Raw genomic sequence first — 56,357 nt, 5'->3', positions numbered from 1 at the left:
CTACAATCTATTAAGCTTTTTTAATATGGACACTCAACAACATCAAAGCCCAAACACAAAGCGATTCAAGCAGCATCCCGCCGTTGTATTTAGTGAATTGGATGATCAAATAACACTCTTCCAAAGTAAAACTTGCGATTACCTCGTTCTAAATGAAACTGGTTCTGCCATATGGCAAGCTCTGCACTCAACACAAACCCTGAATCAAATATGCGATCTACTATGCGCTGAATTTAATGTTGAACGATCAATTTGCATACAAGAAACAACTTACTGGCTGGAGCAAGCTATAAATAAAAATATTATAGTAATAGTTGCGGAATAAACCAATCTCAAAATATAAACTGATTGCGTAATTTCAATAACCACACCTCACCCCCAAGCTGATTAGAACCAAGCATTTTAAAACCTAGTCTTGCAAAATAACGTCTCATAAATCCCTCCTGCAACCCCGGATTAATATTTTCTGACATCAGAGTAGAAGCCCTATGATCACGCAATTCAACGGAATCAATAAAACCCTGCAGAAATATTTTATACAGTTGATTCGCTAAACGGCTTGATCTAGCTTGCGGCAACACATACATACGCTGAAAATAAGCATGGCTTCCTAAATTAAGGTGAGATTCTAATTCCCTAAAAACAACAAATACCACTCCAATAATGGATCCTTCTTGATCTCGAGCAATAGCGCCTGGCTGCCTTCGTAACACCTTTTGCTTGCTTAAGAGTGGCTCTATTTCACTCAAATCGCCATGCGATCTAAAACTCTTTAGTTCAGCCTGATAAGAAGCCTGATTAAGGTTCCAAAAATCAATTAGTTCAGCGGCAAGGGCCTTATCAAGGCTACCAAAAACATATTCAACACTAAATTCACACATCATCTTCTACTCCTTCATAAGCAAAGCGTTTCATTACATCAGCCATTTCAGCTGCTAGTTGTTGGCGCTGGGGAATACTCAGCTGCTCAGCACCCTCACCACTTCTGCCAGATCGAAAGAAGCGGTTGCACCCCTCTGGCTTCTCAGCAAAACCACCAACTTTCTCTTCTAGTTGTTTTAATTTATCAATCGAGGTATTATCAAGGGCTTGATTTACTAAACCATGATCATCAGGCAAGCAAAGAAACCTAGCTAATTTAGCAAAAGTTGTTAAACCATTTCCCAGCATATCCTCATATCTAATTATTAATACTGGCAACTGCTGTTGATCCGCCCAGGAGCACACATGTTGATCCCAGCGGCCCATATGCTGACGCACCTGATGCCCCCCAATCCGTTCAGATGGCACTAGAGCTGCTGAGGGATCGAGCATAAATTGAACGCAACGCTCTAGCGGCCAAGAAAAAAAATGACTCAGTGATACAGCCACATCTTCTGGATGCCGCATGATATAAACAGCGCCCAGGCAACCTGCTGTACTTACAACAGGGCGGTTGCGAGAATCGGGAGATTTAAAAGCATCATGAACTTTATGAAACCTTTCACCTTCGGCAAATAACCATGCTGTTTGCCCGGCACTGCCTCTCAATGGATCCAATTCGCTAAAACTTAGATCACAGCTATTCACGCCTAACTGATCATCAAGCCATAAGCGTGATGAAGCAATGGCGCCAGTTTCAATATCCTTATTTAAATCAAGCTCTGCCTCATGCTCCTCGCCAGCTAGCCTCAATAATTCAGTAATAAAAACACGGCACCACGTATTACCTGATTTGGGATAGGAAGCCAAATACCAATAACCATGCTTTTGTTCAAGCATCACTTTCACCCTTATTAAATTCCTGAAAAGAAGCTGGATCCAACAAATCCACCATTGCGCATGCATTTTTCATAGCACTGATACCATCGGGAACACGTAATGTGTAGATAGGAACTGAACGGGCCAATGCCGATGCCTGCATAAATAATTGCTGCTCACACTCCATGCCGCGTACAACCCTGGCATGAAATGCATTATTTCGTAGCACGAGCAAAGCGTGCTGCTGGCTAAATGCCTGAGAACTTTTTATTGATGATGCCAAAACATCTGCCTCGCTTTTGCTCTGTTGCCGCTCACGCATCAATTGATAGATACAACGCAATGGAGCAGCTGATTCAAGGCAGTTCAATTGATTTCCTAACAATGCATAGCGTTTCAGCCCTCGCCGCACTAAAGGCAATTGCTGCCAATCCAAATCAAGGGCAAGTGCAGCATCATGCCAAAGTTTTAATTGTTGAACACCCGGCCAAATTTTCATATTTTTATCCACAACTACAATTTCACTACTAATAAGTTGCCAGCCGTGCTGCTGTAAACACCAGCTCAAAGTTGATTTTCCTATGGCTGGGCGCCCCAAGAGCAATACAGCTTCACCATTACGTTCTAAGGCCGTGCCGTGCAGCACCAGGCAAGCTCGCTGAATCGCCAATGCGCCAAGGCCACTTGTTACCAAGAAAGTGCGCAAATCACGATTACTAACACTGTCATCCCAGCGTTGATATTCAAGCGATTCACCAGCTGCCGCACGAAACCAACCAATGCTCTCTAAAGCTAAACGCCATTCATTAGCTGCAAGCTGCAAGCATTGTGTGCTGTGGGGACTAACTTCTATGGAAGGCCAGTTTTCATAGTTTCCACTAACTACAGATATACTGTTTTGCTCCTTAGCGATTAACAACTTTTCGCTTAATTCGGGCAGCGGAATATCACTTGCCAGATTAAACCCAAATGATTGACATTGGAAGTTTAAAGTGCTCAAGCTTAAATACTCCTGGCTTGGGGGTTACTCAGATTTTTTCGTAAGCGCCAGGAATCCCTTTGGCTCTTGAAATTTATTACGAGCTCACTGATATAAGCAAGCCCCAAAAGGAAAAATGCAAAGCCAAATATTGGCTCCAGTTTCCAACCCTGGAAAAATAAAATTCCACCAATTAAAGGCAGGCCCAATAAACGAGCAAATAAATATATAAACTGCAAAACTGTTGCAAATATAATTGCAGCTGTTCTTTCTTTGCGGCAACCAATTAAAAAGCGTATCTGCATAGCAGCCGCTAACGCGGCTGGCAGCGAAAACATTAGAAGAATGATTCCGGTTAAACTAGCAAAATTCACGGTTCCAGAAAGATTCATAATAGAATAGAAATACTTTTCTCAAGCATAGCCTAAAATGATCGCAACTTCGCAAATAGCAAAGAAGCATATTCTAATCACTGGAGCTAGTTCTGGCATTGGCCTAGAAGCTGCGCTTCAATTGCAGCGCGCAGGCCATCACCTAACAATGCCCTGCCGAAATAGCGAAACAGCAGCAAAATTAAATCAACGTATCGGTGGTAGCGCAGAAATGGTTCAAACGCCCATCTGCGATCTGGCTGATTTAACTAGCGTTGCAAGTTGTGCTAAAGAGCTATTAATTACGGGGAACCCAATAGATACCTTAGTGCTTAATGCCGGCCTGCAATACAGCGGCAGCAAGCAGCCGCAATGGTCTAAGCAAGGATTTGAACTCACAATTGCAGTAAATCACTTAGCCCATCAAGCACTCCTAGAGCAACTATTGCCCTTACTACAATTAAGCAAAAGCCCGCGTTTAATAATTACTGCTTCTGAAGTTCATGATCCCCAAAGCCCAGGCGGCAAAGTTGGCGCTCCCGCTGGCCTTGCAGATCTCCATGGTTTACAACAAGGGGCCGGCGCACTAATGCTTGATGGCGGCAATATCTTCAACGCAGAAAAAGCCTATAAAGATAGTAAACTCTGCAACTTATTAATGGCTCAATATATTGCACACAATCATTCAACAAATTCAACCCCAATAACAGTAATAGCATGGAGCCCGGGCCTAGTAATCCCACGCAGTAATGAAGGTTTTTTTCGCTATAGCCGTAAACAAAATCCCATTGGTCAAACCATATTTGCATTTATTGCCCGCGATCTATTGCGCATTTGTGAAACAACAGAAGGCGCTGGAAAACTGCTAGCAAATCTAGCCACCGAGAAGCAATTGGAAACTACTAAATTTCAATATTGGTGTAATCGTGTGATTGGGCTAGGTAAATTAGAATTCAAACAAACAGATCCAAGCCCAGAGGCTAGTTGCCTTAAACTTGCTGAAAAACTTTGGCAGCTAAGTGCAAAGCAGATCAATGCCTCCATCGCATAAAGCAACTTAATCAAACATATCGATATCCGTTGCTTTTATCTCCTCCCAAAATGATTGAAAGCCATACCAACCAGCAAGTTCATTGCCGATTTGCTGGCTTGTATAACTTGCCCATTCATCTCTTATTAATTTTGGCGTTCCAGCAGCTTCTGCTAATAGCTGCGCTTGGCAGCAACGCTCCATGGCAATAAACCAAAAAGCAGCTGAATCTATTGTTTCACCAACCGTAAATAAACCGTGGTTTTGATGAATCGCAGCTTTTCCAGCTAAGAAATTATCTGCAAAGCAATTTGCAGATTCTGCTTCAAGCACCACCCTGCCGCCATCAACTGAAATCAATTGATGCTGCTTATAAAAACTGCATGCATCTTGGGTAATTGGATCAAGCTGCTTACCAAGGCTTGAGAATGCCTTGCCATAGGGTGAATGGGCATGGGCTGCTGCTATCACTTCTGGCCTTCTTTGATGGATCGCTGAATGCAATACAAATGCAGCACGATTAACAGGCAATTCACCAATCACAACATCGCCGCTATGATTTACTAATAACAAATCACTAATACGCACTTTCTTAAAAGACATCGCAAATGGGTTTACCCAAAAATGATCTGTATATTCCGGATCCCGAGCCGTGATATGACCAGCCACACCCTCACCAAAACCCAGAGCACCAAATATCCTTAGTGCACCCACTAAGCGCTGCTTACGATGTTGCCTTTCCTGTTTTAGATCAGAAAAAACTGGTGGTGCAAATTTCTTCAGTTGCTTTGGGGTGAGCGGAACCCCATCAATTTCATACATACCAACAAACAGTAGCAACCAGAAATAAACCTATCACGCACAAAGCTTGAACCAACTGCTCAAATGAAATTGTTTTTATAACAAAAAATGGTAAATTAATATTCAATACTGGCCTCTCAGACCAGCTATGAAATGCATCGAGAACAAATAAAATAACCATAACAAGGCATACAATATATGAATAGAGGTAGAGCCGATCTAAATAAGTTAAGTATGGAAAACTTGGCAGATCACTGCGGTAAGCATCATGTAAAAACACAAGCGTTAGCAGTGACGCCGATGGAATACTTATGCGGGCTTCAAAATATCTGCTTCCCAATGATGGTGCCATAATTACAATTGCCATAACCACTAGCAATGGAAGTACCCAACGGAAAAAGCTAGCCCATGCCGATGTTGATAGCGTTATGGCAGCCACAAGCCATGAATAAGAAACGCCAGGCCACTGTTTAATTCGTGATTGCAGCTTTGAATCAACTAATGCATAGCCAATTGGCAGCTCCAGATTTTCAACTAAAACTTTACTGCCAATTAACTCTTTAGCCTCGGGATCAAATACCAGGGCAACTTTCTGGCGCGAATAAGCCAAGCTACAAGTAGGCGCAACAATAACCTCTAATTTCAGCCTGCCAAATGGATTACGGCGGTGCTGCTGATGGTCCACCATCGCAAACTTACCGGTGAATTCATAGCCAATTTTAGAATCAGCGCTATTGGAGTATGGCAAAATACTTAAATGTTGATTTACATCTAGGCTATTTTCAAAAGTAAAGCATTTATTTTCTGGCCCATAATTAGCTATTTTATTAGCAATTTGCTTGGGTAAATTCATAGAAATGAATCCATCTGCCATAAAACTTTGTTCGGCGATTGAAACTTGATAAATTCTTTCCAATTCCATATGCATCCCAACCGGAATCAGACCAGCTTGTTTTGCCTGCGCCACCGTTTGCGCCGGTTGGATCGTGGTATTTCTCTCATCAGGTGCCCCTTGATGGGCAGCGAATGCCCCATGGGCAATAGCGCTGCTCATCACCAAAATAAGGCCAAACAACAAACACAAAAGCCTGCGTTTCTGTTTGCTTAAAGAGGCTGAAGGAATTGCCATAAACCTAAAACCCACACCCAACGCTGCAACCAACCACGGGTTTAAGCGCCAGAATGATTAAAACATCATCCCACCGCTGCCCAATGGAATCAAACGGGATCACCCTTGCCCAGCTCCTACCACTGCTGGCAGTGCTCTTCAGCATCAGCCTTGTGGTTTTTGGCAACACCGGCGGCTTTTACAACACCGATTCCTACGACGGCAACGGCACCGCCCACTAGGGCTGGGGTTTTAGCTGTTCCGCCTCTGGACATTCGTCTTGTTCGGCCACCATCAAGTCTTCGGAAGCAGCGCTGCGGCTGAAGAAAGCGAGTCGGGTGCTCACCGCACCGATTGAATCGATCCGCACGATTTCCTCCCAACTGTGCAGTTCGTCTTCCTCCTCAGCGTCGTAACGCAAAGTGACGCAATCACCTTCGATCTCAAGGATTCGAGCCTGTTCGATCCAGCGTTGCTGGTCCCGCAGAAACACCCAAACCGGGCGCTGTTCTGCGCTGAACTGATAGAGCTTTCGTTGCAACATTGGCCAAGGCGCTCCCGCGCGCTGGCTGCATCCTAGGGAGGTAACGCCACTATTCCGCAGCGATGACAACAACATCACCAGCCTTAACCACAGAAGCGATCCGCCTGCAACTGCGCAGTTGGCCTGAAGTGGAAACCTACCTGCAACGCTGCAAAGGCGTAATCGTGCCCCTAGGTTCCACCGAACAGCACGGTCCCACTGGTGCCATCGGCACCGATGCCCTCACCGCAGAAGCTGTTGCCCTTGAGGTTGGTTGCCGCACTGGTGTGCTCGTAACCCCAGCCCAGGCCTTTGGCATGGCCGAACATCACCTCGCTTTTCCAGGCACCATCAGCCTGCAACCCAGCACCCTCATGGCCGTGATGCGGGATGTGGTGCTCTCCTTAGCCGGCCATGGTTTTGAAAGAATTTTTGTGATCAATGGCCATGGCGGCAATATCGCCACCAGCCGCGCTGCCTTTGCTGAGGCCTATGGGGAGGCGCGCAAACGTGGTTTACCAGCTGCAGCTCAACTGCAATGCCGGCTTGCCAATTGGTTTATGGCAGGCCCCGTAATGCGGGAAGCAAGGGAGCTCTATGGCGATCGGGAAGGTCACCACGCCACGCCAAGCGAAATTGCCCTCACCCTCTACCTCGAACCCAGCCTGGAGCAACTGCAACGGCCCCTGCCGGAAGCCGCCCCCGCCGGGCCGATCCATGGCCCCGATGATTTCCGCCGCCGCCACCCCGATGGCCGCATGGGTTCCGATCCTTTCCTAGCTAAAGCAAGCCATGGTGAACGGCTGCTGGATCTAGCTGCCACCGCCCTCTGTAAAGATCTAGAAGAATTCCTAAACCCATGAGCCGCATCAGCGCCAACGACGTTCGCAAGGTTGCCCAGCTGGCACGCTTGGATTTACCTGAGCACACCATTGAAACCTTCACTCCACAGCTGGAGGAAATCATTGATTTTGTTGCTCAGCTAGAGGAAATAGACACCACTGATGTGGCCCCCACCACCCGGGCGGTGGAAGTTGTGAATGTGTGCAGAGAAGATATAGTTACCAATACTGATGTACGCGAGGAATTACTAGATCTAGCGCCAGAAAGGGAGGGTGATTTCTTTAGGGTTCCAAAAATAATGGCCGATTAAGGCCTAGGGCCTACTGATGTTTTGTGAAGCAGTGATATCAATTTTCTTTTATTACTAAAACCAGGCATTAAAGCTGCAAGCCAACGCAATTTAGAGCGGTTGCGGCTGTGGCTTCTAATACCCAAAAGTATGTCGTATAAAAAGTTACCGAAATCTTCAAAAGTTTCAAATATGCCAATCCTTTGGGGTGAACCACGCTTATCTAGCAGCGGTTTTGTTGCCCCATAGGCCTTTTGATATAAAAACCAAGGGATCGATGGCCACAGGTGATGAACCAGGTGATAATTTTGCCCCATAATTAATATATTCATCGTTTTGCCTGGGTAAACCCTGGCGTTGTGCCAGCGATTTCTTGAGCGGAATGGTCGGTGGGGTAGATAATCAAAAAACAAACCAAGTGTTACACCAACCATCAAAGCTGGAGCAAACCAACAATTAAAAATAAATTGCAAAAAGCCGCCGCGGGCTGCAGCAACAACTATCAAAACAAAAATCGTGCGTGCTAGGGCCCATTCAAATAATTCATATCTACGCCATAAACGCCTCTGAAAAAAGAAGTATTCGTGGTAAAAAAACCTTGGTGCTATCAACCAAAGTGGGCCAAATGTTGAAACAATATGGTCGGGATCATGCTTTGGATCATTTACATGGGCGTGGTGTTGTAGGTGCACCCTTGTAAATACCGGGAAGCTAAATCCCAGTAGCAAGGCCGCGCCATGGCCCATGAAGGCATTGATAAAGCGGTTTGGATGGGCGGCGTTATGGCAGGCGTCGTGAATAACAGTGCCCTCTAGGTGCAGGGCAAGAAAACCGGTTAAAACCAACACAGCCAGCGGCCAGTGGCCCATAAACCAACCCCAAATAGTGAGGGCCGCCAGCAGGTAGCCACCGATGAACAATCCAACGGTGGGATTCCATGCAGGTGGTAAACCCACCAAATCGCGGGGCACCGATCGCAGTGCTGCGGAGTCGCCCATCTCAGCGAGCCAGAAAATTGATTTTAACCGTTTTCCTTAGCCATTAGCTGGGGCAGCAATGTGTGGGTGGGCTGGCGGCGACCGGGCCGACCACAGCTCAAATCCAATAGGGCCATCACCGTTTCTGGTGGAAAGGTATTTGCCACCCAGCGGGCCTCCAACTCATAAAGCCTTTGTTCCGGGGGATAGGCCGAGAGAATATGCAGCTTTTCTGGTGCCGGGGTGGAATCCAACATCTTTTGCTGCAACTGATCCAAGCCCTTTGAAAGCGGCGCCGACTGGCGGCAGATCTGCATCACATGAACGGCTTCATGGGCAAGGGTGTTCCAGTGGATTTCAGCCTGGGCCGGCATTGTGTTTTTACACATCAACACCTGGCCGATGCGGTGGTCGTAGAGGCCCTCCAGCCCCTTCGGGCAGCGGCTGGAGTGCACCACCTTCACCCCATGCAAGGCCAAGCGAAATTCCAGCTGCTGCAAATGCTCCCAACTGGCTGGCACGGGTGCGGCAAACCCGCTGCCCATTTGGTGAAACCTGATCGGCTTTGCCAAGCCTTCGCCAAGGGCCATCAAGGCCACCAATAAAGCCAGCAGTGCCCGCGCCGCCAAGGCAGTACCCCATAGATACCAACAATGGACTGCTGGGTCTACTGCTGCGACTAGCTACATATTTATTTTAGATTTATGCCCACCGGGGGACTTGAACCCCCACGACCTAAGCCACTGGTACCTAAAACCAGCGCGTCTACCGATTCCGCCAGGTGGGCGTATCGGTAACTCTAAACAGCGCTTGAATATCAAAAGCCTTAACCAACCCCTTGCTGGCCAATTTGCTTGGTGCGCTGGCCCTCATTGCTGGCCTTTTGTTGCTGTTTCTTCCCCTGCTGAGCAGCGATCTCACGCGCCCCCGCGACAGCTTTTGGGCAGCCCTGCTGCTCTTGCTTGGCCTTGTGCTCATCACCAGCGCCGAGCGCCTGCGGGGGGCGCCAATGCTGGCCGTGCTGTGCGGCGGCTTACTGATCGGCCGCCTCGGCAGCGAAGTGGCAACCAACCGCTGGCAGCAACTAAGCCCTGAACAAAAAGATCAGCTGGCTGATCCTGTGCATCGGCGTGAAAAGTTTGAAACCCTTAGGCGCAGCGTTGCTGGGCTGTTCAGCCAACGCCAACAAAAGCCAGTAGTTAGCAAAAAATGGGTGCGCGTAGATAATCAGCAGCTCAATGCCAGCGCAGAGTTGAAGGCCAGCGAAATCTCCTACAAAGACAGCCTCAACCTGCTGGAGACGCCTTTCTCCATGCGGGCTAATGCCAAAAGCCGCGAACCTGAATTGCAGGCCTTCTGGCAAGAACTTGGCCTATACGAACAACTGAGCCGCCATAACCCCGGAGCGCAATTCACCCTCCACGACGGCCCCCCTTACGCCAATGGCGCCCTGCATGTGGGCCATGCCTTAAACAAAACCCTTAAAGACATCATCAATAAATATCAATTGATGCAAGGCAAGCGGGCACGCTTTGTGCCCGGCTGGGATTGCCATGGCCTGCCGATCGAATTAAAAGTGCTCCAAGGCATCAGCCAATCGGAGCGCCAGGGCCTTAGCCCCCTTGATCTACGCCGCCGCGCCCATGCCTTTGCCCTTGAACAGGTGGAGTTGCAAAAGCAAGGCTTTCGCCGTTGGGGTATTTGGGCGGATTGGGATAGCCCCTACCTAACCCTGCAAAAAAACTACGAAGCAGCCCAAATCGATGTTTTTGGCCAGATGGTGCTGGCTGGTTTTATCTATCGCGGCCTCAAGCCCGTGCATTGGAGCCCCAGCTCCCGCACGGCCCTGGCAGAAGCCGAATTGGAATACCCCGACGGCCACATCTCCCCCAGTGTTTATGTGGCCTTCCCCGTGGCGGAGCCCAGCGCAGCTCTACAAGCAAGCCTCACAGCCGCTGGCCTTGGCCTTGAAAATCTGCAAGTGGCAATTTGGACCACCACCCCCTGGACATTGCCCGCCAACTTAGCCATTGCAGTTAACGGTTCCCTCAACTACTCCCTCTGCGCCGATGGCCAGGGTCGCAACCTGATTGTGGCAGCGGAACTAGTTGATGGTTTATGTGAAAAACTAGCTTTAAATCTTGAGTGTTTATTAACAGTTAAAGGTAGTGATCTAGAGGGCACTAGTTATCGCCATCCCCTTTTTAATCGGCTCAGCCCAATGGTAATTGGTGGCGACTACATCACCACTGAAACCGGCACCGGCCTTGTGCACACTGCTCCGGGCCATGGTGTGGATGATTTCAATACAGCAAAAAGCTACAACCTGCCTGTTTTATGCGTTGTAGATGAAAGCGGCAACCTCACAGCAGAAGCGGGCCCTTTCGCTGGCCTCAACGTATTAAAAGACGCAAACTCAACCATAATCAGCGCCCTTAAAGAAGCCCATGCCCTATTAGCAGAAGAGGCCTATCAACACCGTTATCCCTATGATTGGCGCACTCAAAAACCCACCATATTCCGCGCTACTGAACAGTGGTTTGCTTCCTTAGATGGTTTCCGTAGCCAAGCATTAGATGCCATAGATGCCGTGGAATGGGTACCCAGCAGCGGCCGCAATCGAATTGAAGGCATGGTGAAAGATCGTGGCGATTGGTGCATCAGCCGCCAACGCACTTGGGGTGTGCCAATTCCTGTTTTTTATCACCGCAGCAGCGGCGAAGTTTTATTAAATAGCAACACCCTCAACCACATTCAAGCCCTGATCGCTGAACACGGCTCCAACGTGTGGTGGGAGCGGGAAGAAGCAGATCTTCTGCCCAAAAGCTACGCCGATGAGGCGAGCCAATGGCGCAAGGGAACCGACACCATGGACGTGTGGTTTGATTCCGGCTCCTCATGGGCTGGGGTGCTAAACGCAAATCCAGAGCTGAACTATCCCGCTGATCTCTACCTCGAAGGCACCGATCAACATCGCGGCTGGTTTCAAAGCAGTTTGCTCACCTCCGTAGCGGTGAGCGGCAAGGCCCCCTACCGCAAGGTGCTCACCCATGGCTTTGTGTTGGATGAAAAGGGTCGTAAAATGAGCAAATCCTTGGGCAATGTAGTTGATCCAGCTGTAATTATTGAAGGTGGTAAAAATGAAAAACAAGACCCCCCCTATGGGGCAGATGTACTGAGGCTGTGGGTTAGTTCAGTTGATTACTCCGCCGACGTACCCCTCGGCTCAGGAATCCTTAAGCAGCTGGGCGATGTAAATCGAAAAGTTCGCAATACCGCCAGATATCTACTTGGTAATCTTCATGATTTTGAGCCGGGTAGAGATGCAATTAGCCACGAAGACCTGCCATTATTAGATCAATGGATGCTGCATCGCACCGCCATGGTTATCGATGAGATTACAAACTATTTTGATAACTATGAATTCTATCGCTTCTTTCAGGCATTACAGAATTTTTGCGTAGTTGATCTTTCTAATTTCTATCTCGATATCGCTAAAGATCGCTTGTATGTGAGCGCTGCCAGCTGCCACCGGCGCCGCAGCTGCCAAACCGTGTTAGCCCATATTGTTGAACGCTTAGCTGGCATAATCGCGCCGGTTTTATGTCATATGGCAGAAGATATCTGGCAAAATCTCCCCTATGCAGTAGCTGAAAAATCCGTATTCCAAAGGGGTTGGCCAAAGGTGCCAGCTGAATGGAAAGGCCCCCGGCAATTGGGCCTTAATTTAATGCTAACTGAACTTATCGAAGTGCGTTCTCAAACCAATCGTTTACTTGAAAGTTGCCGCAACAAAGAAGTTGGTATTGGTTCATCCCTAGAAGCCCAGGTGCAGCTTGAACTCGGCCAAGGCGAACGGGCAGATGCCATCGCCAATGCCCTTAAAAATCTTGCTAGTAGCCCATATCCAGCGGTGGATAATTTGGCTGATTGGCTATTAGTTAGTGAATTAACAATTGGGGGCAACAACATTGGCGAGCAAAACCCAAGCATGATCCTGGCTGAATTCAGCAGTGATCAATTCAGCCTGCGTATCGCCCGCGCCGCTGGTGAAAAATGCGAACGCTGCTGGCATTACTGCACCGATATTGGCGAGCATCCCAAACACCCCAGCATCTGCTCCAGATGCGTTGAGGTTTTGGAAACTTGAACTATTTAGATGCTGCCATTAGGCAAGATCCATGGATTAATCAAAGAAAGATCGATCCTTTCAAAATCCGAGGTGTTACGCGTGGCAAGAGTGGCATCTAGGGCCAAAGCCGTAGCAGCGATAACTGCATCAGCCGTGGCCATGGGCCTGCCAATGCGATGGCGCTGTTCCAAAAGTGCTCCATACCAATGGGCCGCAGCACGATCAAAAGGGAATACACGGCCTGCAAAAATCTTTAAAACCAGTTGTTCCCATCTCTCTTGCAGGGAATCACGACGCTTTCCTGCCGGCAGGAGGGCCAAGCCATGGAGAATCTCGGCCTCATTCATGGCCGTAATTGCTACGTCATCAAGATTTAATTGATCAGCCCAGGCCAAAACCACCGAATCAGGCTCGCGGCGCATCAACTCAGAAAGCACATTGGTATCAAGTAAAACCACTGCTACTCGCGCAAATCTGGCGATTCAGGGCTGTAGATACGTTGCGGTAACTCCAGCTCCAAGCCGCCTAAATCGGCGAAATGGTTTTTTATGCGGCTGCCTAATCCATGGCTTGAAACAGAAGGCTCGATGGCATTGCTGAGGATTACGCGAACTTCTTCCTCCATCGAACGGCCATGGCGGGCTGCCTGCTGACGCAGCCGAGATTTAATCGTTTCATCGAGATTACGAACGGTAAGTGAAGCCATCGGCCAAAAAGTTGCAATGCAATCAATGCAATCAATGCTAGCCCTGTGCTGGGGCTTTACATTTCTAAAACCCGCCCGCCAAACGCCCTTGGCGCGGTAGCCGCACCAGTAGCCATTGGATTAAGCCCACCGCGTAGGCGGCAAGCCCCAGGTAGCCCAGAAAACCAGACACTGCCGGTGTCCATTGGCCGCCAAAGAAAAAGCCCAACACCACTGCCAGCAACCCCTGGAAATGGCTCGGTGCTTCAAGCCATGGGGCGCACAGGGCGCCTTGGCCCCAGGCGCAAGCCAATGAAGCGCCAGTTAATACCAAGCCCAAAACACACAACAGCGATAGCGCCCAGCGCCACAGCCGCATGGTGAAAGGCAAAGGCCGAAAGGGGGGTAGATCCGCCAGCTCCTCATTTAGATCCACCCAAAACCACAACGACACCAAAATCAATAGCTGCGACGCAAAAGCAGTTATGAATGCCAATGGCCGGCCAGCTGCCATAAGCAGCACCGTTATGCCTAGAAGGCTGCCCACTTTCCAATACAAATTCAGCAAGCGCACAAGGGCCGGCTCCTGCTTAATCGCTGCCCACACCAGTAATACCAGTGGTAACCCAAAGGCAAACAGCAGCTCCAAGCGGTAAATCATCCACACCAAGCTGCGGAGCAGGGGAAGCGCCATGCAAAACATTGAGCTGAGGCCATTATCCGCACCGTGATCCGCAATCAATTCACAACCGGCATTAAGGTCGAAAAACCACTTATCCATCCATGCTGCAACTGTTTAAAGGCAGCAAAACCAGTCCGCTGGTGCGCACTGCCCTTTCCCAGCAACCTTCCCTTGAGCAGGCCGTAGCCGAACTAACACAACAACTGGCCGGCATAGGCCAAATGGATCTCGCCCTGGTGTTTGCTAGCAGCAGCTATGCCAGCGACCTACCGCGCCTGCTGCCGCTGCTGCAAAAACAACTGCGTTGCAGCCATTGGCTAGGCGCTTGCGGCGGCGGCGTGATCGGTACTAACGCAGCGGCTGCACCCCAAGAAATTGAGAATGGCCCCGCCATCAGCCTCACCCTGATGCGCTTACCCGGGGCGCAGTTGAGCCCTTTTCAAATCAACCTCAACCAACTGCCCGATCTCGATGGCCCCCGGGAACCATGGATGGAAGCCGTTGGGGCTGATCCAGAGGCCGGTGGGGCAATGTTGATATGGATTGATCCAGCCAGCAGTGGCATCAACGATCTAATCAGTGGCCTTGATTACGGCTATCCAGCCATGGCAAAACTGGGTGGATTAGCTGGTCAACACAGTGCAAACCACGGCGGTTTGTTTTTTGCTGATCAGGTTTGTTCAGGGGCAGTGGGCTGTGTAATCAGCGGCGCCTACAGCCTTGATCCAGTGGTAGCTCAAGGTTGCCGCCCCATTGGCCCCGTATTTGAAGTAGCCCAAGCCCAACGCAATGTGCTGCTCGAACTGCGCCAAGGGGATGCCCTTCAAAATCCCTTGGCGGCCCTGCAAGGCTTGATTGGTGAGCTGCCCAGCAGCGATCGAGAGCTGCTGCGCAATGCCCTATTCGTTGGTTTAGGCAAGGAAAATTTTGCAATGCCTAACCCTTCCGCACCGCAAGTTTCGCCTTTTTTAGTGCGCAATTTGATGGGCATGGATCCGCGCCTTGGGGCAATTGCCGTGGCTGATCGCTTGCGGATCGGCCAGCAACTGCAATTTCAGGTGCGCGATGGCAATAGCTCCCGCCAAGAATTAAAAGATCTACTTCTCCTTCAACAACAACGGGCCGAACAACCCCTAGCCGCACTGCTTTTTGCTTGCCTCGGCCGCGGCCAGGGCCTTTATGGAGAAGCAAATGTAGATGTGGGACTATGCCGTGAACTTTTTCCAGATATCCCTGTGGCTGGTTTGTTTTGCAATGGTGAAATCGGCCCGGTTGCCGGCAGCACCCAAATGCATGGCTACACAGCTAGCTGGGCATTTTTAGTAGCCAGCCCTAAGCCAACTGAAACTTAATTAATCCCTCCCATAAATCACATCATTCTGTTTTGCGTCAACACGTAAATCCGCTCAGCAGCTTCTATCAGGTGGAACGCGATCTGCTTTCCATAGCTGAGCTTTTTGAAAATCCAAACCTACCTCTTCATCTTGATATCGGCTGCGCCAGGGGTCGTTTTTTATTAGCGCTTGCACCCCAAAGGCCCCATCGCAATCACCTTGGCTTAGAGATTAGGAGGCCCCTAGTTGATTTAGCTGATGCCGATCAAAAAAGGCTTGAAATTAATAATCTACGTTTTCTATTTTGCAATGCAAATATCAGCCTTGAAAATTGGCTTACTAAATTACCAGCAAACCTATTAACACTAGTAACAATCCAATATCCCGACCCATGGTTTAAAAAACGCCACCACAAACGCCGAATGGTGCAGCCGGAATTAATTGCTTCATTAGCCGCTGCCATGGCCCCTGATGGCCAATTATTTCTGCAGAGTGATGTGCCCCAGGTGATCCAATTGATGCTGGAAGCAGTAGCTAATAGTGGTGCCTTTTATCCCTTAGATGGCGGCACTTGGCTGGAAACAAATCCCTTTTGCCTCGCCACTGAACGGGAGGCCCAGGTGCTCGATAAAAAACTTCCCGTTTATCGCAGGCTGTTTAGCAGAAGCTCTGCCTCCATAATCCAACCGTTGTAAGTAGCAACCCATGAGCTCCAGCCCTTCTATCCCTTGGTTGTTGCGTTGGCAGGGCCTATGGCAGGGGGAAAGAAATGCAAGCCGGCTACTACCTTTTTTGCCGCAGCTAGCCGGGGGATTACTAACGGCTCTGCTGCTACTGCTGCCATTAGCTGATCGTGGTGGCCTTGGTTTATTAATTACTGCCTGCGGTTTGTTTTGGTTGATTTGGGGTTTAGCCACGCCCGCCAGCGGCAAACCCTTAGGGGCAGTGAATGGATGGCTACTGGCCTATCTGGCCCTAGCACTGCTGGCAACTGGTTTTTCTCCGGTGCCCGCCGCCGCTGCAAAAGGTTTATTCAAATTATTGAGCTATCTCGGTGTTTATGCCCTGATCAGCCGGCTCCTAAACGAAGCGCCCCGCTGGTGGGATCGCTTGCTGGGTGCACTGCTGCTTGGTGAACTAATCACAGCTGTGATCGGTTTGCGGCAGCTCTATGGCGACACCACTGAACTGGCCCGTTGGGCTGACCCCAACTCCATTGCCGATGGCACCCAACGGATCTACAGCACCCTGGAAAATCCCAATCTGCTGGCTGGTTATCTACTGCCGATTTTGCCCTTAGCGCTGGTGGCACTGCTGCGTTGGCGCAGCCCCTGGTTGCGGCTATTTGCCCTCAGCAGCCTGGGGCTGGGCTCAGTTGCAATGCTGCTCACCTACAGCCGCGGCGGCTGGATTGGCATGGCCCTAGCCCTTAGCGCCATGGGAATGCTGCTGCTATTGCGGCTAAGCAAACACTTGGCAAAGCCGCTAAGGCGCTGGCTGCCGCCCCTATTAATTGGCCTTGTGGTGGTAGGGCTGCTTGTGGCAGCCGTAAAAATTGAGCCCTTGCGGGTGCGTTTGCTCAGCATGGCCGCTGGCCGTGAAGACAGTTCCAACAATTTCCGCATCAACGTGTGGCTGGCGGCCCTTGAGATGATTCACGACCGTCCCTGGCTTGGGATCGGGCCCGGCAACAGCATTTTTAATTTGATTTACCCCTTGTATCAACAGCCGCGTTTCACAGCCTTAAGCGCCTACTCCGTGCCCCTTGAACTAGCTGTTGAAACTGGTATTCCCGGTTTATTAGCCGCCCTGGGTTTGCTTTTTACCAGTGTGCGCATTGGTTTTAGCCAGCTCTATCGAGATTTATTTTTTAGTTTGCCCTGCATCGGTGCGATGGCAGCGGTGCTTGGTTTAGCTGGCCATGGCTTAGTGGATACGATTTTCTTTAGGCCGGAAGTGCAAATCACAGGCTGGTTTTTATTAGCCACCCTGGGTGCCGGCCAAAACAATGACTGAAGCTGCCATCTTTGCCGGCTTTGATGCCGGCCAAACCCACACCCGCTGCCGCCTTGCCCTAGCTGATGGCACGGTATTAGCAGAGGGTGAGGGGAGTGGTATTAGCCATCTCAGTAGTGCCGGCGGCCGTGAACGCTTTCAAGCGGCCCTGCGCAGCAGTTTTGCTGCCGCTTTAAACAGTTGTGAAAGCAAAGGCCCGCTGCTCGCTGCCGCAGTGGGTGCCAGTGGCATAGAAGCGGAAAGCCCCAGTCAAATCCTTGGCACCAGCTTGGCTAAAGAGGCCCTCGGCCTAGGGGCGGTACTCGTTACCGGTGATGAACGCACGGCCCTTGCCGGTGCCTTTGCGCCGGGCTGCCCCGGCATTGTTTTAATCAGTGGCACCGGCGCCATTGCCGTGGGTCGTAATCACCTCGGCAACCAGCACCGTTGTGCTGGCTGGGGTTGGCTGGTGGATGGGGTGGGCAGCGCCATGGACATAGGCCGGGATGGCCTTGCCCTCACCCTGCGCATGGCAGATGGTCGATTAACTGAAACCAGCCTTAAATCAGTGCTATGGACTGCCTTAGGGGTGCGATATCCCCATGAATTAAAAGCATTGGTGGTGGATCCCCATTTCGGTGCCGCCGGTTTTGCCCGGCTGGCGCCCCTTGTTAGCAACCTGGCGGAACAGGGTGATCCCAATGCCCAACGGGTTTTAAATATCGCCGGGGAGGAATTGGCCCTGATGGTGGAGGGGGTTGCAACTGCCTTGGCTATGCCCCAACCAGAGATCTGCTGTTTTGGTGGTGCCATTGAAAACCTAACGCCACTGCAAACAAGTTTCAAAAAGCTGCTGCAGGAGCGCTTACCGGGTACAAAAATCCAAAAGCCCCTTGGGGATGCCTGCCATGGCGCCCTGCAACTTGCAGCACAACTAGTGGTTTAATTCCCGTTCGGCGATGGCCGCAAGATTTTCGATCCAATGATCAACCACAGCCTGGCTTGAGGCCTCCACCATCACCCGCAACAGCGGTTCGGTGCCGGAGGCGCGCACTAAAACCCTGCCCTCCCCTGCCATTTCCGCCTCTGCCCTAGCCACCGCCTGGGCTAGGGGATCGCACTGCTGCCATTGTTGACGCCGCTCACGGTTGGCTACCCGCACATTTTTTAGGCGTTGGGGATAGGAAACAAAACTCTGATTTCGGCGATCAGCAAGGCTTTCACCAGGTTTAAGCAACGCCGCCAACTGCAAAGCCGTTAGCAAACCATCACCGGTTAAGCCATGGTGGGCGCAAAGAATATGGCCAGATTGCTCACCACCAAGGGCAGCGCCCAGGTTTTGCATCGCTTCATGCACGTATTGATCACCAACAGCCGTGCGTTCAAGCTGGCCGCCGCCGCTGCGCCAGGCCCGTTCAAAACCAAGGTTGCTCATCACCGTGGCCACCAGTAATTGCTTAGGTAATTGCCCTGCTGCTGCAAGGGCAGAACCCCACATAAACAAGATGTGATCACCATCCACAAGCCGGCCTTCCCCATCAACTGCAAGTACCCGATCGGCATCACCATCAAAGGCAAAACCAAGTTCAGCGCCGCTTTGGCGAACGGCTTCCTGCAGTGGGGCCAGGTGGGTGCTGCCGCAGCCCACATTGATTGCATTGCCATCGGGGCTGCCATGGAGCTCAATTACTTCAGCGCCAAGGCTGCGAAACAATTCGCTGCTGCAGGCGGTGGCTGAACCCCAGCAGAGGTCGAGCACGATGCGCCTGCCGCTGAGTTGGTTATCGGCTAACCCTTCGCGTAGCAATTGGCGGTAAATAGCAAGTAAGTCGCTGCGTTGATGGCTACTGCCACAACGATTAGCAGCAGCTGGCAACTCCCCCCGCAGGCCAGCCTCAATCAACTCCTGCTGTTGGCGGGCCAATTTCGAACCACCGGCCGCAAACAGTTTGATGCCGTTATCAGCTGGCGGGTTGTGGCTTGCAGAAACCATCACCCCACCGGCAGCACCTTGTTGCTGCACCAAGCGGGCAACGGCTGGGGTTGGGCATAAACCCAAATTCCACACCTCACGGCCGGCCGCCGTTAGCCCTGCTTCTAAAGCAGCGCTCAGCATCCAGCCACTGCTGCGGGAATCCCTGCCGATCAACACCGGCCCCTCCCCCTGCAACACCAAACCACCCCAATAACCCACTTGCATGGCAAGGGCGGGGGTCATCAAACCACCAACCAGGCCGCGAATGCCATCGGTGCCAAAGCTCACGCCAGCGGAAAAGGGTTGACCTACCGGATGGGTAGCCAGATCAGCCATGGCAGAAAAAAATCTTGCTCAGAGGGTAACCGCAGCTGCCTAATGCCAACGCTGGGGCCGCCAAAGCAAGCCGGCTAGCTCCAGGGCAGCCCAAAGCAAAAATGCACCCACAACCGCACCTGGCAACCACATAAATGGTGGCAACGGCCTCAATAACCAACAGCCCAAACCAAGGGCTACCGCAAGCCCGCAGCGGCGTTGTTGCAATTCCAAGGCAGATAGGTTTGGCCCCAATCGCCTCTGCAGCTGCAGCAAAAAGCGAGCTACAGATTGCACCACAGAATTGAAGCAAAGCAGGCTTCATAATGGAGCAAAAATCGTTGGCTGCCTTTAATCAACGGGGAGTGCTTGGCCTAACTGGCATAGCCCTTGGCACTGCCTTTGCTTTGGCGGCATTGCAACAACTGCTGTTGGCTAAAAGGCCCAGCCTTACGGCCGCAAGCAAACCAATCTTTTTAAATCGCAGCGCCCGGTTAGACCCTGATCCAATCAGGCGGCGGGAAGCACGCCTAATCCTGGCAACACAGCAACCCAACCAGCTGGATCTGCTGCGGGGCCAAGGCTGGGGTAGGCAAGGGGAGAGCCAGCTGCTGGCACCAATCAGTTTGAAGTTAGAGGCCTTGGCCCTTGCCCATGGTGGCCAAGAAGCAGCAGCTCAACAGCAATGGCAATACCTGGTTAGCCAGTTCCCAAAAGCACCACCTAGCGCTGATGGCCTCTACGCCCTGGGCCAAGCCAAGGAGTTGCTGCAACGCTTTCCGGCCCACCCTGCCGCCCTGGCAGCTGCCCTCAAATGGCAGCAAAAGAAAGGTGGCAGCCTCGGCGGTTTGCATTTAGCCCGCTATGGCAAACGCTGGCCCGGCGCTGCTGCGGCAATGGCTGAGGCCTGCATGAAGCCGGAGCGGGCACTGGCAAAAAGCGAAAAAACACTTTTGGCAACTGGCTTGCTGGCCCAGGGGGATAGGGCTGCAGCCCAGCGCTGCCTTGGCAAAACCAAAATCGAGCAAATCGAACCTAAAGAACAGCTGAGCGCAAGCACAAAAGCCTGGGAGCGCAGCAGGGAACTACTGCTAAAACGCCAGTGGGCTAGGGCATACAACAGCCTCAGCCAATTACAACCAAACAAACAGAGCCCACCCATCGCTGCCCGCAGTCGCTTTTGGATGGGGCTAAGCGCCTGGCAGCAGGGCCAAAAAGATAGGGCGCGAGCCATCTGGCAAAACCAATTACGCCAATATCCCTATGGCTATTACGCCTGGCGGGCCAGTGTTCGTTTGGCTGAAAAACCACCTCTGCCAGCTCAAAGCGGCCCTGCCCCATTACCTGCGCCACTGGCAAAGTTAAGGGGCCTGGGGCTGCATACAGAGGCCTGGGAGCATTGGCGCACATGGCGCTTGGGTAGAGCAGCGGTTACACCAACCAACCTTTGGCAGGAGGGGCAACTGCGCTTAGCCGTGGGTGATCGCTGGCTTGGTTTAGCTCAACTTGATAGTGCGGCCCTGGAGGGGGCAGCGGGCAGCAAAGCTCAACAGGCCCTACTGGAGCAACAACGCCACCCGCTCACCTATGGCCAGGAGCTGGGCACTGCCGCCCGCCGGGCGGGCTTAGATCCTTTGCTTCTGCAGGGGGTGGCCCGCCAAGAATCGCGTTTGAATACAACGGTGCGCTCCCCCGCTGGGGCAGTGGGTTTATTGCAGCTGATGCCCGCCACTGCCGCGGAACTGGCGGGGGAACCCCTAACAACAGCGGCACTGGAAGAAGCAAACCTAAATGCTCGCCTAGGGGGAAGCTATTTAAAACAAATGCTCAGGGAGTTTGGAGGAAATATATTTCTCGCTGTTGCCAGCTACAACGCCGGGCCGGGGGCTGTTAAATCATGGCCAAATAACAACTTGCAGGATCTACCAGAACTTTGGGTGGAGCAAATTCCCTATCCAGAAACCAGAATCTACGTAAAAAGTGTGCTGGGAAATTACTTTAGCTATCAACAGTTGAGCCGCCAACGAATATAACTATACTAAGATTAGTTAGAAATTAATTACCTATCACGCCCGCATCAAGTAAATGCCTGATGATCGGCCATGCGTGTAAACGCAAATGCAGGGCGTTGCCATAGGATATAAAAAACATAATGAAAGATGTAAAACCAATACAGGCAAGCCAGGAGGGCGGCCAAACTTTTAATCTAACTAAATCCAACCTGGCAAGCAGCAGGGCGCAGGCCATCACTAAAATACTATCAAACCCAGGCCAATAAAGTAAATACATGCCGCCAAGCACCACAACTAAAAGGGTTACAACAAGGGTTAAAACCTTACTAGCTGCCATAAATAAAGACAACTGACGCAATACCAAATCAGGCAATGTACAAAAAAAGGTTACAACAAATACCTGGAATAAATTAAAAATCCAATAGGCTTCATCAACTAGCGAAGCATCAACTCCACTGCCACGCATCGCATCCTGCTGGAATCCCCAATGGACACCTAAATAAAAACTAATGATCCCCAGCAAGGTGATCATCGGCGCCCTGATCGGCAGCAATAGCAATTTGAAAGATGCGTTCATCACAGGCTCAGGCTTATGGCATCCAGGGGGCAAACCGCTATGCATTGTTCACAAACAACGCAACGGCGCAGATCGAACTGCAACTGCCAGTTTGGGGCCCCGCAGCTCAAAGCACCACTGGGGCACACACTTGAGCAGATGCCGCAATCCACACACAGTTCTGGATCGATATGAATTTCGCCTGCGGCACTGGTGATTTCTAAGCCAATACCCCTTAACCATTGCTCCGCTGCCGCTAGTTCATCTATGTCGCCAGAGAGTTCCACCACCATGGTGCCCCTTTGGTTGGGCGCCATCTGGGCCCTAATGATGCGGGAGGCCACGTCGTAATCAACCGCAAGGCGATAGGTGATCGGTTGATGCACCGCCTCCCGGGGAAACTGCAGTGTGAGCCTGCGTTTCAAGGCGAAAAGTTCAAACTGCTGCCAGCATGGCAGCGATTCATCTTTATGGCTGCCATGGGCGCTTCCGCCACCCCCGTTCAACGGGGACCCCAACTTGTATTGCTATTGGTGGCATTGCTGGTGGTGGCGATCACCTGGATCAAGGGCAGCCTGGGGCCCGGCGATCTCCTAGATCAACTGGCCCGCAGATCCATACCCCTCAATCAAGCCCTGGAAAACGGCAAACCCAGCCTGGTGGAGTTTTATGCCGATTGGTGCGAAGCCTGTAAAAGCATGGCCCCCGCAATGGTTGCCCTTGAAAAGCAACATCCTGAAATCAATTTGGTGATGTTGAATGTTGATAACCCCACTTGGCAGGCGGAGTTGCAACGCTGGCAGGTGAATGGCATCCCCCACCTACAACTATTTGATAGCAATGGCAAATCGGTGGGGCAATCGGTGGGTTTGCGGCAAAGCAGCGAGCTGCAAAGCCTTGCCAGTTCCCTCAGCGCCGGCACGCCATTGCCTCAACTGGCTGGAGTTGGTGCTGTGAGCAGCCTTAGCAATGAAAGCCAGCCGCTTAAAGAAACCTCAACGGCGGGACCCCGCAGCCACGCCTAGTTCAACTAACAAATGGGCCAACTGGTAATCCGCATCCCGCACAGCCAGGCGGGCCATGCCCACCGCAAGTTGATTTAAAGGATCAGCTATTCCCTCTGCACCCCTCAAGCGGGGACCGAGCAAACGCCAAAGCATGCGGCTGAGCGGTTTCTGGCCTGGGGAGTGCTGATGCAGCATTACCGCAGCGCCACGGGCCATACAGGCCTCAGCATTAGCTGTTTGATGGTTGTCGGCTGCTTGGGGGAAGGGCACCAATAGGGCCGGGGTAGCGCAGGCCGCTAATTCACTAATGCTGCCTGCCCCAGCGCGGCTAATGGCCAAATCAGAGTGCTGCAAAAGCCCTGGGATTTCATTGCTGAATTCCTTTTCCACATAGTTTTGGTGCTGCAAGCTGCCGAAATCTGGATCACTGCTGCCACTGAGATGCACAACCCTGCAGCCATGGGCCAGTAGAGCCGGCAATGCCGCTCGCACCATGCGGTTTAAACCCAAAGCGCCCTGGCTGCCGCCAATCACTAGCAGCAATGGACCCACCCCTTGGGGCACCCAAGCGGGACAGGGGCTGGCTTCTAGGAAAGCGCTCCGCACGGGGGTGCCGCAAAGCATTGTTTTGCAGTTGGGCAGGGGCTGGGGAAAGCCAAGGGCCACTTTTTGGCAGTAGCGGCCAAGCAAACGGGTTACCCGGCCGGGTATGGCATTGGATTCATGCAACACCACTGGAATGCCGCACCACCTAGCCGCCAGGATTGCTGGAGCAGCTATGTAACCACCGGTTGTAAAAACAACTGCGCACTGCTCACGGCGAATCAGCCTCATCACCGGCAAGGTGCTGGCCAATAGCTGCAGCAATTGCAGCAATTTCTTAAAACCACGCCCCTGCAGCCCCCCCGCCCGCACCGTGTGCAGCGGGTAATGGGATGGCACCAGATCACGCTCCAAGCGATCTGGCACCCCAAGCCAGCTCACCTGCCAATCGCTAGGCATTCGTTCCGCCACCGCCAGGGCGGGGAATAGGTGGCCACCGGTACCGCTGGCGGCGATCAAAAGCCGGGCCATGAACTTTGGGCAAGCGCCGCCTAACTTAAAGGGAGCTAATCAAGTTTTTGTGTTTGTTTCCCTGAGGCGTTTATTCCCCCACGCCCTTGGAGCATTAATCGCCCTATTGCCCGTGGCTGCGGCGCTGCCCAGGGCAGAAGCGCGTTTAAGTGATGATTTGGTGCGCGCCCTTGAAAACGCTCTCAATAGCAATAACAGCGCTGGCCTGAGCGGTTTGCTCGAGAAGGGCCCAGGCCTTAACCCCACTGGCTTGGAAAGCCGGCTGCAATTGCTGCGTCAAACCTTTAGTGATGCCCGCTGGCAATTAAATAGCGGCCCCGACCTAAAAGATGGACGCAGCACCCTTTTAGTGAAAGTAACCGGCAACCACCAGGAGGCTGGCCGCACTTTTCGGCTAGAGGCAAGCCAAAAATTAGCGGTGCAACAAAACGGCAACAGGCTCAGCTCCCAAGAAATCCTTGGGGAGGAATCAATTTTGCGTAGTGGCAAAGCCAATTTGGCCGTAAGTGTGATCGCCCCCGAGGAGGTGCTCACGGGCCAGCGCTACGACTTCGATGTAGTACTCGATCAACCGTTAAAAGATTCTGTTTTAGCGGGCGGAATCAGCGAACTTTCGCGGGAGGCAATCGCAAGTTTGCGCAGCCCCGAAATCTCCCTTGGCGCCTTAAACGGCGGCGGTATTTTTAAAACAATCCAAGCCCCTTACAAACCAGGTAGTCAGTCTTGGGCGGTGCTGTTGATGCATCCAGAGGGCACCGTAAGCGTGAGCCGCATGGTGCGGGTGGTGGCCCGCCGTTAAAAAGTTCGTAACACTGCCGAGGCAATGGCTTGATCGGCATGGGGCCAACTTGGGTAAACAGCCCCGTGCTGATGGAAGCCCTGCTGCGCTACGAGCAGGGCTTGCTGCCCCAGCAGATGCGCCATTGGTTGCGGGCAGTGCTGGAAATAAACGATGAACAACCCCTAACGGGCGAGCAACAGGGCCAAGAGGAAAGCGCCTAGGCCCACCAACCACCACCAACTTCTTTTGCCACCAACCCAACGGCGGGGCCGCAACACCCCACCCTGCCGCCGCTGCCAAAACTTTTTCGACAGCTCCCTTTCCCGATCGGTAACCACAGCTGGGGACGCCTAAACGAATCAGGCGTCGTTTAGAGCTGCTACGCCAGGGAGCACCTTGCCCTCTAGTAGTTCAAGGCTGGCACCACCGCCGGTGGAGATGTGGCTCATTTTTTCAGCAACACCAACTTTTTCCACGGCTGCTACCGAATCACCACCGCCAATGATCGTGCAGCAACCCTTGCCGCTCAGCTCCGCCAAAGTGTGGGCAATCGCATTAGTGCCAGCGGCGAATTTATCGAATTCAAATACGCCCATGGGGCCATTCCAAATAACGGTTTTGCAATCGGCTAAAGCCGCTTGGAAAGTTTTAATTGAATCCGGCCCAATATCAAGGCCCATCCAACCATCGGGGATGGCATCAACCGCAACGGTTTGACTATTGGCATCGGGAGAAAAATTATCTGCCAACACCACATCTGTGGGAAGCAAGAGTTCAACTCCCTTGGCCTTGGCCTTGGCCTCTAATTCCTTAGCTAATTCGAGTTTGTCTTCCTCTACCAAACTCTTACCAACGGCTAAACCACGGGCTTTATAAAAAGTGAAAATCATGCCGCCGCCGATCAACACCTTGTCGCATTTATCGATTAAAGATTCCAACACGCCAATCTTGCTGCTCACCTTGGAGCCACCAACAATTGCGGCCAGAGGGCGCTTTGGTTCATCGATGGCACCCTGCAAATATTGCAGTTCTTTTTCCATCAAATAACCAGCCACACTTGGCTTTAGGTGGGCGGTTACACCCTCGGTTGAGGCATGGGCCCTATGGGCTGCACCAAAGGCATCATTCACATAAACATCAGCCAACTTGGCCAGCTGGGCTGCAAAACCAGGATCGTTCTTTTCCTCTTCTGCGAAAAAGCGAACATTTTCAAGAAGCACCACATCACCATTGGCCATGGCGGCCACCTTGGCTTCCGCATCTGCTCCAATGCAGCTATCGGTTTTAACAACAGGCTTAGCCAGCAGTGCACTTAAACGGGCTGCCACGGGCGTGAGGCGCATCGCTTCATTCACTTCACCTTTAGGCCTACCGAAGTGGGCAGCAAGGATCACCTTGGCGCCCTTAGCGATCAAATCATTGATGGTTGGTAAGGCGGCGCGGATGCGGGTGTCGTCGCTGATGGCACCTGCTTCATCCAGGGGCACATTGAAATCAACCCGCACAAGCACGCGTTTTGCGCGCAACTCATCGGCGGTGAGAGCGGTGAGAGAGCGCTTAGCCATGGGATATGGATAGGGGGACGCCGCTGAGATTAACGCCTAATCACTTGCCAGCGGCCAGTGGCGAGCTAGGACAAGGTATGTGTTGGTTCTGTGCATTAAATGTTCCGCACCATCCTTTTCCCCCTCGACCACAGCCGCACGGCCCTTGAAACCGCTGCCACCGTTCTCAAAATGGTGCAACAACACAACAGCAGGCTCGTGTTGCTTTCAGTGGTAGACAGCAATGACACCACCATGGCCAACCCCGATGGGGTTGCTCAGCTGCTGCAACAAGCCCACGACACCTTTGAACGGGCTGGCATCAGCTGCGAGGTAATCGAGCGTGAAGGCAAGGCCGCTTTTGTGATTGGTGATGTGGCAGATGAAATCGAAGCCGACCTGATCGTGATGGGCACCCGCGGCATCAGCCTTGAAAATGACCAACAAAGCACCGCCGCCCGGGTGATTCAACTGGCCCCCTGCGCGGTGTTGGTGGTGCCCTAATGCTCAGTAGTGCCGCTCCGGCGATCCAGTGGTATCCGGGCCACATCGCCAAGGCGGAAAGGGCCCTGAATGGCCATCTGGCCAAGGTGGATCTGGTGATCGAGGTGCGTGATGCCCGCATCCCCACAGCCACTGGCCATCCACGCTTACAGCGTTGGATAAAAGACAAAAAACACCTGTTGGTGTTGAACCGTCGCGACATGGTTAGCAAGGAAGCCCAGCAGCAATGGGATGCCTGGTTTCGCGAGCAAGGCCAAACCCCATGGTGGTGCGACGCCAAGGTGGGAACAGGTGTAAAACAACTTCAACAGGCAGCCATTCGTGCTGGCCACAGCCTCAATAGCCGCCGGGCGGAGCGGGATATGAAACCACGGCCCGTGCGGGCCTTGATGCTTGGCTTCCCCAACGTGGGTAAATCAGCCCTGATCAACCGTTTAGTGCGGCAGAAAGTGGTGGATAGCGCCCGCCGGGCAGGCGTAACACGCAGTTTGCGTTGGGTGCGGCTTGGCCAAGATCTCGATCTACTCGATGCTCCGGGTGTTTTACCGCCGCGCTTGGATGATCAAATGGCCGCCCTAAGGCTTGCCCTATGCGACGACATCGGCCAAGCGGCCTACGACTCGGAAGCGGTGGCAAAGGCCTTCATCAAAATGATCACTAACTTGCAAACAACCCCAGCAGCTGGCGTGCCGCCGGGGTTATTGCAAAAGCGCTATGGCTTACCACTGGCTGCTTTGACCTCTGGGGCACCTGATGTGGAGGGCTGGTTTGAAGCTGCCGCCCAACGTCACACCGGTGGCGACAGCCTGCGCATGGCAACGAAACTGCTTGATGATTTCCGTGGCGCTCGCCTAGGGGCCATTGCCTTGGAGTTGCCTGAGATATGCCCTTAGCTTTCAACTATGGCTAAAGCAGAGAGCAGGTTGGAATTTGGCCAGGGGGAGGGGGAATTGTTAGCTCTCAGCTATCCCAAGCCCCTACCGATGCGGCTTGATCGCTGGTTGGTAAGCCAAAGGCCCGAACAGAGCAGGGCACGAATTCAAAAATTTATTGATGCCGGCTATGTGCGGGTGAATGGTGTTACCGGCCAAGCCAAAACACCCTTGCGCCTTGGCGATTGCGTGGAGCTATGGATGCCGCCGCCGGAACCTCTGGAATACCTAAAACCAGAGGCGATGCCCCTTGATGTGTTGTTTGAAGATGCCCATCTGATCGTGCTCAATAAACCAGCTGGCATCACGGTGCATCCGGCGCCGGGCAATAAAAGCGGAACCTTGGTAAATGGTTTATTGCACCACTGCCCTGATCTACCAGGCATCGGCGGCGAAATGCGGCCTGGGATCGTGCATCGCCTTGATAAAGACACCACCGGCTGCATCGTGATTGCAAAAAGCCAAGAGGCGTTGGTGAAATTACAAATTCAAATTCAACAACGGATTGCCAGTCGTGAATATTTGGGAGTTGTTCATGGGGCACCAAATGCCGCTGAAGGCACTGTGGTGGGTGCCATTGGTCGCCATCCGGTAGACCGTAAAAAATATGCGGTTGTTGCCGATGAACAGGGTCGCTACGCCTGCACCCACTGGCAGCTACTGGAGCGATTCGGCGACTATTCCCTTTTGCGTTTCAAGCTCGACACCGGCCGCACCCACCAAATTCGGGTGCACTGCGCCCATATGGGTCATCCAATGGTGGGCGACGCCACCTACAGCCGTTGTCGCAAACTGCCGGTGGATCTAGCCGGGCAAGCCCTGCATGCGGTGGAGCTGGGCTTAAACCATCCTGTTACGGGGGAAAGGATGGTGCTTAAGGCACCCCTGCCGGAAAGCTTCGAGAATTTACTCAAAGCATTAAGACCCAAGCTGCACCATCGCGTGGGGTGATGGTTGATCCAAACGCGTGCGCACTGCCCAAGGGAAAACCGAGAGTCCAAAAGCAGCCAACACAAAAAGCTGCCAAGCCTCAGATAAAGGAAACACACGATCAGCTCCAAAAAGATAGGAGGCACATCCAATGCCAATTAAATAAACAAACCACCAAATAGCTGATTTAATTTCCACTTCATTCCGCCGTTTTGCTAACAAATAAATGCAGGCAGGCGCAAGAATCAGTGGCAACGCCACTTGCAAACTATCCCAACCACACCAAAAGATTGCCCAGGTGGCAAGAACAAATGCCAAAGGGCATAAATATTCGGCTGCAGGTAATTTGTAAGGCCTTAAAATCTGAGGCGCTTGTTCACGTAAAGCAATCAAACTAACTGGCCCCATGGCAAGGGAAATAACTAAAGCCGAGGTAATAAAACCAACGGCCTTAGACCAACTGGCTCCGCCTTGAAGTAAGAGCAAACCAATTAAAACAGTTGCAACCAATGCCAGAGAAGGCACCCCCGCCCTGTTGATTTTAGTAAAAGCTGCTGGCAGCAAACCGCAACGGGCCATCATCCAGTTCACTCTTGCTGCGGTGCCCATATATGCCATTGAGGTGGCGCTGGGTGAAACCACAGCATCGGTAATTAATAAATTAGCTAGCCAACTAAAACCACCCCCCAAAGCAACCGCCACCAGTGGGCCACCATGGGCAGTTAATTGCAAACCACTCCAACCATTAGCGAGCAACGCTGGAGGTACTGCCACAAGGAAAGCAAATTGCAAAACAAGATAAATAAACAGAGAAATTCCTAAACCACAAGCCATGGCCAGGGGCACATCGCGCTGGGGATGGCGCGATTCACCTGCGAGATCCATGGCGGTGCGAAAACCCAGCAAACTAAATAAAATTCCACCAGTACTTAAAGCATCAAGTATTCCCTTCTGTTGATAACCTGCCACCTGTAAATTACCCCAGTGGCCAGCACCAAATATCAAGGCAATAGAAACAGCTAAGGGCACCAGTAATTTCCAAATTGTTAGGCTATCTATCCAGCGGGCCAAGGTTGCTACTCCAGCCAGATTTATCCAGCCAAATAGCAGTAATAAGCATGGTCCTCCATAACTTGCAAGCCATGGAAAACTGCCACCCAAATATTGAACTGTTGCCATCACTTCAATGGCAGGCAGAGCTAGATAACCAAGCCATGCTGTCCAACCACCAATAAAACCAGCGGTGCGGCCATGGGTGAGCAGTGGAATCTGCGCCAAGGCACCGGAACTACTCACCAAGGCACCAAGTTCAGCAAAAACCAAGGCGATCAAAAATGCCATAGCCCCGCCAGCCAACCAACTAAATAGGCTGGCCGGCCCTGCTAACTGAGCCGTTAAATAAGGGGCAAATAACCAGCCAGAACCGATGGTGCTGGTAACCACGGCCATCACCAAGCTGAATAGGGATAGGCGCCTTTGCAGTTCAGCCATGGCTCACACCAACTGGGGTAGCCGCGGGCAGGCCGCAACCAATTCACGGGTAATTGCGGCTTCAGGCTGGTGCAACAGCAGATCCCCTGGCCCCTCTTCCACGATCTTGCCTTGGTCTAAAACAATTAGGCGGTGGCAGAAACCACTTGCCACCCCTAAATCATGGGTAACAAAAATGATTCCTAAGCCAAATTGTTGCTGTAAATCCCGCAGTAATTGCAAAACATCTGCCTGCACCTCTGCATCCAACATGCTCACTGATTCATCACAAAGCAACACGCTGGGTTTTAAAACCAAGGCCCTGGCAATCGCCACCCGCTGTTGTTGACCGCCCGATAATTCCCGCGGCAATCGGTTAGCAAATCCAGCTGCTAAACCCACTGCTTCCATCAGTGCTACGGCCTGGCTGCGGGCCTCAGCCTTCGTAGCCAAACCATGGATCAAGAGGGGATCAGCGATTGCATCCTGCACCGCCATGGCTGGGTTCAGGCAAGCCAAAGGATCTTGAAAAACCATTTGCACGCGTTGGCGAGCAAGGCGCAGTTCTTTTCCCCGCAGTTGCTGAAGGTCTCTGCCCTGCAGCAACACGGAGCCGCCTCTCAAGCTATTCAAACCGATTAAGGCGCGGCACAGGGTACTTTTGCCACAGCCGGAAGGACCAACCACCCCAAGGGTTTCAGCGGCATGAAGGCGAAAATTCACCCCATCAATTGATTTGAGCCACCTGCGGCGCCATGGCAGTGAAGCCAAGCGATGCCAACAGCGCAATTGATGCACCTCCAGCAGCACAGCTGTGGCCGCAAGGGGCGGGGTGCCGCTGCCTTCCCGCAGCCGTGCGGCGGCCACAAGCCGTTTACTCAGGGGTTGCTTTGGATTGGTTAGCACCTGCTCTGAAGTAGCCAATTCCAGCAAACTTCCTTGCTCCATCACTGCCATCTGGCCACACCAGGTGCCGGCCATGGCTAGGTCGTGGCTGATCAACAAAAGGGCACTGCCCAGCTCTTCACAAAGGCCGCATAGTTCGGCCATTACCTGTGCTGCCACTGCCACATCAAGGCTGGTGGTGGGTTCGTCGGCGATTACAAGCGGCGGATTTAAGGCCATCGCAAGGGCGATCGCCACCCGTTGACGCATGCCACCACTGAATTCGTGGGGATAGCTATTGAAACGTTCCACTGTGATGCCCACCCGTTCCAACAATTGCTCTGCCCTTTGGCGCACCTGCTCCCTCAGCCAGCCAGGCCGATGGGCCCGCAAGGTATCGCTGATGTGTTCGCCGATGCTTAACAAAGGATTTAGGCGAGTCATGGGGTCTTGGAACACCAAACCCACCGCTTCACCTCGCAAGCGATTTAGGGCCCTAGGGCCCAAGGTGCGGGGATCCTGGCCGCACAGCAGCAGGCCGCCAGCGGTTCTACTGCCAGGGGGCAAAAGTTGTAATACAGCCCTCGCCACGGTGCTTTTGCCACAGCCCGAAGGCCCCACCAGGGCAAGCCGCTCCCCCCGTTGCAGGCTGAGATTTAAACCCTGCAGGGTGGGTTCAGCCGTGTGGGGATAAGCCACCACCAACTGATCAAGTTGGAGCACCATCGAATTAGCGGCGGCTTCCATTGAGGATTAAAGCTTTGGTATTGGGGTTTTGTAGCCGTTGCTGAATAGCATGGCTTCAATCTGAAGGATCGATGCTCGAAGCCGCCGATCGAGGTGTGTGTATTGCAACGGCACCACTGCCGGAAAAATCCTGCGGCCCTTGCAACTACAACATTCCCTTGCCGGAATGGCTCGAGAATTGCCTTGCCAATGTGCCTGCTGGGCGAGGCGATAGCTGCCCCACCGACCCAGAAGCACTGCTGGCGCTTTCATTTGATTTTGCCTACCAGCTGCACAGCGGCCAGGTAAGGGCCAGTGGCGAGCCATACATCATCCATCCCGTAGCAGTGGCTGATCTGCTGAGGGATATCGGCGGCAGCGCTGCGGTGATCGCTGCGGGTTTTTTACATGATGTGGTGGAAGATACAGGCGTAACACCAAACGAAATCGAAGCTCGTTTTGGCGCTGAAGTGAGAGGGTTAGTAGAAGGTGTAACAAAATTAGGGGGTATACATTTCACTAATCGCACAGAAGCACAGGCGGAAAATCTACGCAAAATGTTTTTGGCTATGGCAAGCGATATTCGCGTTGTTTTAGTGAAATTAGCCGATCGATTACACAATATGCGCACCCTAGGCGCCCTGCAGCCCGATAAACAGGAAAGGATCGCAACGGAAACCCGTGATATTTATGCACCGCTTGCCAATCGATTAGGGATTGGACGTTTCAAGTGGGAATTAGAAGATCTGGCTTTCAAAGTATTAGAGCCACTATCCTTCCGTGAAATACAACAGGAGGTGGCCAGCAAGCGCAGCGATCGAGAGGATCGACTAGCAACAACTGTGCAGCTATTAAAAAGCAGGCTTGATGCGGCTGGGATCAAGGGCTGCGATGTGGTTGGCCGCCCAAAACATCTATATGGCATCTGGAGCAAGATGCAACGCCAGCAGAAGGCATTCCATGAGATATACGACGTTGCCGCCTTAAGAATAGTTACCTCCTCGGTGGAAAATTGCTACCGCGCCTTAGCCGTATTGCACGATACATTTAGACCAATACCTGGACGCTTTAAAGATTACATAGGCCTACCAAAACCAAATGGTTATCAGTCGCTACATACGGCTGTAATTGGTAGGCATCGACCAATTGAAGTTCAGATCCGCACAGCCGATATGCACCATGTAGCCGAATATGGCATCGCCGCCCATTGGAAATACAAAGAGGGTGGATCACCCGCCGATGGCGATGAAATGGCTCGTTTCAATTGGCTAAGACAGCTGGTGGATTGGCAAAAGGAGGCCGCTGGTGAAGACCATAACGATTATTTGAAATCAATTAAAGAAGATTTATTTGATGAAGAGGTTTTTGTTTTTACACCCAAAGGGGATGTGGTGGGTTTACGCAAAGGTTCAACAGCTGTAGATTTCGCCTATCGTATCCACAGCGAAGTGGGCAATCATTGCCAAGGCGTAAGAATAAACGATCGTCTTTGCAATCTCACAACGCCGCTACAAAATGGTGATTTTGTTCAAATAGTAACCAGCAAAAATGCTCACCCCAGCCTGGATTGGTTGAATTTTGTTGCCACGCCAACGGCGCGGGAAAGAATTCGCCAATGGTATAAACGCAGCCATCGAGAACAAAATATCCTTAGGGGTAAAGAAATCCTTGAACGCGAACTTGGTCGTGATGGGCTGGAAAGCTTGCTCCATGGCGAAGCGATGGCTCGTGTTACCAAGCGCTGCAATCTCGCAAATGTTGATGATCTTTTAGCCGCCTTAGGTTTCGGTGGTGTTACCCAGCATCAAGTTACCAATCGCCTGCGGGAAGAGCTGCGTTTGCAAGAGGCAGCAGCAGCACCAGAAGTTAGCAATGAAGAACTAGCAAAGAGTCTTTCTGAACACTCAGATCTTCCCAGTGGTAGCACCAATGGGATTCCAATCCTTGGTTTGGAAGGCCTGGAATATCGCCTAGGTGGTTGCTGCTGCCCCCTGCCGGGTGAGGTGATCATGGGGGCGGTGGCCCTTGGTAACCATGGCATCACAATTCACCGCCAAGACTGCAGCAATTTGGCTCAAACACCAGCTGAAAGGCGCCTGCCAGTGCGCTGGAATCCCAATAGCTCTGAACATCGCCGCACCTATCCCACCCAATTGCGAATCGAAGTGTTAGATAGAGTTGGCATTTTAAAAGATATCCTCACCCAACTATCAGATAGTCGCATCAACGTTAGTGATGCCAGAGTTCGCACTGCATTTGGCAAGCCTGCCAGAATAGATCTACGCATCGAGCTCAGCAGTTGCAGTCAATTGCAAACAACCATTGGCCAGATTCGCTCCATGGCTGATGTGCTCAACATCGCCCGTACTGGCATTGGCTAAACTAATCACTTTAAATAACAACCGCCGGCTAGCATCGCTAGGTTTATCTTTTAATTTGCTTGCCTTTATTGCCTGCGCATTTGCCATACAACTTTCAATAACAAAACCAGATCAGTTGCACATCACAACCTTTGTGGTGGCCCTTGCCGGCTGGCTACCCGCCCTGATCATTGGAACAATTGCCTGCTGGGCCCTGCTGCTGAGGCGCCGCTGGGGAATTGTTTTGGCGCTTGTTGCCCTGGGCCTACAACTACTCACGGTGGTTCCCTACGGCATAGTGCGAACGGTGCTGCTGCCAGGAAATCGAATTCTGTGCGCCAGCCTAAGCGGATTATTTTTAAGCGTTGGCGTAGTTCTAATTATTTATTGGTCGCTGGCGCTACGCCATGAATAACAGCAACAGCACAATTGCAGCAGTGGCAACGGCTGTTGCCCCAGGTGAAGGCAGTGTGGCAATTGTGCGTATTAGTGGGCCCCAAGCTGAAACGATAGGCAAGCAACTTTTTGTTTGCGCCGGCCATCAAGAATGGGAAAGCCATCGGGTGCTTTATGGCCATGTGGTGGAACCAAGCAGTGGCGAACGCATCGATGAAGCGCTGCTGCTTTTAATGCGTTCACCCCGCAGCTTCACCCGTGAAACCGTTGTGGAACTCCATTGTCATGGCGGTGTAGTAGTTGTGCAACGGGTGCTGGATCTTGTGCTAGCCGCTGGCGCCGAACGGGCCAAGGCAGGGGAATTTAGCCAAAGGGCATTTCTTAATGGTCGCTTAGATCTCACTCGGGCCGAAGCACTAATTGATCTAATCACGGCCCGCAGTGGGCGCGCTGCCCAACTAGCAATGGCGGGGCTTTCTGGTGGAGTGCAAGAAAAAATAGAAGCGCTTAGGCAACGGCTTCTGGATCAATTAGCTGAATTAGAGGCGCGGGTTGATTTTGAAGAAGATCTACCAAGCCTAAATCCGCAAGCGGTTACTGCAGAGCTAAAAAATGTTGCAGAGGAAATGCAATTATTGATAACAACTGCCAACCAAGGGCAAATGCTCAGGGAGGGGTTGCGGGTGGCAATTGTGGGCCAACCCAATGTGGGCAAGAGCAGTTTACTTAATCGCCTATGTGGAAATGAAAGGGCGATAGTTAGCGATCAAGCCGGCACCACCCGCGACCTCCTGGATATTGAATTAGTTATTGAGGGTGTTCCCATCACCTTGCTTGATACAGCTGGCATTCGCGCAAGCCAAGACAAGGTAGAACAACTGGGTATTGAACGCAGCCGTAGGGCCCTAACAAATGCTGATGTGGTTATATTAATGTTTAATATAAATGCAGGCTGGAATTCTGCAGATGAAAATCTGAAGCTTGAAATACCTAAAGAAATTCCACTGCTACTAGTTGGCAATAAAATTGATTTAGGCAAAGCAGATTACAACAAACTCAACGCAATCAATGCCCTCGAAATCAGCGCCGAAAAGGGAATTGGCATTGATAATTTTAAAAAGCAATTACTACTTAGTTGCGGTTATTGCCTAGATAATAGCGGCATTCAGCTGGCATTAAACCGCCGCCAACAAGATTTAACTAAAGCTGCAGCAAAGGCGTTAGATGGCTGCTTTGCTGCAGCCCATAATCAATTGCCCTGGGATTTTTGGACAATAGATTTACGCGAAGCTATTGCACATTTAGGCGAAATTACCGGTGCTGAGATATCAGAAGCAGTGCTTGATCGCGTATTCTCAAAATTTTGCATAGGCAAATGAATATACATACCCCCTTCGGGGGTATGTATATAAACCAAATCTATTTTTAAATCTATTTCTGAATCTATTTAAGGGGCGCCCAAGCCATGGTGGCATTAGCTTGCTTACACCAGATCAACACAGAACCGCTGGCGTTTATATCAACACCGGCTGGCAGGGTATAGGTTTGTGCGCCGTTATAGCTCTTTAGTGGAGCCACTTGTGTGTAGGAACCAGGGGTAAGTGGATAGCTAGGAGCCTTGAGAGTTTTCAGAGGGGCGGAAGACTTAAGCAACACAACCTGTAAGGCAGGTGCCTTTGGATTGGTGCTGAAATCTTTACTAAAAACCAAAGTAGTTTTATCTCCCTCATGGCCCACTGTTACGGTGCCAGTAACGGGAGCTTCAGCTTTTTGCAACGCTATTGCAGTTCCATGGGGGGCAGCAATCAGGGCAGCGGGTGCCAGGGCACCTAAGCCGAGGGCCAAGGCAAAAATGGAGCTAGATTTGAACATGGGTGGAGAAGGGTAGTGGTTACACCATGCAGCATAGCTAGCAATCAAACACTAAACTCTTAGGTTTGGTTTTGTTGAAAATTGCATGGCTAATATCGCAACAAGAATAATCACAGCCCCAACGATACTTTGCCACTGCAGTGGCTCAGCCAATAATATTGATGCCGCTGCAATGGCCACAAGAATAGTGAGGGAAGACCAAAAGCTCACGGTTATAACCCCCAGTTTTTCATAGCACATCATCAATGTGAATACACTCCCCAAACTGATGGTAATTGCATAGGCACCTATCACACCCAAAACCCACCAAATCCGCAAATAATAAAAATGGGAAGGGCCATAGATCAAGAGGGCAATTATCCCGAACGCCACAGCGGCAGCCAAACTATTTACCCCAATAGTGAGCCCCACACCAAAACCCCTCTGGGCGGTGATGCGATTAAGAATGCCACTGAATGATAGGGAAATCACACCAAGCAATCCCCACAAAATTCCAGCCGTTTGATTTGCCATTGCCATAGGCAAACTACTTTCGCCATAGTTCGCCATAAATAAACCAATACTAATTAGAAAAATACTAATCGCAAAAAAACGCGGAAATTGCTCCTTTAGTAAAAGATTAGCAAGTATTACGGTGCAGGGAAGCGTAAGGCTAAACAAAAGAGTTTGCTGCACCACCGTGAGATGGGAAAGGGCGAAAAAAAACGCAACTGGCCCTAGGAAGAAACCGCTGAAACTTTGAAGCATGAGCAACAAACGATCATTCTTTTGCAAGCGTGGCAAGCTCATCACAAGAGCATTTTTGTCGTATAGCACCATCGCTAGCCCGCACACCAGGCTAGAGAAAAAGAAAACATTGCAAAAACTAATTACCTCTGCCCCACCGGAACTATGGGTGATTGAGCCAGCCCGCTGCAGGGCTTTTAAAATTGTACTATCGCTTCCCCGTAAAATTATGAAGATTGCAAGCAGTGCAAAGCCAGATTTCATTTAATTAAAGCTGCTGGCGCAACACATTTATGGGTTAACCAATCACAGGCAGCAAGGGCAGGTTTCTGCCAATGCAGAGGTATTTCCAAAAGATCACGGGTGCCAGTAATACCTTGAATAACAAATAACAAGGCCGCCAACACATTGGCCGCCACATGGATTCTGCGCCAACGCAATTGACGCAGAATTTCATTTTTTGCCCCTAACGAAAACAACATCAAACCCACCACTGCCACCCCCGCCCAATAGTGGGATTGCCAGAACTCGGGTTTAAATGGATTATCACCCAAACGGAAAACCTCAGGCTGAGCGCCTAAACCAATAACCCCGGCCCAGGTGATAAAAGCAAAACTAAAACGCATCGCTTGGCTACTAGATCGCCAGAGGGCAAGTAAACAAACCACTGTGCCAACGAGAACAAGCAGCAGCTCCACAAGCCGTGCTGGGCCACCAACAAATTGATTAAGGGGTTTATCCGTTGCAATAACTACTGTGAGGGCAACAAGCGAAATTAAAACAACACCTAGGGCCAACCATTGGCCTAAATCGTTGTGCTCACTGCCCGTGGTGGCGGGCAGGCGGGCAGTTCCCAAGCGCCGCTGGCGGGTTTGCACGCCGAGCCTCAATACAACACCGATTAAGGGATAAATCAAAACCACCGCAAGAAATGGATGCAAAATCCAAAGCCAATCGATGGTTTCCACAATTTAAAAGCAGCACTTATTCAGGATTGTTGCCTGAAAGCATTCGGTCAAGTGCAGAGATTGGTTTTAAAGCTTTAATTTAACCTGCGCGCTAGCAGGTCGGGCGATGCAAATCAACGCCTCGCCGGGCTCCACAGCTGCCGATGGTTCATTTATGTAATTCACCTTTCCTGCAAGCAGCTTAGTGGCGCAGGTGCCGCATACCCCGGCCCTACAGGCGCAGGGGGGCATCAAACCCTCCGCTTCAGCAAGGCTCAGCAGGCTGAGTTCAGGGTCTTCACCGCTCCAAGTAGAACTGTTACTAGAATCACTAAATTCCACCTTTGCTCCAGGGAAAACAGCATCGGAGTTTGCTTCTACTGCTTTAACAGTTGGCAGAGCTTTATTAAAGCTTTCAAAATGAATAGAAGCTTCATTGATGCCAAATTGTTTTAATTCTGCAATTAAGCTCTCCATAAATGGAGGCGAACCACAGAGGAAATAATCCGCAGGCACATTTACCAATCTTTGCAGTAAAGCGCCATCAACTCGCCCTTCACTGTGGTAATTGCCCTGATCAGCCATTGAGGATTTGCTGTAGGCGTAGTGCACATTTATATTTGGATGTTGAGCCGCCAATAGATTAACTTCAGATCGGAAAGCATGAAATTCGCCATTGCGGCAGCCATGCACAAACCACACTTGCCGCTGCCCAGCCGCTTTGGCCATGGCAATCATTGGGGTAATGCCAACACCATTGCTAATCAACACGATCGGCGTGTTTGCCTCAGTATCTAGTACAAAATTTCCCGCCGGAACCCGCACTCGCAAATTATGGCCAACCTGCACGTGATCATGTAAGAAATTAGAGGCAAGTCCCGCAGGCACATCCTTACCCCGGGGCGCTGGTTCCTTCTTAATTGAAAGCCTATAGTGATCAATAGGTTGCTTGGGATCGGGAAAATCTGATAGGGAATAGGTACGCACCACTGGCTTTAATTCACCAGGAATAATTAACTCGATGGTTAGGAATTGGCCGGGGCGATAACTTGGCAGGGGGCCAGGATCTACTGGCTGAAGGTAAAAAGAAGTAATTTCCTCGCTTTCTTTTTCCCGCCTGCTCACAACAAAATTACGCCAGCCGCTCCAGCCGGGCTGTGCTGCTAACACCATGGCCTTATTACGGCTTTTTGCTGCAGGAATAATCAATCCAGCAGCACCACCAAGCAATAAACTAAAGAGGGTAAGATTTAACTTAATTTTGCTTGAAAAAGCTTGGGGAGCAAAAGCTGATAAGGCGCAAAAACTAATAACTGTTCCTGCTGCCATGCCAGCCAAAGGGCTGGGGAAGGTTGTGCGCTGCATCAAAATCAGTTTGGTTTTCGCCAATCTATGCATTACCCATAATTTTGGCATTTCATATTGCTCCCACAACTGGCCACCAACGGCTGCTTACCACCAGCTGCTCATCACACAAACCAGCGCAGCGTTTAATTTCTGCCTTTTGGCTATCCACAAGTGAACTATGCAAAAGCAAACCCATCGATTTTTGTAGCAATTCACTTGCAGCAAAAGCGGCGGATGCCTCAGTGAGATTTATGGGCAATCTTTTAGCCAGCCCATCTGGCAATAGGGCTGGATCTCCCACCACTGCTGCAGGCAACGGTTTGGCTGGCTGCTGAATTGCCTGCCAAGCCACCGCTTGAACAGCACCAAGTAATAGATATGGGTTCGCCGCAAGATCAGCCACTTTTAGCTCTAAATGGGCGCTAACTCCATCGGCAGCGGTGGGTATGAGCCTGAGGGCCGCCTCTCGATTTTCCACTCCCCACACCTGAAAAGGGGCAGACCAGGAACTTGGTGCCAGGCGCAAGTAGGAAACCGCCAGGGGGCAAGCCAATGCCAATAGTGCCGGCAGATGGTTAAGCAGGGCAGCAATAAATGCTTCGCCTTGGGGTTGAAGTTCGCCTATGCCCGCTCCACCCTGCAGCCAGTGGGTATCAGCTTGTTGCAAACTCAGGTGTAGATGGCCGCCATTTCCCACCTGGCCAAGCAAAGGTTTAGGGCTGAAACTACAGCGCAAACCAAAACGGTTACTTACCCTTTGAATTAGCAATTTGGCATGCACCAATCGATCCGCTGCTTCAACAGCAGTTGTGTGGGAAAAAGAAAATTCAAATTGGCCAGAGCCATATTCAGGATGAAATTGCAACCAGGGCAAACCTGCAGCATCAAAAGCATTCAGTATTGCCGTTGCATAATCCAAACCTTCGATTAAGCGATCCGCCCCGTAGGGACCACCCAGCACCGCTGGCAGAAAGGAGCCATCTTCAGATCGGCCTGCCACTAACCACTCAAGTTCAAACCCGGCCATCAAAGTGATATTTGCCGAATGCAACAGCTGTTGCTGCTGAGCACAAAAATTACGTTGATCAGCGGCATAGGGTTCACCTGATCGCTGCCAACGCTGGCCAGGCGCCCAAGCCCAACCAGTTGATGGTTCAAGCCATGCAAGACCTTTTGGATCTGCTCTTAGGCGTAAATCGTCGTCGGGGCGGGCGAGGCTATGGCTTGCATCAACTGAACCATCGGCGCAGAAAGCATCTGCCACCGGAGAAAAACCCACACCGATTTGAACGGCGCTATCAAATGTAGAAAAGGGCACAACTTTCACCAATGCAGCACCGCAGTGGTTCACCCAGGTGATCGCTACCCGTTGCATAGGAAGCTGGCTGTTCATTGCAATACTGGATTTGCTGAAGGGTACCTGCAACGATGCCAACTATTAAGCGCAGATTTCCCAGGGGCGCCCTAATTCTTGGTGGACTGCTGCTGGCGCTTGTGTTGTTGGTGCCCATTACCAGCTTGATCTCATTAACGCGTTTACCCATGGAGCAAAATCCCATGGCAAAAATTTTGCCAATGCCATGGGCAGCCCAGGGCAATAAATTACCAATAATTGAACAATTACAGCCAAATTCCATAAACGAAATGCAGGCCACCTTGATCCATGGGGGCATACATCTAGAGAATATCTATGATCTTTCACTAAAAAACAAAACCTTTAGTGCTGATGGTCGATTTTGGCTTGAATGGCCAGAAGCTGTGCAAAAAGAACTTGAAAAACAGGCATTACAACCAATCCAACTTATCGATTTTGCCAACCAGGTAACAGAATGGGAAGGCAGGCTGGAAGCAGACAACGCCCAAGCAACGCAAAGGGGCGACAAGTGGTTTCAAAGTTTTAACTTTTCCATGCAATTCAACATCCATCAATTAAATCTTAGCCGCTATCCATTTAACAATTTAAATCTGCCCATCACCCTAGCCATCAACCCGATTCATGCAGGGTTAATGCAACGCCAAATCCTACTATTACCCGCAAGAAATCAACAGGGAATAATCGGCGAATACGCCAACCTTGATGGCTACCAATTGCAATCGGCTCAAATCAACCCCGAACTGCGCACCTATCGAACAGATTACGGCTTGAAGCAAACGATTAAAGCTAGTCAATTAAATATAAACCTTAAATACAGCTCGAGTTTTTGGCCAGCATTCATTACATTGCTGCTTCCTTTAATCATAATCTTGCTAATTGTTTTAATCTCACCTTACCTGGAGAGCTCCCTGGGGGACATCAGGATTGCTGTTCCATCAACCGCCCTACTAACCCTTGTATTCCTTCAGCAGGGCTATGTAGCAAACTTACCGCCAAGCCCATATTTAACCTATCTGGATCGCCTCTATGCCGTTAGCTATTTGATCTGCGTTAGCTTATTTACATTATTTGCCTGGAGTTCAAATGTATTTGAACGCACACCTGCTGAACAAAGAGAAAAAATGGTTAAACGGCTAGATACATATGATCGCTATTTCCAACTAGGGGCAATTTCATTGCTTTTTGTTATTAGCATTGAAGCTTGGCTCCATTAATGCTTATCCAATTTCACTATGCCGCACCACCTCAATAGACCCACCAAGATCTGCAAAGTTTGCGGCCTTAGTTTTCAATGGCGCAAAAAATGGGAACATGTATGGGAAGACGTGTTGTATTGCTCGGAAAAGTGCCGCCGAAATCGCAACCAGATCAAACAAACTTCGCCTTAATCCTTTGGCTCACCTAGCCCTCACCCCTGCCTTGCAGCAGCAGCTGCAGCAATGGCTAAATGAAGATCTGGGCCGTGGTGATCTCACAGCTGCAGCCTTGGCTAGTAGCAACGGTGAGGCCCGCTGGCTCGCCAAACAGGCAGGTGTATTTTGCGGCGGTCAGTTGGCCAAAACACTATTTCAAATGCTTGATCCCCAGGCAAAGGTGGAATTGCTGGTAAGTGATGGAGAAAAGATTGCTGCTGGCCAGTGTTTGATTGCCCTTGGGGGCAAGGCCAGCGCCTTGGTGGGGGCAGAACGCACTGCCCTAAACCTGGCGATGCACCTTTCCGGCATTGCCACCGCCACAGCTGCACTGGTGGAGCAACTAGTTGGCACAGGGGTACGCCTTGCCGATACCCGTAAAACCACCCCAGGGTTGAGGGTGTTTGAGAAATATGCAGTGCGTTGTGGTGGTGGCACCAACCACAGGCTTGGCCTTGATGATGCCGCCATGCTTAAGGAAAATCATCTCGCTTGGGGTGGCGGCATAAACCAAGCGGTGGCGGCCGTTAGAAACTCAGCTCCATGGCCCGCCAGGGTGATTGTGGAAGCTGAAACAGCCGCGGAAGCAAACGCTGCTGTGCAAGCTGGCGCCGATGCAGTTTTATTGGATGAATTCAAGCTTGATGAGCTGCAGCAATTGGTGCCGCAACTAAGGGCCCTGGCTGCAGCCAGGGGAGTGCCCATATGGCTTGAGGCAAGCGGAGTAAACCCAAACCATTTGAAGGGCTATGCCAACACCGGCATTGATCTGATCTCCACCAGTGCTGCCATCACCCGCAGCCCCTGGCTAGACATAAGCATGCGTTTTAGTGCCAATGCTGCAAATTGCCCATAGCCTTCAGCAACAACTCAAGGCTGCAATTGCACGGGCATTCCCCCAAGCTGCTGCCGATGGAGAAGAACTTGATCCCGCCCTTGGCCCCGCCAGCAAACAGGAATTTGGTGATTTTCAAGCCAATGGCGCCCTGGGCCTAGCCAAGCGTTTGGGCAAACCACCGCGCTTAATCGCCGAGGCCATCGCCGCTCAACTACAGCTTGATGACACTTTTAAGCAGCTCTGCGAACCAGTTCAAATAGCAGGACCTGGTTTTTTAAATCTCACGCTTAAAGCTGAAGTATTGGCAGCTGAGCTCCATGGCCGCCTGGAAGATCCTCGCCTTGGCGTTGAAAAAATTATAAACGATATAAACAATTCGGCAACAATTATTGTTGATTTTTCAAGCCCCAATATCGCCAAGGAAATGCATGTGGGTCACCTGCGTTCCACGATCATTGGTGATTGCATAGCGCGGGTGCTGGAATTTCGCGGCTATCGAGTATTACGGTTGAATCATGTGGGGGATTGGGGTACACAATTCGGCATGTTAATCAGCCAGCTTAAGCAGGTTGCCCCAGAGGCCCTCAACACTGCTGATGCCATTGATTTAGGCGATCTAGTTACATTTTATCGGGAGGCAAAACAAAGGTTTGATAACGATTCTGAATTTCAAACAATCTCGAGGGAGGAGGTTGTTAAATTACAAGCTGGAGATCCAGTATCCCTAAAGGCATGGGGTTTGTTATGCGAGCAATCACGCAAAGAGTTCCAGAAAATATATGATACTTTAGATATTAACCTGCAAGAGCGCGGTGAATCATTCTACAACCCTAAATTACAGGATGTTGTAGATGATTTAAATAGGCAAGGCCTGCTCGTAACCGATGATGGCGCCCGCTGTGTATTTCTCGAGGGGATGCTGGGTAAGGAGGGAAAACCACTGCCATTAATCGTGCAAAAAAGCGACGGTGGTTTTAACTACGCCACCACTGATCTAGCTGCAATTCGTTATCGATTAGGGGCAGATGGTGATGCAGCAACACGAGTTATTTATGTTACAGACGCGGGGCAAGCAAATCACTTTAGCGCCGTTTTTCAGGTGGCAAAAAGGGCTGGCTGGATTCCTGCTGAGGTAACAGTTGAACACGTACCGTTTGGCTTGGTGCAGGGTGTTGATGGCAAAAAACTAAAAACCAGATCTGGCGACACCATCCGCCTAAAAGATTTATTAGAGGAGGCTATTGAACATTGTGGCACAAACCTACGCAACCGATTAAAGGAAGAAGATCGCAATGAATCAGAAGATTTCATTCAACATGTAGCCACAACTGTGGGCATTGCAGCTGTTAAATATGCCGACTTAAGTACAAACAGAATCACCAATTATCAATTTAGTTTTGAACGCATGTTAGCCCTCAATGGAAATACCGCTCCCTATCTACTATACGCTGCCGTGCGAATCAAAGGGATCGCCCGCAAAGGGGGAAGCCTCGATGGCGCAACGCCGGATAAACTAATTTTCACAGAGCCACAAGAGTGGGCGTTAGCCAGACAATTATTTCAATTGGATGTGATCATAAGCGACGTTGAAACCGAACTACTACCAAACCGTTTATGCAATTATCTTTTTGAATTAAGCCAAAGTTTTAACCGTTTTTATGATCAAGTTCCAGTGTTAAAAGCAGAGGAGCCCGCCAGAAGTTCTCGGCTTGCACTTTGCAATCTCTGCGCCAATACCCTAGAGCTAGGCCTACAACTACTTGGCATCCAAACCCTGGAGCGAATGTAGCCTTTTATATCAAAAGCAGAAAACTCCCATAGATAGTTTAAACGCGATGGATGCCTTGGATGGCCGGCTTTGGTGAGGGGTCCAAAATGCAACCAACCAACTTGTTTTCCAGCAACCCTTTGCAGCATTTCAATCAATGTTAATCCAAAAAATTGCCTTGCTAAAATTCCTTCCCCCCAGGCCAACCACACCGCTGGAGATGGGCTAGAGATTAAAAAACTTACAATCAAATCCAGATTAGAGTTGAATGTTTTGGCTTGATACCTATGGGGCAAATCATTAATCTGAGTTGAGCGTATTGAGCAAAGATTTAACATCAAATATCCATCAAACCCAGCATTATTTGCAACCTTTTCAACCCTCTTAATCGTGGGGTCTGCCTCTGCATTAGTGGCGGTGCTGGGATTCAAACCAATAACAAACAACATTCTTTTACCACTTTTGCCCAGGGCTAAACGCCTTTTATTATTGCAATCATTTACGTATATGTTGTGCTGATTCATATCCTCAATGGCTTAGCTTGTTAAAAGTGAGGATAAGTTCGTTTTGGCCAAGGCGCCCGAGCCACCAGCGGCCCGTCCGGAGGTGGAAAACCTGCAGAGCTACAGCGCACCACTCGAGGGAAGGCGCGGGCTATTGCGGCTTGATTTCAATGAAAACACCCTGGGGCCAAGCCCCAAAGTGGTGGAGGCGATCAGAGCAATCCCCGCCGATCACTACGCCATTTATCCGGAATACAACGGCTTAAAAGAAGCATTTGCCAACTCCCTTGGCGGCCTGGCCGTGAACCAAATCGGTTTATTTAATGGTGTTGATGCTGCCCTCCATGCCCTTTGCCAGGCCTACGGCCAAAGGGGCGACTGCATGCTCACCACAAATCCAAGCTTTGGCTACTACAAACCCTGCGCTGAAATGCAGGGTATGGAGATTGAAGCTATCCCCTATGAAGCAACTGATTTTAGTTTTCCACTAAATCAAATTAAATCTGCTCTTGCAGGCAAGAATCCACGCTTATTTTTTCTATGCAATCCCAATAATCCCACCGGCACTTGCTTATCAGCTGAAACCATCCTTTCCCTAGCCGCTGAAGCGCCCAACTGCCTTGTGGTGGTGGATGAACTCTATGAAGCCTTCAGCGGCAACAGCGTGGTGCCTTTGCTGTTGCAAAAAGCTCAGGGAAATAATCCCTTTGAGCACTACCCCAATTTGGTGGTGTTGCGTTCCCTCTCTAAAACCGCTGGTATCGCTGGGTTGCGCATGGGATTTGCCATTGCTGCAGCCGCGGTAATTGATCGTGTTAACCGAGTTACTGGCCCTTACGACATCAACAGCTTTGCCGTTACCGCCGCTTTTGCTGCCCTAGCCGATCAGGCCTACACAAACGCCTATGTGGCGGAAGTGCTTTTGGCAAAGGCCTGGCTCGTGCAGCAGCTAACTGCAGCAGCGGTTCGGCACCATGCCGGCGGTGGCAACTATCTGCTGATCTGGCCAAAAGTGGGAGTTGAAGCCATGGATAGGGGCCTTAGGCAGCGGCGTATTCTCTGCCGCAGCATGGCGGGGAAAGCCTTGATTGATGGCTCCCTAAGGGTAAGTATTGGCACCCGGGAGCAAATGCAACTTTTCTGGCGTGCCTTTGCTGCCATTGAAGGGCTGCAAGGATCCACCACCTAAACCCATAAATATTGCCAACAGGCCCAGTTGTAGGGCAAGGCAACAACCAACTGCCCGGCGTTGCTCCCAGAACAGCCTTGCCATCACCCCATTTGCGAAGGGCGCCTATTTTCAGGGCATCAACTCAATTTTGGTTGTATCGCCGAGGGGTGGTGTGAGGGTGAGCACACCACCGGGCTTATTAACGGCTACGCCCTTCAAGGCTTCCAGGAAAGGTTTGCTGTCGCCTTGATCGCAATTCAGGGGTGCTTTAGAGCTGCGCAGATATTGCACTGGAATAACCCTTCTGGGGTTTAGTTCACGCACTACCGCCGCCGCTTCTGCACCGGTATAAACCTTGGCTCCACCGCCGATGCCAATAATCAACACATCAGGGCGACCCAACAGCACTTTGTCTTCTGGTTTGAGCGTTGCTGCCGTACCGCCAAGGTGGGCGAATTCCAGGCCCCCCTGGCGCCAACGCCAAATCACACCGTTACCAAAACGACGGCCACCCACCCGATCATGGGGAGCAGCAAAACCCTCAAAGCGAATGCCAGCAACTTTGTAGGAACCGGGTGTTGCTAGAAAACGACCACCCCCAACTTTTGCCCCCTCATCCCGCAAAAGGCTGCTAGCCAAAGTGACATTCGCTGATACCGCCGGCATTGCTAGCCCCGCAGCACAGCCCACCGATTGATAGGGATTAAGCAGCACTGAACTGCCACCGCCTTGAATTAAAAGGGCGCTGTGGCCATAGCTGGTGATAGTTACACCACCGCCTGCACCACCCGCCGGTAACGCCAGGCCAAGGGCGGCGGCACCAAATAAAGCACCGAGCACTGGGCGAAACATGGCGATAAACAATTTGAGTTGGAACTTAGCAGTGTTCAACCAATTGGTTCAGGCAGAGGCGCTGGATAGGAAATTGGCCAAAAGTTGATGGCCCGCTTCTGTGAGCACGCTTTCAGGGTGAAATTGCACCCCCTGCAGAAGTGGATAGCTGCGGTGGCGCAGGCCCATCACCATGCCGTCTGCCTCGAGCCATGCTGTTACCTCTAAACAAGCAGGCAAGCTCTCGCGCTCGGCAATTAAGGAGTGGTAGCGCGTAGCGGTGAGGGGATTTGGCAAGCCGGCAAATACGCCTTGGCCGCCGTGGCGCACTGCTGAGGTTTTGCCATGCATCAATTGCGGTGCCCGCACCACTCGGCCACCAAATACCTGGGCGATGGCCTGATGCCCCAGGCATACGCCTAAAAGCGGAATTCTTGGCCCCAACTTTTCGATCACCTGGGGGCATATCCCCGATTGGGCTGGGGTTCCGGGGCCAGGTGAAATCAAAATCGCCGCTGGATTTAAAGCTTCAATTTGAGCTAAATCCAAGGAATCATTGCGTTCCACTCGCACGGATGCTGCGATCGGATATTGAACGGCTAATTCACCTAAATATTGCACCAAATTAAAGGTGAAACTGTCGTAGTTGTCGATCACCAGCAACATCAGAGGCCAATCCTGGTTATTAGTGGTGGCAACAGTAAAAGCACAGCAATTAATAAAGAAGCGATGGCTGCCACCAACACAGCAGCCGCTGCGCAGTCTTTTGCAATCCGGGCCAAGGGGTGATAGCGGCGGCCAACGGCTAAATCCACCACTGCCTCCATGGCGGTATTAAGCAACTCCAGCACTAAAACCGCAGTTACGGTAAGCACAAGCACCGCAAGGCGATCTAGGGAAAGCTGGAGCCACAGCGCTAGGCCAAAAACGAAAACACCCGTAACCACATGGATGCGGAAATTGCGCTGGGTGAGCAGCGAATATCCCAAACCCTGGGCGGCATAGCGAAAGCTAGCCGGCAGATCGCGGGCCACCTGCCAAGCCCCAACCCTTAATCGACGCAGGCGGCGGTTAGCCGACAAATCGATGGGGTTTGGGTCTGTGGCTTCTAACTCTGAGGTCAAAGGTTGGGCCATTATCCGGCCAGGTTACCGCCGATTTGAGCTGGGAACAGTTCGATCAATTGCTCCTGACGCAACAGCATTGCCGCCAGTTGCTCTTCATCGGGGTGGTCCCAACCCAATAGATGCAATAGGCCATGGCTTGCCAGGAAACAAAGTTCATGGCTGAGGCCATGGCCGTGGCTGAGGGCCTGGCGGCTGGCGGTTTCAAGCGAAATAACAATGTCGCCGAGCTCCAGCGGCACCCCAGGCAACGGCAATTGCTCCCCCGTTGGGAACGCCAACACATCTGTGGGCTCTGGTTTATGGCGCCAACTGCCATTCAAAGCAGCAATTTCCTGATCAGCGCAGAGCTGCAAGCCCATGCTGTAAGCACTGGCCTGGAGTTGGCCCGGCAATTCCCCTTGCAGGTGGCCAAGCCATTGGCCCAACAGCAGCAGCCATGCGTTTTCGCCTAGGGGATCGGCCAATGGCAAATCAGGGGCGCCATAGGCCAAATCCAGCTCTGGAACTGCCATCACCCCGGCACTGCAGGACGAGCAAACCAGGCGAGCAAAAGCAATAAACCAGTTAAACCAATTGCCGTAAGGCCGAAGTGAAACAAGCTTTGCCGCCCCTTACGCACCATATTGCGCATTGCCAACTTCACAAAACTGGGGGGGGATTCACTCATGGGTTTTCCTCAGCAACTGTTTCCACACCTTGGCGCAAAAGCGACTGGATGAAGGGGTCGAGATCGCCATTCATCACCCCTTGCACATCGGTGGTTTCCTCCGCCGTGCGCAAATCTTTCACCATTTGATAGGGATGAAATACGTAATTACGAATCTGATTACCCCAGGCCGCTTCAACAATGTCGCCGCGGATATCGGCAATCTGCGCTGCCCGTTGCTCTTGGGCGATCACCATCAACTTTGCCTTGAGCAAAGCCATGGCTTTTTCTTTGTTTTGCAGCTGGGAGCGCTCTTGGGTGCAGCGCACCGCCAGGCCGGTGGGCACATGCAAAATGCGCACAGCTGTTTCCACCTTGTTCACGTTTTGACCGCCGGCCCCACCGGATCGGGAGGTGGTGATCTCCAAATCCTTATCAGGAATATCTAATTCCACCTCGTGGTCCAACTTGGGCATCACCTCCACACCAGCAAAACTGGTTTGGCGTTTGTCGTTTGCATTAAAAGGCGATATGCGCACTAGGCGATGGGTACCTTTTTCATTGCGCAGATAGCCGTAGGCGTAGCGACCATCAATTTCAATTGTGCAGCTTTTAATTCCCGCTTCTTCCCCCTCTGAAATTTCATCAACACTCACCTTCATGCCATGGGCTTCACCCCAGCGGGTGTACATACGCATCAACATCAAGGCCCAATCTTGGGCGTCGGTGCCGCCGGCGCCGGCATTGATTGAAATCACAGCCCCCTCCTGGTCGTAGGTGCCGCTAAGCAGCCGCTCCAGCTCCCAACGATCCAGGGCTTGCTTGAGGCTCTGCAAGCCAGCATTGGCCTCCTCGAGCATTGCTGCATCGGGCTCAAGGTCGTAGAGCTCCAGGGTGGCAGCGGCATCGTTGATGCAATTGCGCCATTGCTGCAATTGCTGCAACTGGGCCTTCACATCATCCAATTGCCGCATTTGCCTGCGGGCATTTTGCTGATCGTTCCAAAAATCAGCCTGGGCAGCCAGCTGCTCCAAATCCCGCTGGCGCGCTTTTAAACCAGCAACGTCAAAGGCAGTCCTGGACATGGCCCAGGCGATCGGTGAGCTCAGATAAATCGCGCTTGAAATCAGTTAGGTCGAGCACCTGGGTGAAAAATTTCTAGATCGACCGTACTCAATGGTGGCCCTTATAGATTTGGACTTAACAGCAAATGCGATGCAATGGCAGCCAGCGTTGAGATCTACACCTGGAGGTCTTGCCCGTTTTGCATCAGGGCAAAACAGCTGTTAGATCGCAAAAAGGTGGCCTACACCGAACATGCCATCGATGGTGATGAAGCAGCCCGCACGGCCATGGCAGCTAAAAGTGGTGGCCGCCGCAGCGTTCCCCAAGTTTTTATTAACGCTAAACACGTGGGCGGTTGTGACGACCTCCACGCCCTAGAACGCTCTGGCCAGCTAGATGCACTGCTCACTTGAATAGGAGTTAAAGCCAGTGGCCCGTCAGTTATTTGTTGTTGATCCAGTTGAACGCCTGAGGCCTGAAAAAGACAGCAGCGTTGCCCTGATGCAGGCCGCCGAGCGGGCTGGCGAAGCTGTGTGGGTTTGCAGCAGCGCCGATCTTGCCTTTGCAAGCAACGCTCCCCAGGTGCAGGCGCGGCCGATCAAAACCGAACCATGGTTTGAACTGGGCCCCGCCGAATGGCAACCTCTTCGCCACTTCCCGCGGGTGTGGATGCGCAAAGATCCACCCGTTGATGAGGCCTATTTATACGCAACCCACCTGCTTGAACTAGCCGAACTAGAGGGGGTTCAAGTGCTGAATCGCGCCGCCAGCCTGCGGGCTTGGAACGAAAAACTTGGGGCCTTGCGCTTTCCCCACCTAATGGCTCCCACCATGGTGAGCAGCCAAGTGGAGCTGCTGGCAAGCTTTGCCACAACCCACGGGGAAGTGGTGCTCAAACCCCTTGGCGGCAGGGCCGGCATCGGCGTAATCAGAGCTAATGGTGCCGCCCCTGGCCTTACTGCCCTCCTGGAGTTGGTTACCCAACAGCAACAGCTGCCGGTGATGATTCAGGCCTTCTTAGCGGCGGTAAGCGCCGGTGATAAGCGCATCATCCTGGTGGATGGCAAACCGCTTGGCGCCGTTAACCGCATCCCAAAAACAGGCGATTTTCGCAGCAATTTGGCCGTTGGCGGTGCACCCGAGGCCTGCGAATTAAATGAAAGGGAACAGGAAATTTGCGCTGAATTGGGCCCTGCCTTGCGGGAGGCTGGTTTGTTTTTTGTGGGTATCGATGTGATCGCTGGCCACCTAAGTGAAATCAACGTCACTAGCCCAACGGGCGTGCGGGAAGTGGAACGCCTTGGCGGCATCCCCCTTGGCGATCTCACCCAAGAGCTGCTGTTGAAACAGGATCGCCAGCCAGGCTGAGCTGCTGCTGCAACACCTGCAGCTTGAGGGCTACCTCTTGCAGTTCCCGCTCCGGCTCTGAACCCCGCACTAAACCAGCGCCTGCAGTTAATTCCAATTGCTCACCCCGCAGCACACCACTACGAATCGCCACCCTCAATTCCCCATCACCGGCACTATCCAGCCAACCGATCGGGGCGGCATAGGGACCACGCTCAAAAGGCTCCAGGCTGCGCAGCCATGCCATCGCTTCCCTTCGTGGCAAACCAGCCACCGCAGGGGTTGGATGCAATGCTTCCGCCAGCGTTAGCAGTTGTTGCCCCGCAAGGGAAGCGCTGATTGGAGTGTGCAAATGCCGCAGGGTGCCATGGCGGGCCAAACGCGGTTGGCGCAAACACACCGGCTTTAAGCCCTGTTGTTGCAATACCGAGCGGATTGCCCCCACCACCAATTCATGTTCATGGCGATCTTTGCTGGATTGCAGCAGCGCCTGCGCTGGTTCACCAAGGGCTGCTGTTCCAGCCAGGGCATCACAGCGCAACTGGCCATTGCGCACCGCCAACAGGCGCTCCGGTGAGGCCCCCACCAAAACACTGCCATCGGCCTCACCCCATAAAAAACGACAACTGCCCGCTTGGCATTTACGTAAACCCGCCAACAGCATTTGGGGATTTAAGGGGCTATCCAACTGAAGCTGTTGGCGCACCGCCAACACCAACTTGCGCAATTCACCCCGCTCCACCAAAGCGAGGGCCTGATCCATGGCACCGCGGTAGGCCTGCTGCCATGGCGAACGACTCAATACCTGGGGAATAACAGCAGGGGGCTGCGGCCATTTAGCCCTCTCCAGGTGCTGGGCCATTTCCCACAACTCCTCCGCCACAAACCTGGGGGTTATCTCAGCGCCAAGGGGCCTTTGCAAACGCAACCAAGCCCGATGGCCTTGGCGACTCAATTGCCAACGGGGCAGCACTGCCCGCACCCCAGGCAACATCAGCGGGCTGCTTTGCAGGGGCGCATCAAAAAAGGAAAAGGCCAGTAGCACCCTTGGCCTAGCCATAGCTGGGCCCTTAATTGCATCAGCACCAAGCCGGGAAAGGCTCAGCTGGCAAAAGCGTTGGGCTAATTCAAATCGCCTTGAACCACTCAACTCAAGGTGTTGGGCAATGCCTGAGGCGGCAAAGCAAAAACCCGGTGCCCCATCCCAGAGCATTCGGAATTGATCGCCGCCGGGTAATTGCGCCAGGGCCGCCAGGGGATCTATCGGTGCCAGGGGCAGGGCCAAACTGAGCACACCACCGTCATCCAAGCCAACTGCTTGCTTGCTGGCCTGGGCCAGCAGATCAATGAAAGTGGAATTCAGCAACGCTGCCGTTCCCCGTACTGCTCAAATGTATGGGTCTAAAGCTAACTATTGCCCTGGCGCCCCATGGCTGAGCCCAAGGTCGTTGTAAGCCGTTACGCCCTCTGGAAGGCGGCGATCAAATGGCCCATGTATTCCGTTGCCGTGATGCCTGCCCTATTGGCGGCAGGAGCCCTGCTGGGCCAAGAGTTGCAGCCCCGCTGGGGGCAACTTGGCTTTTTTCTTCTGGCTGCAGTGCTGCTATTGGGCTGGGAAAACCTGAGCAACGATGTGTTCGATGCCGATACCGGTGTTGATAGCAAAGGCAAACCCCATTCGCTTGTGAATCTCACCGGCCGCAGGGATCGCATTGCCATAGCTGCCAATGGTTGCCTGCTGCTGGGCTTGGGCCTAATGGCTTTGGTGGCAAGTAGCAGTGCAGGGGCAGTGCTCCCTCTGGTGTTTGCCTGTTGTGGGATTGGTTATTTGTATCAAGGGCCCCCTTTTCGGCTCAGCTATCGGGGCCTGGGCGAACCGCTTTGTTGGGTGGCTTTTGGTCCATTGGCTAGCGCCGCCGCCCTATTAGCCCTGGCGCCCACAAATTTTTTTGCCGCCAACACAATTCCATGGGGGATGGCCCTTGAGCTGGGGGCGGGTTCTGCAGTAGCAACAAGCCTGGTGTTGTTTTGCTCCCATTTCCATCAGGTGGAGGAAGACGCCAAAAACGGCAAATATTCACCGGTGGTGCGGCTTGGCAGCGCTAAGGCAGCAGCTTTAGTGCCCTGGTTTGTGGCCGCTTGTTTTGGCCTGCAGTGGTTACCGGTACTAACAGGTAGCTGGCCGCCAAGCGCCCTACTCGGGGTGATTGGCCTTCCGGCAGCCCTGCAATTAATTCGGCTGCTAAAGCGCAACCATGGCGATCACTCAAAAATCATGGGCAGCAAATTTCTTGCCCTGCGCTTTCAGGCGCTCAATGGTTTGGGTTTAGCGCTGGGCTTAGCCCTGGGGCCCTTATTTTTAGGCCGTTGAGCAGTTCAAATTCCTTAATTTTGGAGTGGCGGCCCTTGCGCTACCGCTTAGCCCAGCCCCTTAAAAACGCCCATGGCACAACAATTGAAAAACGCGGTTGGTTGCTGAAATTAAGTAACCAGGCTGGAGATATTGGCTGGGGCGAAGTGTTGCCGCCGCTTGTTCAATGGCACAACTGCGCCGCAGCTATTGGGCGCTTAGGCCTTCAACTCGAATTGGAGCAATTGGAGCTGCAGTTGCCTTTGCTGCCTGGGGCGCTTGCTTTTGGTTTGGGTTTAGCGCTCGCCGAACTGCAGGGGCTCTGTGAAGGCTGGCTGGAGGCACCCCCTTCCGCCTGGTTGCTACCTGCTGGGGCAGCAGCAATCCCAGCTTTAGAAAATGCTTTAAATGCAGCATCCACGCCGATCACAGTGAAATGGAAAGTGGCCACGCAAGCAGAAGCAATAGAGAAGCAACTGTTGAAAGAATTGCTAGAGCTGCTGCCAACAACAGGCCGCTTCAGGCTGGATGCAAATGCTGGCTGGGATCAAAACAGCGCCGATCGCTGGGTGGAATATTTAGGCCATGAACCACGTTTGGAATGGCTAGAGCAACCGCTACCTCCAGGCGAGCATCAAGGCCTGCTGCGCTTGGCCCGGCTGTTACCAATCGCCCTGGATGAATCCTTACGCGATCCCGCCGGAATACCCCCCGGCTGGTGCGGCTGGCGAGTGCATAAACCAGCCCTAGAAGGTGATCCTCGCCCACTGCTGCAGGCGCTCACAGGTGGGGCCGCCAAAATAATGATCAGCACTGCCTTTGGCACTGGCATTAGCAATAGGTTTTTGGCACACCTAGCGGCATTGCAAATAAAGGGACCCACCCCCTGCGCCCCAGGGCTTGCCCCTGGTTGGGGGCCAGAAGGCTCATTGGCAAGTGCTAATCCTGAAAAGGTATGGGCGGCGGCGGGAGAAGCCTAAAGTTCAACAAGCTATGTGTAATTCAAAGAGGAGGTATAAATGGCTGGTAATTGGCAATTAATTACATCTAGCCAAGAGCGCAAAGCAGCAGAGCAAATACTTAAGAATTGCCAGCAATTACCAGATACTGAGGGGGTGGTAATTGGCAGCGGCGGCAGCGGCGGCCATAGGCGGTGGTGTTTACAACCATGGAGCAACTTAGAAGCTGCTGCTCTGAGCAGTGGAGCTTGGTTAGAAAGTATCGGGATTGAACTTGATCGGGTAGTTGTAGTTAATCCGCTTCCAAAACATCACATGGGCGGCTTAATGCCCGAAGTGAGGGCAACGCTTTGGAAGGTGCCTGTGCTTGATATCCCAACGGAGCAACTAAAAACACCAAGTGCATTATTAGAGCTGTTTAACGATCAGAAAGGTTTTAAAACCCGCAACTTAGTTATTTCAATGGTGCCCACCCAGCTCATACGTTTAATGGCAGATCCTGCTGGCTGCTGCTGGTTGCAACAATTCCGCCTCATCTGGCTGGGGGGCGCAAGGCTTAATGAAGCAACAGCAATTCAAGCTCGCAACCTGAAATTACAACTTGCCCCTTGCTATGGGGCCACTGAAACTGCAGGTATGGTTAGTGCATTAACTCCAGGGGATTTTTTAAGCGGAATAAACAACTGCGGCAGGGCTTTATCGGATGTGGAATTAAAAATCAATCCCAGCTCTAATGCAATCGAAGTGCGCAGTAAAAGATTGAGCAGTGGTTGGATTAATGGTGCAAAACTGCAGCAATTTACCAACAGCAATGGTTGGTGGTGCAGTGGAGATGCAGGCCAATTAACTATCACTGGCCTGGAGATAACAGGCCGCCTCGATTGGGCGATTAATAGTGGTGGTGCCACGGTATTTCCAGAGCAAGTAGAAGCGGCTTTATGCCACAGCAACGGGGTGGCAGCACTGTTATTAGTTGGCCTTCCAGATCCAGAATGGGGTGAGAAACTTGTGGCATTAGTGCGCATTAAACCTGGAGCAGATCAGCAGCTGGTGATCAAGGAGCTATGCATTGAGGCGAACAAATTACCGCCGGCAGAACGGCCAAAAAAATGGTTTT

61 protein-coding genes, 1 tRNA gene and 1 pseudogene are annotated in these 56,357 nt (G+C 51.8%); 30 read left to right on the top strand and 33 right to left on the bottom strand.

All coding sequences use genetic code 11. The annotated features are described in order from the left end of the window. A partial coding sequence (locus tag KBY68_RS09785; protein WP_315855661.1) for a PqqD family protein occupies positions 1-325 on the top strand: 325 nt, incomplete at its 5' end. 7 nt (positions 326-332) lie between these two features. Here KBY68_RS09785 and KBY68_RS09780 read toward each other — a convergent pair. The 3 genes from KBY68_RS09780 to KBY68_RS09770 are packed head-to-tail and all read right to left on the bottom strand — an operon-like array spanning position 333 to position 2,563. Continuing rightward, positions 333-881 (bottom strand): GNAT family N-acetyltransferase, encoded by a 549-nt coding sequence (locus KBY68_RS09780; protein WP_255096989.1) that lies wholly within the window; start codon positions 879-881, stop codon positions 333-335. After that, positions 874-1,761 (bottom strand): sulfotransferase domain-containing protein, encoded by an 888-nt coding sequence (locus KBY68_RS09775; protein ID WP_255096988.1) that lies wholly within the window; start codon positions 1,759-1,761, stop codon positions 874-876. The genes KBY68_RS09780 and KBY68_RS09775 overlap by 8 nt, the downstream gene beginning before the upstream one ends. Further along, positions 1,754-2,563 carry a hypothetical protein gene (locus KBY68_RS09770; protein ID WP_255096987.1) on the bottom strand — a complete coding sequence of 270 codons (810 nt, stop codon included), beginning with the start codon at positions 2,561-2,563 and terminating at the stop codon, positions 1,754-1,756. The genes KBY68_RS09775 and KBY68_RS09770 overlap by 8 nt, the downstream gene beginning before the upstream one ends. Positions 2,564-3,148: 585 nt before the next feature. Between KBY68_RS09770 and KBY68_RS09765 the strand changes: the two genes are divergently transcribed. Then, the gene (locus tag KBY68_RS09765; RefSeq protein ID WP_255096986.1) at positions 3,149-4,141 is read left to right on the top strand and encodes an SDR family NAD(P)-dependent oxidoreductase; all 993 of its coding nucleotides are present in this window, start codon (positions 3,149-3,151) and stop codon (positions 4,139-4,141) included. A gap of 6 nt (positions 4,142-4,147) precedes the next feature. On the opposite strand, the gene KBY68_RS09760 is transcribed toward KBY68_RS09765, so the two are convergent. Then, a complete protein-coding gene (locus KBY68_RS09760; protein WP_255096985.1) occupies positions 4,148-4,960 on the bottom strand; it encodes a class II aldolase/adducin family protein in 813 nt (270 codons plus the stop codon). Beyond that, entirely contained in the window at positions 4,935-5,888 is a 954-nt protein-coding gene (locus KBY68_RS09755) for a hypothetical protein (RefSeq protein WP_255096984.1), read from the bottom strand. Before KBY68_RS09755 ends, KBY68_RS09760 begins: the two co-directional genes overlap by 26 nt. A 245-nt stretch (positions 5,889-6,133) precedes the next feature. Between KBY68_RS09755 and KBY68_RS09750 the strand changes: the two genes are divergently transcribed. Next, entirely contained in the window at positions 6,134-6,271 is a 138-nt protein-coding gene (locus tag KBY68_RS09750; protein ID WP_255096983.1) for a DUF8629 family protein, read from the top strand. Here the strand turns inward: KBY68_RS09750 and KBY68_RS09745 are convergent. Further along, on the bottom strand, positions 6,268-6,573 hold the full coding sequence (locus KBY68_RS09745) for a DUF6679 family protein (protein WP_106501043.1): 306 nt from the start codon (positions 6,571-6,573) through the stop codon (positions 6,268-6,270). The two genes, KBY68_RS09750 and KBY68_RS09745, sit on opposite strands and share 4 nt — an antisense overlap. Before the next feature lie 62 nt (positions 6,574-6,635). On the opposite strand from KBY68_RS09745, the gene KBY68_RS09740 reads away from it, so the two are divergent. Continuing rightward, on the top strand, positions 6,636-7,415 hold the full coding sequence (locus tag KBY68_RS09740; RefSeq protein WP_255096981.1) for a creatininase family protein: 780 nt from the start codon (positions 6,636-6,638) through the stop codon (positions 7,413-7,415). Next, the gene (gene gatC / locus KBY68_RS09735) at positions 7,412-7,705 is read left to right on the top strand and encodes an Asp-tRNA(Asn)/Glu-tRNA(Gln) amidotransferase subunit GatC (RefSeq protein ID WP_255096980.1); all 294 of its coding nucleotides are present in this window, start codon (positions 7,412-7,414) and stop codon (positions 7,703-7,705) included. The genes KBY68_RS09740 and gatC overlap by 4 nt, the downstream gene beginning before the upstream one ends. On the opposite strand, the gene crtR is transcribed toward gatC, so the two are convergent. From crtR to KBY68_RS09720, 3 genes are all read right to left on the bottom strand, one after another. Further along, positions 7,702-8,682, bottom strand: a complete 981-nt coding sequence (crtR, locus tag KBY68_RS09730) for a beta-carotene hydroxylase (protein ID WP_255096979.1) — start codon at positions 8,680-8,682, stop codon at positions 7,702-7,704. The genes gatC and crtR overlap by 4 nt on opposite strands. A 23-nt stretch (positions 8,683-8,705) precedes the next feature. Then, positions 8,706-9,290 (bottom strand): hypothetical protein, encoded by a 585-nt coding sequence (locus KBY68_RS09725; protein ID WP_106500431.1) that lies wholly within the window; start codon positions 9,288-9,290, stop codon positions 8,706-8,708. Positions 9,291-9,366: 76 nt separating this feature from the next. Beyond that, a tRNA-Leu gene (locus KBY68_RS09720) sits at positions 9,367-9,448 on the bottom strand. Positions 9,449-9,499: 51 nt separating this feature from the next. On the opposite strand from KBY68_RS09720, the gene ileS reads away from it, so the two are divergent. Continuing rightward, positions 9,500-12,811: an isoleucine--tRNA ligase gene (gene ileS / locus KBY68_RS09715; protein ID WP_255096978.1), complete on the top strand. Its 3,312-nt coding sequence runs from the start codon at positions 9,500-9,502 to the stop codon at positions 12,809-12,811. A gap of 5 nt (positions 12,812-12,816) precedes the next feature. Here the strand turns inward: ileS and KBY68_RS09710 are convergent, their stop codons facing one another. The 3 genes from KBY68_RS09710 to KBY68_RS09700 form a co-directional block, all read right to left on the bottom strand. Next, complete coding sequence (locus tag KBY68_RS09710; protein ID WP_255096977.1) at positions 12,817-13,251, bottom strand: type II toxin-antitoxin system VapC family toxin; 435 nt, start codon at positions 13,249-13,251, stop codon at positions 12,817-12,819. Between the two features lie 2 nt (positions 13,252-13,253). Further along, positions 13,254-13,499, bottom strand: a complete 246-nt coding sequence (locus tag KBY68_RS09705; RefSeq protein ID WP_255096976.1) for a FitA-like ribbon-helix-helix domain-containing protein — start codon at positions 13,497-13,499, stop codon at positions 13,254-13,256. Between the two features lie 64 nt (positions 13,500-13,563). Next, entirely contained in the window at positions 13,564-14,172 is a 609-nt protein-coding gene (locus KBY68_RS09700; RefSeq protein WP_255096991.1) for a DUF3177 family protein, read from the bottom strand. Positions 14,173-14,261: 89 nt separating this feature from the next. Between KBY68_RS09700 and KBY68_RS09695 the strand changes: the two genes are divergently transcribed. Genes KBY68_RS09695 through KBY68_RS09680 form a run of 4 tightly spaced genes read left to right on the top strand, consistent with a single transcriptional unit; the run spans position 14,262 to position 18,435 of the window. Then, positions 14,262-15,512: an FIST signal transduction protein gene (locus KBY68_RS09695; protein ID WP_106500435.1), complete on the top strand. Its 1,251-nt coding sequence runs from the start codon at positions 14,262-14,264 to the stop codon at positions 15,510-15,512. A gap of 32 nt (positions 15,513-15,544) precedes the next feature. Continuing rightward, positions 15,545-16,189, top strand: a complete 645-nt coding sequence (trmB, locus tag KBY68_RS09690) for a tRNA (guanosine(46)-N7)-methyltransferase TrmB (RefSeq protein WP_255096975.1) — start codon at positions 15,545-15,547, stop codon at positions 16,187-16,189. A 10-nt stretch (positions 16,190-16,199) separates the two neighbouring features. Then, positions 16,200-17,510, top strand: coding sequence for an IctB family putative bicarbonate transporter (locus KBY68_RS09685; RefSeq protein WP_255096974.1), 1,311 nt, complete (start codon positions 16,200-16,202; stop codon positions 17,508-17,510). Then, entirely contained in the window at positions 17,503-18,435 is a 933-nt protein-coding gene (locus KBY68_RS09680; protein ID WP_255096973.1) for a BadF/BadG/BcrA/BcrD ATPase family protein, read from the top strand. Before KBY68_RS09685 ends, KBY68_RS09680 begins: the two co-directional genes overlap by 8 nt. Here KBY68_RS09680 and glmM read toward each other — a convergent pair. Beyond that, positions 18,424-19,800 (bottom strand): phosphoglucosamine mutase, encoded by a 1,377-nt coding sequence (glmM, locus tag KBY68_RS09675; protein WP_106500438.1) that lies wholly within the window; start codon positions 19,798-19,800, stop codon positions 18,424-18,426. The genes KBY68_RS09680 and glmM overlap by 12 nt on opposite strands. A 39-nt stretch (positions 19,801-19,839) precedes the next feature. Then, positions 19,840-20,076 carry a hypothetical protein gene (locus tag KBY68_RS09670; RefSeq protein ID WP_241537188.1) on the bottom strand — a complete coding sequence of 79 codons (237 nt, stop codon included), beginning with the start codon at positions 20,074-20,076 and terminating at the stop codon, positions 19,840-19,842. Positions 20,077-20,105: 29 nt separating this feature from the next. On the opposite strand from KBY68_RS09670, the gene KBY68_RS09665 reads away from it, so the two are divergent. Beyond that, positions 20,106-21,812, top strand: coding sequence for a lytic transglycosylase domain-containing protein (locus tag KBY68_RS09665; RefSeq protein ID WP_255096972.1), 1,707 nt, complete (start codon positions 20,106-20,108; stop codon positions 21,810-21,812). A 22-nt stretch (positions 21,813-21,834) separates the two neighbouring features. Here KBY68_RS09665 and KBY68_RS09660 read toward each other — a convergent pair whose 3' ends face one another. After that, a complete protein-coding gene (locus tag KBY68_RS09660; RefSeq protein WP_255096971.1) occupies positions 21,835-22,368 on the bottom strand; it encodes a hypothetical protein in 534 nt (177 codons plus the stop codon). Continuing rightward, positions 22,368-22,772, bottom strand: a complete 405-nt coding sequence (locus KBY68_RS09655) for a 4Fe-4S binding protein (protein WP_106500445.1) — start codon at positions 22,770-22,772, stop codon at positions 22,368-22,370. Before KBY68_RS09655 ends, KBY68_RS09660 begins: the two co-directional genes overlap by 1 nt. A 45-nt stretch (positions 22,773-22,817) precedes the next feature. Here KBY68_RS09655 and KBY68_RS09650 point away from each other — a divergent pair, with 45 nt between their 5' ends. Then, on the top strand, positions 22,818-23,372 hold the full coding sequence (locus KBY68_RS09650) for a thioredoxin domain-containing protein (RefSeq protein WP_255096970.1): 555 nt from the start codon (positions 22,818-22,820) through the stop codon (positions 23,370-23,372). Here the strand turns inward: KBY68_RS09650 and KBY68_RS09645 are convergent. Beyond that, on the bottom strand, positions 23,343-24,428 hold the full coding sequence (locus KBY68_RS09645) for a UDP-N-acetylglucosamine--N-acetylmuramyl-(pentapeptide) pyrophosphoryl-undecaprenol N-acetylglucosamine transferase (RefSeq protein WP_255096969.1): 1,086 nt from the start codon (positions 24,426-24,428) through the stop codon (positions 23,343-23,345). The two genes, KBY68_RS09650 and KBY68_RS09645, sit on opposite strands and share 30 nt — an antisense overlap. A gap of 49 nt (positions 24,429-24,477) precedes the next feature. On the opposite strand from KBY68_RS09645, the gene KBY68_RS09640 reads away from it, so the two are divergent. After that, positions 24,478-25,227 (top strand): DUF8623 domain-containing protein, encoded by a 750-nt coding sequence (locus tag KBY68_RS09640; RefSeq protein ID WP_255096968.1) that lies wholly within the window; start codon positions 24,478-24,480, stop codon positions 25,225-25,227. Between the two features lie 38 nt (positions 25,228-25,265). After that, the gene (locus KBY68_RS09635; RefSeq protein WP_162842900.1) at positions 25,266-25,430 is read left to right on the top strand and encodes a hypothetical protein; all 165 of its coding nucleotides are present in this window, start codon (positions 25,266-25,268) and stop codon (positions 25,428-25,430) included. A gap of 138 nt (positions 25,431-25,568) precedes the next feature. On the opposite strand, the gene KBY68_RS09630 is transcribed toward KBY68_RS09635, so the two are convergent. After that, positions 25,569-26,774 carry a phosphoglycerate kinase gene (locus KBY68_RS09630; protein ID WP_255096967.1) on the bottom strand — a complete coding sequence of 402 codons (1,206 nt, stop codon included), beginning with the start codon at positions 26,772-26,774 and terminating at the stop codon, positions 25,569-25,571. Between the two features lie 99 nt (positions 26,775-26,873). Here KBY68_RS09630 and KBY68_RS09625 point away from each other — a divergent pair, with 99 nt between their 5' ends. The 3 genes from KBY68_RS09625 to KBY68_RS09615 are packed head-to-tail and all read left to right on the top strand — an operon-like array spanning position 26,874 to position 29,140. Next, entirely contained in the window at positions 26,874-27,257 is a 384-nt protein-coding gene (locus KBY68_RS09625; protein WP_106500320.1) for a universal stress protein, read from the top strand. Further along, positions 27,257-28,150 carry a ribosome biogenesis GTPase YlqF gene (gene ylqF, locus KBY68_RS09620; RefSeq protein ID WP_255096966.1) on the top strand — a complete coding sequence of 298 codons (894 nt, stop codon included), beginning with the start codon at positions 27,257-27,259 and terminating at the stop codon, positions 28,148-28,150. The genes KBY68_RS09625 and ylqF overlap by 1 nt, the downstream gene beginning before the upstream one ends. A 9-nt stretch (positions 28,151-28,159) precedes the next feature. Next, a complete protein-coding gene (locus KBY68_RS09615; RefSeq protein ID WP_255096965.1) occupies positions 28,160-29,140 on the top strand; it encodes an RluA family pseudouridine synthase in 981 nt (326 codons plus the stop codon). Here KBY68_RS09615 and KBY68_RS09610 read toward each other — a convergent pair. Continuing rightward, on the bottom strand, positions 29,108-30,610 hold the full coding sequence (locus tag KBY68_RS09610; protein WP_255096964.1) for an APC family permease: 1,503 nt from the start codon (positions 30,608-30,610) through the stop codon (positions 29,108-29,110). The genes KBY68_RS09615 and KBY68_RS09610 overlap by 33 nt on opposite strands. A 3-nt stretch (positions 30,611-30,613) precedes the next feature. Next, positions 30,614-32,200, bottom strand: a complete 1,587-nt coding sequence (locus KBY68_RS09605; protein WP_255096963.1) for an ABC transporter ATP-binding protein — start codon at positions 32,198-32,200, stop codon at positions 30,614-30,616. Positions 32,201-32,292: 92 nt separating this feature from the next. Between KBY68_RS09605 and KBY68_RS09600 the strand changes: the two genes are divergently transcribed. The 3 genes from KBY68_RS09600 to mnmE are packed head-to-tail and all read left to right on the top strand — an operon-like array spanning position 32,293 to position 36,335. Further along, complete coding sequence (locus KBY68_RS09600; protein WP_255096962.1) at positions 32,293-34,581, top strand: RelA/SpoT family protein; 2,289 nt, start codon at positions 32,293-32,295, stop codon at positions 34,579-34,581. Further along, on the top strand, positions 34,574-34,975 hold the full coding sequence (locus KBY68_RS09595) for a hypothetical protein (protein ID WP_255096961.1): 402 nt from the start codon (positions 34,574-34,576) through the stop codon (positions 34,973-34,975). The genes KBY68_RS09600 and KBY68_RS09595 overlap by 8 nt, the downstream gene beginning before the upstream one ends. After that, positions 34,968-36,335 carry a tRNA uridine-5-carboxymethylaminomethyl(34) synthesis GTPase MnmE gene (gene mnmE, locus KBY68_RS09590; protein ID WP_255096960.1) on the top strand — a complete coding sequence of 456 codons (1,368 nt, stop codon included), beginning with the start codon at positions 34,968-34,970 and terminating at the stop codon, positions 36,333-36,335. Before KBY68_RS09595 ends, mnmE begins: the two co-directional genes overlap by 8 nt. A gap of 64 nt (positions 36,336-36,399) precedes the next feature. Here the strand turns inward: mnmE and KBY68_RS09585 are convergent, their stop codons facing one another. The 5 genes from KBY68_RS09585 to KBY68_RS09565 form a co-directional block, all read right to left on the bottom strand. Continuing rightward, positions 36,400-36,828, bottom strand: a complete 429-nt coding sequence (locus KBY68_RS09585) for a DM13 domain-containing protein (protein WP_255096959.1) — start codon at positions 36,826-36,828, stop codon at positions 36,400-36,402. 51 nt (positions 36,829-36,879) lie between these two features. Beyond that, the gene (locus KBY68_RS09580) at positions 36,880-37,818 is read right to left on the bottom strand and encodes a DMT family transporter (protein ID WP_255096958.1); all 939 of its coding nucleotides are present in this window, start codon (positions 37,816-37,818) and stop codon (positions 36,880-36,882) included. After that, positions 37,815-38,522 (bottom strand): DUF4079 domain-containing protein, encoded by a 708-nt coding sequence (locus KBY68_RS09575; protein WP_255096957.1) that lies wholly within the window; start codon positions 38,520-38,522, stop codon positions 37,815-37,817. Before KBY68_RS09575 ends, KBY68_RS09580 begins: the two co-directional genes overlap by 4 nt. Before the next feature lie 66 nt (positions 38,523-38,588). Continuing rightward, the gene (locus tag KBY68_RS09570) at positions 38,589-39,866 is read right to left on the bottom strand and encodes a 2Fe-2S iron-sulfur cluster-binding protein (RefSeq protein ID WP_255096956.1); all 1,278 of its coding nucleotides are present in this window, start codon (positions 39,864-39,866) and stop codon (positions 38,589-38,591) included. Between the two features lie 52 nt (positions 39,867-39,918). After that, entirely contained in the window at positions 39,919-41,241 is a 1,323-nt protein-coding gene (locus KBY68_RS09565; protein ID WP_255096954.1) for a type I glutamate--ammonia ligase, read from the bottom strand. 35 nt (positions 41,242-41,276) lie between these two features. Here KBY68_RS09565 and KBY68_RS09560 point away from each other — a divergent pair, with 35 nt between their 5' ends. Genes KBY68_RS09560 through argS form a run of 4 tightly spaced genes read left to right on the top strand, consistent with a single transcriptional unit; the run spans position 41,277 to position 45,262 of the window. Then, positions 41,277-42,437 carry a ligand-gated ion channel gene (locus KBY68_RS09560; protein WP_255096952.1) on the top strand — a complete coding sequence of 387 codons (1,161 nt, stop codon included), beginning with the start codon at positions 41,277-41,279 and terminating at the stop codon, positions 42,435-42,437. A gap of 18 nt (positions 42,438-42,455) precedes the next feature. Then, the gene (locus KBY68_RS09555) at positions 42,456-42,611 is read left to right on the top strand and encodes a DUF2256 domain-containing protein (RefSeq protein WP_106500331.1); all 156 of its coding nucleotides are present in this window, start codon (positions 42,456-42,458) and stop codon (positions 42,609-42,611) included. Between the two features lie 4 nt (positions 42,612-42,615). Further along, the gene (nadC, locus tag KBY68_RS09550) at positions 42,616-43,491 is read left to right on the top strand and encodes a carboxylating nicotinate-nucleotide diphosphorylase (RefSeq protein WP_255096951.1); all 876 of its coding nucleotides are present in this window, start codon (positions 42,616-42,618) and stop codon (positions 43,489-43,491) included. Then, a complete protein-coding gene (gene argS, locus KBY68_RS09545) occupies positions 43,472-45,262 on the top strand; it encodes an arginine--tRNA ligase (protein WP_255096990.1) in 1,791 nt (596 codons plus the stop codon). The genes nadC and argS overlap by 20 nt, the downstream gene beginning before the upstream one ends. A gap of 59 nt (positions 45,263-45,321) precedes the next feature. Here argS and KBY68_RS12375 read toward each other — a convergent pair. Continuing rightward, positions 45,322-45,765: pseudogene (locus tag KBY68_RS12375) on the bottom strand (DUF1643 domain-containing protein); the annotation flags it as partial. 43 nt (positions 45,766-45,808) lie between these two features. Between KBY68_RS12375 and KBY68_RS09540 the strand changes: the two are divergent. Then, positions 45,809-46,933, top strand: a complete 1,125-nt coding sequence (locus KBY68_RS09540; RefSeq protein WP_255096950.1) for a pyridoxal phosphate-dependent aminotransferase — start codon at positions 45,809-45,811, stop codon at positions 46,931-46,933. A 111-nt stretch (positions 46,934-47,044) separates the two neighbouring features. Here KBY68_RS09540 and KBY68_RS09535 read toward each other — a convergent pair whose 3' ends face one another. The 6 genes from KBY68_RS09535 to prfB all read right to left on the bottom strand — a co-directional run bounded on the left by KBY68_RS09535 (position 47,045) and on the right by prfB (position 50,662). Then, entirely contained in the window at positions 47,045-47,767 is a 723-nt protein-coding gene (locus KBY68_RS09535) for an MBL fold metallo-hydrolase (RefSeq protein WP_255096949.1), read from the bottom strand. A gap of 48 nt (positions 47,768-47,815) precedes the next feature. Further along, positions 47,816-48,412, bottom strand: coding sequence for an anthranilate synthase component II (locus KBY68_RS09530; RefSeq protein WP_106500623.1), 597 nt, complete (start codon positions 48,410-48,412; stop codon positions 47,816-47,818). Continuing rightward, complete coding sequence (locus KBY68_RS09525) at positions 48,412-48,882, bottom strand: diacylglycerol kinase family protein (RefSeq protein WP_255096948.1); 471 nt, start codon at positions 48,880-48,882, stop codon at positions 48,412-48,414. Before KBY68_RS09525 ends, KBY68_RS09530 begins: the two co-directional genes overlap by 1 nt. Continuing rightward, positions 48,882-49,385 (bottom strand): rRNA maturation RNase YbeY, encoded by a 504-nt coding sequence (gene ybeY / locus KBY68_RS09520; protein ID WP_255096947.1) that lies wholly within the window; start codon positions 49,383-49,385, stop codon positions 48,882-48,884. Before ybeY ends, KBY68_RS09525 begins: the two co-directional genes overlap by 1 nt. Beyond that, a complete protein-coding gene (locus KBY68_RS09515; protein ID WP_255096946.1) occupies positions 49,385-49,540 on the bottom strand; it encodes a DUF3285 domain-containing protein in 156 nt (51 codons plus the stop codon). The genes ybeY and KBY68_RS09515 overlap by 1 nt, the downstream gene beginning before the upstream one ends. Further along, positions 49,537-50,662, bottom strand: a protein-coding gene (gene prfB / locus KBY68_RS09510; RefSeq protein WP_106500627.1) for a peptide chain release factor 2 whose coding sequence is annotated in 2 segments (ribosomal slippage) — positions 49,537-50,586 and positions 50,588-50,662 — 1,125 coding nt in all. Because the reading frame shifts where the segments join, the coding sequence is not laid out codon by codon here. Before prfB ends, KBY68_RS09515 begins: the two co-directional genes overlap by 4 nt. Before the next feature lie 77 nt (positions 50,663-50,739). Between prfB and grxC the strand changes: the two genes are divergently transcribed. Continuing rightward, positions 50,740-50,997 (top strand): glutaredoxin 3, encoded by a 258-nt coding sequence (gene grxC / locus KBY68_RS09505; RefSeq protein ID WP_255096944.1) that lies wholly within the window; start codon positions 50,740-50,742, stop codon positions 50,995-50,997. 16 nt (positions 50,998-51,013) lie between these two features. Beyond that, entirely contained in the window at positions 51,014-51,952 is a 939-nt protein-coding gene (gene gshB / locus KBY68_RS09500; RefSeq protein ID WP_255096943.1) for a glutathione synthase, read from the top strand. On the opposite strand, the gene KBY68_RS09495 is transcribed toward gshB, so the two are convergent. Continuing rightward, positions 51,909-53,297, bottom strand: coding sequence for an isochorismate synthase (locus tag KBY68_RS09495; RefSeq protein WP_255096941.1), 1,389 nt, complete (start codon positions 53,295-53,297; stop codon positions 51,909-51,911). The two genes, gshB and KBY68_RS09495, sit on opposite strands and share 44 nt — an antisense overlap. A gap of 63 nt (positions 53,298-53,360) precedes the next feature. Here KBY68_RS09495 and menA point away from each other — a divergent pair, with 63 nt between their 5' ends. The 3 genes from menA to KBY68_RS09480 all read left to right on the top strand — a co-directional run. Then, the gene (gene menA, locus KBY68_RS09490; RefSeq protein ID WP_255096940.1) at positions 53,361-54,302 is read left to right on the top strand and encodes a 2-carboxy-1,4-naphthoquinone phytyltransferase; all 942 of its coding nucleotides are present in this window, start codon (positions 53,361-53,363) and stop codon (positions 54,300-54,302) included. Further along, positions 54,299-55,261, top strand: a complete 963-nt coding sequence (locus tag KBY68_RS09485) for an enolase C-terminal domain-like protein (protein WP_255096938.1) — start codon at positions 54,299-54,301, stop codon at positions 55,259-55,261. The genes menA and KBY68_RS09485 overlap by 4 nt, the downstream gene beginning before the upstream one ends. A 39-nt stretch (positions 55,262-55,300) precedes the next feature. Beyond that, a partial coding sequence (locus tag KBY68_RS09480; RefSeq protein WP_255096937.1) for an AMP-binding protein occupies positions 55,301-56,357 on the top strand: 1,057 nt, incomplete at its 3' end.

This window comes from Synechococcus lacustris Maggiore-St4-Slac, from assembly GCF_024345595.1.
Classification (GTDB): domain Bacteria; phylum Cyanobacteriota; class Cyanobacteriia; order PCC-6307; family Cyanobiaceae; genus Synechococcus_D; species Synechococcus_D lacustris.
Note: the sequence above shows the minus strand (reverse complement) of the source record. Positions and strands in the feature narration are given on the sequence as shown.

Coding starts and splice junctions, on each gene's coding strand:
- KBY68_RS09780 (WP_255096989.1), bottom strand. CDS start 881: ATGTGTGAATTTAGTGTTGAATATGTTTTTGGTAGCCTTGATAAGGCC.
- KBY68_RS09775 (WP_255096988.1), bottom strand. CDS start 1,761: ATGCTTGAACAAAAGCATGGTTATTGGTATTTGGCTTCCTATCCCAAA.
- KBY68_RS09765 (WP_255096986.1), top strand. CDS start 3,149: ATGATCGCAACTTCGCAAATAGCAAAGAAGCATATTCTAATCACTGGA.
- KBY68_RS09750 (WP_255096983.1), top strand. CDS start 6,134: ATGGAATCAAACGGGATCACCCTTGCCCAGCTCCTACCACTGCTGGCA.
- KBY68_RS09745 (WP_106501043.1), bottom strand. CDS start 6,573: ATGTTGCAACGAAAGCTCTATCAGTTCAGCGCAGAACAGCGCCCGGTT.
- KBY68_RS09740 (WP_255096981.1), top strand. CDS start 6,636: ATGACAACAACATCACCAGCCTTAACCACAGAAGCGATCCGCCTGCAA.
- gatC (WP_255096980.1), top strand. CDS start 7,412: ATGAGCCGCATCAGCGCCAACGACGTTCGCAAGGTTGCCCAGCTGGCA.
- crtR (WP_255096979.1), bottom strand. CDS start 8,682: ATGGGCGACTCCGCAGCACTGCGATCGGTGCCCCGCGATTTGGTGGGT.
- KBY68_RS09705 (WP_255096976.1), bottom strand. CDS start 13,499: ATGGCTTCACTTACCGTTCGTAATCTCGATGAAACGATTAAATCTCGG.
- KBY68_RS09700 (WP_255096991.1), bottom strand. CDS start 14,172: ATGGCGCTTCCCCTGCTCCGCAGCTTGGTGTGGATGATTTACCGCTTG.
- KBY68_RS09695 (WP_106500435.1), top strand. CDS start 14,262: ATGCTGCAACTGTTTAAAGGCAGCAAAACCAGTCCGCTGGTGCGCACT.
- KBY68_RS09685 (WP_255096974.1), top strand. CDS start 16,200: ATGAGCTCCAGCCCTTCTATCCCTTGGTTGTTGCGTTGGCAGGGCCTA.
- KBY68_RS09680 (WP_255096973.1), top strand. CDS start 17,503: ATGACTGAAGCTGCCATCTTTGCCGGCTTTGATGCCGGCCAAACCCAC.
- glmM (WP_106500438.1), bottom strand. CDS start 19,800: ATGGCTGATCTGGCTACCCATCCGGTAGGTCAACCCTTTTCCGCTGGC.
- KBY68_RS09665 (WP_255096972.1), top strand. CDS start 20,106: ATGGAGCAAAAATCGTTGGCTGCCTTTAATCAACGGGGAGTGCTTGGC.
- KBY68_RS09660 (WP_255096971.1), bottom strand. CDS start 22,368: ATGAACGCATCTTTCAAATTGCTATTGCTGCCGATCAGGGCGCCGATG.
- KBY68_RS09650 (WP_255096970.1), top strand. CDS start 22,818: ATGGCTGCCATGGGCGCTTCCGCCACCCCCGTTCAACGGGGACCCCAA.
- KBY68_RS09645 (WP_255096969.1), bottom strand. CDS start 24,428: ATGGCCCGGCTTTTGATCGCCGCCAGCGGTACCGGTGGCCACCTATTC.
- KBY68_RS09635 (WP_162842900.1), top strand. CDS start 25,266: ATGGGGCCAACTTGGGTAAACAGCCCCGTGCTGATGGAAGCCCTGCTG.
- KBY68_RS09630 (WP_255096967.1), bottom strand. CDS start 26,774: ATGGCTAAGCGCTCTCTCACCGCTCTCACCGCCGATGAGTTGCGCGCA.
- KBY68_RS09625 (WP_106500320.1), top strand. CDS start 26,874: ATGTTCCGCACCATCCTTTTCCCCCTCGACCACAGCCGCACGGCCCTT.
- ylqF (WP_255096966.1), top strand. CDS start 27,257: ATGCTCAGTAGTGCCGCTCCGGCGATCCAGTGGTATCCGGGCCACATC.
- KBY68_RS09615 (WP_255096965.1), top strand. CDS start 28,160: ATGGCTAAAGCAGAGAGCAGGTTGGAATTTGGCCAGGGGGAGGGGGAA.
- KBY68_RS09610 (WP_255096964.1), bottom strand. CDS start 30,610: ATGGCTGAACTGCAAAGGCGCCTATCCCTATTCAGCTTGGTGATGGCC.
- KBY68_RS09605 (WP_255096963.1), bottom strand. CDS start 32,200: ATGGTGCTCCAACTTGATCAGTTGGTGGTGGCTTATCCCCACACGGCT.
- KBY68_RS09600 (WP_255096962.1), top strand. CDS start 32,293: ATGCTCGAAGCCGCCGATCGAGGTGTGTGTATTGCAACGGCACCACTG.
- mnmE (WP_255096960.1), top strand. CDS start 34,968: ATGAATAACAGCAACAGCACAATTGCAGCAGTGGCAACGGCTGTTGCC.
- KBY68_RS09585 (WP_255096959.1), bottom strand. CDS start 36,828: ATGTTCAAATCTAGCTCCATTTTTGCCTTGGCCCTCGGCTTAGGTGCC.
- KBY68_RS09580 (WP_255096958.1), bottom strand. CDS start 37,818: ATGAAATCTGGCTTTGCACTGCTTGCAATCTTCATAATTTTACGGGGA.
- KBY68_RS09570 (WP_255096956.1), bottom strand. CDS start 39,866: ATGCAGCGCACAACCTTCCCCAGCCCTTTGGCTGGCATGGCAGCAGGA.
- KBY68_RS09565 (WP_255096954.1), bottom strand. CDS start 41,241: ATGAACAGCCAGCTTCCTATGCAACGGGTAGCGATCACCTGGGTGAAC.
- KBY68_RS09560 (WP_255096952.1), top strand. CDS start 41,277: ATGCCAACTATTAAGCGCAGATTTCCCAGGGGCGCCCTAATTCTTGGT.
- KBY68_RS09555 (WP_106500331.1), top strand. CDS start 42,456: ATGCCGCACCACCTCAATAGACCCACCAAGATCTGCAAAGTTTGCGGC.
- argS (WP_255096990.1), top strand. CDS start 43,472: ATGCTGCAAATTGCCCATAGCCTTCAGCAACAACTCAAGGCTGCAATT.
- KBY68_RS09535 (WP_255096949.1), bottom strand. CDS start 47,767: ATGTTTCGCCCAGTGCTCGGTGCTTTATTTGGTGCCGCCGCCCTTGGC.
- KBY68_RS09530 (WP_106500623.1), bottom strand. CDS start 48,412: ATGTTGCTGGTGATCGACAACTACGACAGTTTCACCTTTAATTTGGTG.
- KBY68_RS09525 (WP_255096948.1), bottom strand. CDS start 48,882: ATGGCCCAACCTTTGACCTCAGAGTTAGAAGCCACAGACCCAAACCCC.
- ybeY (WP_255096947.1), bottom strand. CDS start 49,385: ATGGCAGTTCCAGAGCTGGATTTGGCCTATGGCGCCCCTGATTTGCCA.
- KBY68_RS09515 (WP_255096946.1), bottom strand. CDS start 49,540: ATGAGTGAATCCCCCCCCAGTTTTGTGAAGTTGGCAATGCGCAATATG.
- grxC (WP_255096944.1), top strand. CDS start 50,740: ATGGCAGCCAGCGTTGAGATCTACACCTGGAGGTCTTGCCCGTTTTGC.
- menA (WP_255096940.1), top strand. CDS start 53,361: ATGGCTGAGCCCAAGGTCGTTGTAAGCCGTTACGCCCTCTGGAAGGCG.